The organism is Dokdonia sp. Hel_I_53 (assembly GCF_007827465.1).
In the GTDB taxonomy this organism is placed as follows: Bacteria; Bacteroidota; Bacteroidia; order Flavobacteriales; family Flavobacteriaceae; genus Dokdonia.
Genome location: NZ_VISL01000001.1, coordinates 235,687 through 293,357 on the forward strand (window position 1 = coordinate 235,687; position 57,671 = coordinate 293,357).

At 35.3% G+C, this 57,671-nt stretch carries 51 protein-coding genes (2 of these 51 only partly in view); 30 read left to right on the plus strand and 21 right to left on the minus strand.

Features of this window, described 5'->3' with window-relative positions; all coding sequences use genetic code 11:
- The 3 genes from OD90_RS01015 to OD90_RS01025 form a co-directional block, all read left to right on the plus strand.
- A protein-coding gene (locus tag OD90_RS01015; protein WP_144665425.1) for a VWA domain-containing protein crosses the window boundary here: on the plus strand, positions 1 to 236 show its 3' end. 1,798 nt of this gene lie to the left of the window's left edge; the window shows 236 of its 2,034 coding nt (coding positions 1,799–2,034); its start codon lies beyond the left edge, outside the window; its stop codon occupies positions 234 to 236.
- A gap of 22 nt (positions 237 to 258) precedes the next feature.
- Complete coding sequence (locus tag OD90_RS01020) at positions 259 to 1,074, plus strand: prohibitin family protein (RefSeq protein ID WP_144665427.1); 816 nt, start codon at positions 259 to 261, stop codon at positions 1,072 to 1,074.
- A 107-nt stretch (positions 1,075 to 1,181) separates the two neighbouring features.
- Positions 1,182 to 1,631 (plus strand): PepSY-like domain-containing protein, encoded by a 450-nt coding sequence (locus OD90_RS01025; RefSeq protein ID WP_261374439.1) that lies wholly within the window; start codon positions 1,182 to 1,184, stop codon positions 1,629 to 1,631.
- A gap of 172 nt (positions 1,632 to 1,803) precedes the next feature.
- Here the strand turns inward: OD90_RS01025 and OD90_RS01030 are convergent, their stop codons facing one another.
- From OD90_RS01030 to OD90_RS01055, 6 genes are all read right to left on the minus strand, one after another.
- The gene (locus OD90_RS01030) at positions 1,804 to 4,011 is read right to left on the minus strand and encodes a SulP family inorganic anion transporter (protein WP_144665429.1); all 2,208 of its coding nucleotides are present in this window, start codon (positions 4,009 to 4,011) and stop codon (positions 1,804 to 1,806) included.
- Positions 4,008 to 4,856: a universal stress protein gene (locus OD90_RS01035; RefSeq protein WP_144665431.1), complete on the minus strand. Its 849-nt coding sequence runs from the start codon at positions 4,854 to 4,856 to the stop codon at positions 4,008 to 4,010. The genes OD90_RS01030 and OD90_RS01035 overlap by 4 nt, the downstream gene beginning before the upstream one ends.
- A 135-nt stretch (positions 4,857 to 4,991) precedes the next feature.
- Positions 4,992 to 5,327, minus strand: a complete 336-nt coding sequence (locus OD90_RS01040; protein ID WP_144665433.1) for a hypothetical protein — start codon at positions 5,325 to 5,327, stop codon at positions 4,992 to 4,994.
- Between the two features lie 10 nt (positions 5,328 to 5,337).
- Positions 5,338 to 5,685 carry an arsenate reductase (glutaredoxin) gene (arsC, locus tag OD90_RS01045; protein WP_144665435.1) on the minus strand — a complete coding sequence of 116 codons (348 nt, stop codon included), beginning with the start codon at positions 5,683 to 5,685 and terminating at the stop codon, positions 5,338 to 5,340.
- A 12-nt stretch (positions 5,686 to 5,697) separates the two neighbouring features.
- Positions 5,698 to 6,333, minus strand: a complete 636-nt coding sequence (locus OD90_RS01050) for an HAD family hydrolase (protein ID WP_144665437.1) — start codon at positions 6,331 to 6,333, stop codon at positions 5,698 to 5,700.
- Positions 6,334 to 6,347: 14 nt separating this feature from the next.
- Complete coding sequence (locus OD90_RS01055) at positions 6,348 to 7,583, minus strand: MDR family MFS transporter (RefSeq protein ID WP_144665439.1); 1,236 nt, start codon at positions 7,581 to 7,583, stop codon at positions 6,348 to 6,350.
- A 380-nt stretch (positions 7,584 to 7,963) separates the two neighbouring features.
- Here OD90_RS01055 and bglX point away from each other — a divergent pair, with 380 nt between their 5' ends.
- A complete protein-coding gene (gene bglX / locus OD90_RS01060) occupies positions 7,964 to 10,255 on the plus strand; it encodes a beta-glucosidase BglX (protein ID WP_144665441.1) in 2,292 nt (763 codons plus the stop codon).
- Between the two features lie 4 nt (positions 10,256 to 10,259).
- On the opposite strand, the gene OD90_RS01065 is transcribed toward bglX, so the two are convergent.
- The 3 genes from OD90_RS01065 to OD90_RS01075 form a co-directional block, all read right to left on the minus strand.
- Positions 10,260 to 10,562, minus strand: a complete 303-nt coding sequence (locus OD90_RS01065; protein WP_144665443.1) for a chaperone modulator CbpM — start codon at positions 10,560 to 10,562, stop codon at positions 10,260 to 10,262.
- Positions 10,562 to 11,449, minus strand: coding sequence for a DnaJ C-terminal domain-containing protein (locus tag OD90_RS01070; RefSeq protein WP_144665445.1), 888 nt, complete (start codon positions 11,447 to 11,449; stop codon positions 10,562 to 10,564). Before OD90_RS01070 ends, OD90_RS01065 begins: the two co-directional genes overlap by 1 nt.
- Before the next feature lie 374 nt (positions 11,450 to 11,823).
- On the minus strand, positions 11,824 to 12,294 hold the full coding sequence (locus OD90_RS01075) for an OsmC family protein (RefSeq protein ID WP_144665447.1): 471 nt from the start codon (positions 12,292 to 12,294) through the stop codon (positions 11,824 to 11,826).
- 247 nt (positions 12,295 to 12,541) lie between these two features.
- On the opposite strand from OD90_RS01075, the gene OD90_RS01080 reads away from it, so the two are divergent.
- On the plus strand, positions 12,542 to 14,881 hold the full coding sequence (locus OD90_RS01080) for an ATP-dependent helicase (protein WP_144665449.1): 2,340 nt from the start codon (positions 12,542 to 12,544) through the stop codon (positions 14,879 to 14,881).
- Positions 14,882 to 15,071: 190 nt separating this feature from the next.
- On the opposite strand, the gene OD90_RS01085 is transcribed toward OD90_RS01080, so the two are convergent.
- Complete coding sequence (locus OD90_RS01085) at positions 15,072 to 15,968, minus strand: alpha/beta hydrolase (RefSeq protein ID WP_144665451.1); 897 nt, start codon at positions 15,966 to 15,968, stop codon at positions 15,072 to 15,074.
- Positions 15,969 to 16,070: 102 nt separating this feature from the next.
- Here OD90_RS01085 and OD90_RS01090 point away from each other — a divergent pair, with 102 nt between their 5' ends.
- Positions 16,071 to 16,283 carry a DUF2945 domain-containing protein gene (locus OD90_RS01090; protein WP_144665453.1) on the plus strand — a complete coding sequence of 71 codons (213 nt, stop codon included), beginning with the start codon at positions 16,071 to 16,073 and terminating at the stop codon, positions 16,281 to 16,283.
- A 79-nt stretch (positions 16,284 to 16,362) separates the two neighbouring features.
- Positions 16,363 to 16,980 carry an L-threonylcarbamoyladenylate synthase gene (locus OD90_RS01095; RefSeq protein ID WP_144665455.1) on the plus strand — a complete coding sequence of 206 codons (618 nt, stop codon included), beginning with the start codon at positions 16,363 to 16,365 and terminating at the stop codon, positions 16,978 to 16,980.
- A gap of 173 nt (positions 16,981 to 17,153) precedes the next feature.
- On the opposite strand, the gene OD90_RS01100 is transcribed toward OD90_RS01095, so the two are convergent.
- From OD90_RS01100 to OD90_RS01115, 4 genes are all read right to left on the minus strand, one after another.
- Entirely contained in the window at positions 17,154 to 17,915 is a 762-nt protein-coding gene (locus OD90_RS01100; RefSeq protein ID WP_144665457.1) for a Two component regulator three Y domain protein, read from the minus strand.
- A 244-nt stretch (positions 17,916 to 18,159) separates the two neighbouring features.
- Complete coding sequence (locus OD90_RS01105; protein WP_144665459.1) at positions 18,160 to 19,026, minus strand: flagellar motor protein MotB; 867 nt, start codon at positions 19,024 to 19,026, stop codon at positions 18,160 to 18,162.
- A gap of 80 nt (positions 19,027 to 19,106) precedes the next feature.
- On the minus strand, positions 19,107 to 20,102 hold the full coding sequence (locus OD90_RS01110) for a glycosyltransferase family 2 protein (protein ID WP_144665461.1): 996 nt from the start codon (positions 20,100 to 20,102) through the stop codon (positions 19,107 to 19,109).
- A 53-nt stretch (positions 20,103 to 20,155) separates the two neighbouring features.
- The gene (locus OD90_RS01115; RefSeq protein WP_144665463.1) at positions 20,156 to 20,605 is read right to left on the minus strand and encodes a type I restriction enzyme HsdR N-terminal domain-containing protein; all 450 of its coding nucleotides are present in this window, start codon (positions 20,603 to 20,605) and stop codon (positions 20,156 to 20,158) included.
- 37 nt (positions 20,606 to 20,642) lie between these two features.
- On the opposite strand from OD90_RS01115, the gene holA reads away from it, so the two are divergent.
- The gene (holA, locus tag OD90_RS01120) at positions 20,643 to 21,647 is read left to right on the plus strand and encodes a DNA polymerase III subunit delta (protein WP_144665465.1); all 1,005 of its coding nucleotides are present in this window, start codon (positions 20,643 to 20,645) and stop codon (positions 21,645 to 21,647) included.
- Between the two features lie 44 nt (positions 21,648 to 21,691).
- Here the strand turns inward: holA and OD90_RS01125 are convergent, their stop codons facing one another.
- Positions 21,692 to 22,072, minus strand: a complete 381-nt coding sequence (locus OD90_RS01125) for a Rid family detoxifying hydrolase (protein ID WP_144669606.1) — start codon at positions 22,070 to 22,072, stop codon at positions 21,692 to 21,694.
- Between the two features lie 49 nt (positions 22,073 to 22,121).
- A complete protein-coding gene (locus OD90_RS01130) occupies positions 22,122 to 24,941 on the minus strand; it encodes a putative LPS assembly protein LptD (RefSeq protein ID WP_144665467.1) in 2,820 nt (939 codons plus the stop codon).
- Between the two features lie 177 nt (positions 24,942 to 25,118).
- On the opposite strand from OD90_RS01130, the gene OD90_RS01135 reads away from it, so the two are divergent.
- The 9 genes from OD90_RS01135 (at position 25,119) to bshA (ending at position 35,194) form a co-directional block, all read left to right on the plus strand.
- Positions 25,119 to 26,255, plus strand: coding sequence for an N-acetylmuramoyl-L-alanine amidase (locus OD90_RS01135; protein ID WP_144665469.1), 1,137 nt, complete (start codon positions 25,119 to 25,121; stop codon positions 26,253 to 26,255).
- 66 nt (positions 26,256 to 26,321) lie between these two features.
- Complete coding sequence (locus OD90_RS01140; protein WP_144665471.1) at positions 26,322 to 27,266, plus strand: MlaD family protein; 945 nt, start codon at positions 26,322 to 26,324, stop codon at positions 27,264 to 27,266.
- A 24-nt stretch (positions 27,267 to 27,290) separates the two neighbouring features.
- Positions 27,291 to 28,640, plus strand: a complete 1,350-nt coding sequence (locus tag OD90_RS01145) for a (Fe-S)-binding protein (protein WP_144665473.1) — start codon at positions 27,291 to 27,293, stop codon at positions 28,638 to 28,640.
- Positions 28,630 to 28,974, plus strand: coding sequence for a hypothetical protein (locus OD90_RS01150; protein WP_144665475.1), 345 nt, complete (start codon positions 28,630 to 28,632; stop codon positions 28,972 to 28,974). The genes OD90_RS01145 and OD90_RS01150 overlap by 11 nt, the downstream gene beginning before the upstream one ends.
- Positions 28,964 to 29,398 carry a phosphoheptose isomerase gene (locus OD90_RS01155; protein ID WP_144665477.1) on the plus strand — a complete coding sequence of 145 codons (435 nt, stop codon included), beginning with the start codon at positions 28,964 to 28,966 and terminating at the stop codon, positions 29,396 to 29,398. Before OD90_RS01150 ends, OD90_RS01155 begins: the two co-directional genes overlap by 11 nt.
- Positions 29,399 to 29,479: 81 nt before the next feature.
- A complete protein-coding gene (locus OD90_RS01160; protein WP_144665479.1) occupies positions 29,480 to 30,271 on the plus strand; it encodes a (Fe-S)-binding protein in 792 nt (263 codons plus the stop codon).
- Between the two features lie 120 nt (positions 30,272 to 30,391).
- Entirely contained in the window at positions 30,392 to 30,886 is a 495-nt protein-coding gene (locus OD90_RS01165; protein WP_144665481.1) for an ABC transporter ATPase, read from the plus strand.
- A 209-nt stretch (positions 30,887 to 31,095) separates the two neighbouring features.
- Positions 31,096 to 34,017, plus strand: a complete 2,922-nt coding sequence (locus tag OD90_RS01170; protein ID WP_144665483.1) for a glycoside hydrolase family 3 N-terminal domain-containing protein — start codon at positions 31,096 to 31,098, stop codon at positions 34,015 to 34,017.
- Between the two features lie 46 nt (positions 34,018 to 34,063).
- Positions 34,064 to 35,194: an N-acetyl-alpha-D-glucosaminyl L-malate synthase BshA gene (gene bshA / locus OD90_RS01175; RefSeq protein ID WP_144665485.1), complete on the plus strand. Its 1,131-nt coding sequence runs from the start codon at positions 34,064 to 34,066 to the stop codon at positions 35,192 to 35,194.
- Here bshA and OD90_RS01180 read toward each other — a convergent pair.
- Positions 35,191 to 35,685 (minus strand): hypothetical protein, encoded by a 495-nt coding sequence (locus OD90_RS01180; protein ID WP_144665487.1) that lies wholly within the window; start codon positions 35,683 to 35,685, stop codon positions 35,191 to 35,193. The two genes, bshA and OD90_RS01180, sit on opposite strands and share 4 nt — an antisense overlap.
- Positions 35,686 to 35,773: 88 nt before the next feature.
- Here OD90_RS01180 and OD90_RS01185 point away from each other — a divergent pair, with 88 nt between their 5' ends.
- From OD90_RS01185 to OD90_RS01225, 9 genes are all read left to right on the plus strand, one after another.
- Positions 35,774 to 38,665, plus strand: coding sequence for an FAD-binding and (Fe-S)-binding domain-containing protein (locus OD90_RS01185; RefSeq protein WP_144665489.1), 2,892 nt, complete (start codon positions 35,774 to 35,776; stop codon positions 38,663 to 38,665).
- A 102-nt stretch (positions 38,666 to 38,767) separates the two neighbouring features.
- Positions 38,768 to 39,832: a chorismate synthase gene (gene aroC / locus OD90_RS01190; protein ID WP_144665491.1), complete on the plus strand. Its 1,065-nt coding sequence runs from the start codon at positions 38,768 to 38,770 to the stop codon at positions 39,830 to 39,832.
- Between the two features lie 90 nt (positions 39,833 to 39,922).
- A complete protein-coding gene (locus OD90_RS01195) occupies positions 39,923 to 41,368 on the plus strand; it encodes a dicarboxylate/amino acid:cation symporter (RefSeq protein WP_144665493.1) in 1,446 nt (481 codons plus the stop codon).
- A 135-nt stretch (positions 41,369 to 41,503) separates the two neighbouring features.
- Positions 41,504 to 42,535, plus strand: a complete 1,032-nt coding sequence (gshB, locus tag OD90_RS01200; RefSeq protein ID WP_144665495.1) for a glutathione synthase — start codon at positions 41,504 to 41,506, stop codon at positions 42,533 to 42,535.
- Positions 42,528 to 43,379 carry an N-formylglutamate amidohydrolase gene (locus tag OD90_RS01205; protein ID WP_144665497.1) on the plus strand — a complete coding sequence of 284 codons (852 nt, stop codon included), beginning with the start codon at positions 42,528 to 42,530 and terminating at the stop codon, positions 43,377 to 43,379. The genes gshB and OD90_RS01205 overlap by 8 nt, the downstream gene beginning before the upstream one ends.
- Before the next feature lie 40 nt (positions 43,380 to 43,419).
- Positions 43,420 to 44,577 carry a flavohemoglobin expression-modulating QEGLA motif protein gene (locus OD90_RS01210; RefSeq protein ID WP_144665499.1) on the plus strand — a complete coding sequence of 386 codons (1,158 nt, stop codon included), beginning with the start codon at positions 43,420 to 43,422 and terminating at the stop codon, positions 44,575 to 44,577.
- A 7-nt stretch (positions 44,578 to 44,584) separates the two neighbouring features.
- Entirely contained in the window at positions 44,585 to 45,268 is a 684-nt protein-coding gene (locus OD90_RS01215; RefSeq protein WP_144665501.1) for an HAD family hydrolase, read from the plus strand.
- A gap of 52 nt (positions 45,269 to 45,320) precedes the next feature.
- A complete protein-coding gene (locus OD90_RS01220) occupies positions 45,321 to 45,713 on the plus strand; it encodes an acyl-CoA thioesterase (RefSeq protein ID WP_144665503.1) in 393 nt (130 codons plus the stop codon).
- Between the two features lie 129 nt (positions 45,714 to 45,842).
- Positions 45,843 to 48,338, plus strand: coding sequence for a zinc-dependent metalloprotease (locus OD90_RS01225; RefSeq protein WP_144665505.1), 2,496 nt, complete (start codon positions 45,843 to 45,845; stop codon positions 48,336 to 48,338).
- Between the two features lie 179 nt (positions 48,339 to 48,517).
- Here OD90_RS01225 and OD90_RS01230 read toward each other — a convergent pair whose 3' ends face one another.
- Both OD90_RS01230 and OD90_RS01235 read right to left on the minus strand, forming a co-directional pair.
- Complete coding sequence (locus OD90_RS01230) at positions 48,518 to 51,604, minus strand: WD40/YVTN/BNR-like repeat-containing protein (protein WP_144665507.1); 3,087 nt, start codon at positions 51,602 to 51,604, stop codon at positions 48,518 to 48,520.
- 137 nt (positions 51,605 to 51,741) lie between these two features.
- The gene (locus OD90_RS01235) at positions 51,742 to 52,497 is read right to left on the minus strand and encodes an outer membrane lipoprotein-sorting protein (protein ID WP_144665509.1); all 756 of its coding nucleotides are present in this window, start codon (positions 52,495 to 52,497) and stop codon (positions 51,742 to 51,744) included.
- Positions 52,498 to 52,651: 154 nt separating this feature from the next.
- Here OD90_RS01235 and OD90_RS01240 point away from each other — a divergent pair, with 154 nt between their 5' ends.
- The 4 genes from OD90_RS01240 (at position 52,652) to OD90_RS01255 (ending at position 55,538) form a co-directional block, all read left to right on the plus strand.
- Entirely contained in the window at positions 52,652 to 53,554 is a 903-nt protein-coding gene (locus OD90_RS01240; RefSeq protein ID WP_144665511.1) for a DUF72 domain-containing protein, read from the plus strand.
- A gap of 164 nt (positions 53,555 to 53,718) precedes the next feature.
- The gene (locus OD90_RS01245; protein WP_144665513.1) at positions 53,719 to 54,177 is read left to right on the plus strand and encodes a MarR family winged helix-turn-helix transcriptional regulator; all 459 of its coding nucleotides are present in this window, start codon (positions 53,719 to 53,721) and stop codon (positions 54,175 to 54,177) included.
- Positions 54,178 to 54,190: 13 nt separating this feature from the next.
- Entirely contained in the window at positions 54,191 to 54,823 is a 633-nt protein-coding gene (locus tag OD90_RS01250) for a nitroreductase family protein (protein ID WP_144665515.1), read from the plus strand.
- A 34-nt stretch (positions 54,824 to 54,857) separates the two neighbouring features.
- Positions 54,858 to 55,538 carry a type 1 glutamine amidotransferase domain-containing protein gene (locus OD90_RS01255; protein ID WP_144665517.1) on the plus strand — a complete coding sequence of 227 codons (681 nt, stop codon included), beginning with the start codon at positions 54,858 to 54,860 and terminating at the stop codon, positions 55,536 to 55,538.
- 76 nt (positions 55,539 to 55,614) lie between these two features.
- On the opposite strand, the gene purB is transcribed toward OD90_RS01255, so the two are convergent.
- Together purB and OD90_RS01265 are read right to left on the minus strand one after the other, a co-directional pair.
- A complete protein-coding gene (gene purB, locus OD90_RS01260; RefSeq protein ID WP_144665519.1) occupies positions 55,615 to 56,958 on the minus strand; it encodes an adenylosuccinate lyase in 1,344 nt (447 codons plus the stop codon).
- A 65-nt stretch (positions 56,959 to 57,023) separates the two neighbouring features.
- On the minus strand, positions 57,024 to 57,671 hold the 3' end of the coding sequence (locus tag OD90_RS01265) for a DUF58 domain-containing protein (protein WP_144669607.1). It continues 687 nt past the right edge of the window; only the last 648 of its 1,335 coding nucleotides appear in the window; its start codon lies off the right edge, out of view; it ends in the stop codon at positions 57,024 to 57,026.

Consider the following 57,671-nt stretch of genomic DNA (forward strand, 5'->3'; position numbering starts at 1 on the left):
TCAATGCAAATGTAACATCGCTTAGTACTTTAGCGTCTAACACTAAGAGTACACTATATTCAATAGATGAAGTAGATCAATTAATAAGCGCGTTACTTAATGATAAGCGCTATAGGCCTGTCCAAAAAAGCGTTGAAAATATTGTACCTTTAATTGATTGGAGATGGCTGCTTGCATTACTAGCTATCTTTCTTACAGCAGAATGGCTTATGCGTAAGTATAATGGACTTACTTAACTAAAAATCAAAAAAAAAACTTATGGAAAAATTACCTAAAATTGGAGTACCTATTATTATTGGAGTCATTCTTTTATTTGTAATCATTACTAAATCTGCCGTTACGATAGACTCTGGAGAAGCTGGAGTACTTTTTGAAACCTTTGGCGATGGAGTTGTGACAGATGAGCCTCCTATGGGTGAAGGTTTTCACTTAGTGGCACCATGGAACAAAGTTTTTGTATATGAAGTAAGACAACAAGAACTTTTTGAAAAAATGAAAGTTCTATCTTCCAATGGATTAGAAATTCAGATTGATGCTTCTGCATGGTATGAACCTGTTTATAATGAACTAGGTAACTTACATCAATCTCTTGGACAAGATTACTTACAGCGCGTTATACAACCAGCAATACGATCTGCAGCACGTAGTGTGGTGGGTAGATATACACCAGAACAGTTATATTCTAGTAAACGAGATGCAATTCAAGACGAAATATTTGCCGAAACAAAAAAAATACTATCTAAGCAATATGTACAGCTTAATGAGGTATTGGTAAGAGATGTTACGTTACCAAATACAATAAAAGAGGCTATTGAGCGTAAATTACGACAAGAGCAAGAGTCGTTAGAATATGAGTTCCGACTTGTAACAGCCTCAAAAGAAGCAGAGAAAGTGCGTATTGAAGCTCAAGGTAAGGCAGATGCAAATAAGATATTAAGCGCCTCTCTAACTGACAAAATTTTGCAAGATAAAGGAATAGATGCGACTATAAAGCTATCACAATCTTCAAATTCTAAAGTGGTTGTAATTGGGTCAGGAGACTCTGGACTTCCATTAATTTTAGGAAACAATTAAATATTGTTAAGGAAACAATAGGAAATTGTTGTGACAATGCTTTCGCGAAAGCGTATATCTTTATAGTCCAGTTGCGTTTAATTCAACTGGACTATAAAGATTTTTTTATGCATAGAATTAAAATAATGGCCATAGCTTTAACCGTAGGGATTACTGTAAGTTGCGGGCAATACGTTGAAAGTCAAAATACAGACAAAGATGATGCTCCAAATGAAGTAAAAGCTACATTTCAAAATAAATATCCTGGAGAGAATGATCCAGACTGGCATATAGATTCAAATGGAAATTATGAATCACACTTTAAAATTGACGGTGTAAAGCATAGGGCAGATTTTAATCCCAATGGAGCTTGGATTGAGACCGAAGTGAGTATTGATAAGAATGAGTTACCAGAAGCTGTAATAAAGGTGATTAATGAGCAATTTCCAGATGAAAAGATAACAGAGATTGAGCGTGTGCAAAGTGCTGAGAAGGGACTGTTTTATGATGTTGAGTTTAAAAGAAAAGGCAAAAACAAAGATGTAGAGATTAATAAATTTGGAAAAATTATTAATTAATTGAAAACAATTTATAAAGCATAGAAGAGCCATCAAATAAGATGGCTCTTCTGTGTATAAAAACTCGTGGAAATTTCCCAGTTAATTTTATCAATAAATTATAGGAAGGACTTACTCAAATTCTCACATATAAGTAAAATCATAAACTCACCCTCTTAACTGATGAATTAAATCAAACAAGAACAGGCGTTCTTAATAATACCTTTTCTAATCTTTTAGAGTAATCTAGGAGTGCCTTAATTTCTTTAATGGTAGCTAAGCGTTCTTTACTGAAAATGAGAATTTGGTTTCCTCTAGACTCAATGTGATAATAGGGATTGCTTTCTAGAAAGTGTATAAGATCAACGGAGAAAAAATCTCTAATCTCATCATCATTTTCACCTATCAGGTAAAATCTATTTGAGAAATCTGAATGGCCAACAATATTTATATCTTTCCAGCCAGCAATCGCATAGAATTTTTCTAAGAATCCTTCCTTGTCTATTGTGAAGGTAGGAATACTTATAGGTAAGTCTATAGTGATCATTGTAGATCTAATAGTTTCTTTTGCTATGAACTCTCCTTCAGAGTAAATAATGTCAAAAAGATGTAATTTATTTTTTAAATCTTTAAACTCATTATAAGAGTGTTGAATATGCTTGGTTTCAAAATATAAAAATCTATAAAGATCTTCTACATCATTATTTTTATCTGGATGATATTCCAAGTCATAGTTAGACGCTACTTCTTCAAGAAGTAATTGTCTTTTTGTTTGACTCTTTGTAAATACTGTTGGGACTGGAATTATTTTTCTCAACGCAAAAGGATGCTCTGTATCTGCTCCGTGCATATCAAGTCCTACAATTTCAAAATGACCCCCTTTTTTTGAAAAAGCTTCTTGGAAATTATGCAGGTTTTCCATGACCGTATGGTCTACAAAATGGCATTTTGAAAAATCTACAATAACGTCTTGATTCTCAGGAATCGCTTCTAGTTGCTGTTTCAATTTGAAAAAATTTATAAAAGAACAAAAATGTTTTATGCTCACGTAATAATTTCCTTCTTTCTCTTGATAGACTAAGACATTTGGTTTAAAAATATTTCTAAAAAATAATCCTGCACTTTTATTTAATATGATATGGATAACTAGCGTAATAAGTATTCCAGCTAGTATACCAGAGATAAGATCTACAAAGAGGGTTGTAAGGAGAGTAGTAAAAAAAATAATCACTTGTTCTTTACCTATTGTAAACATATTCCGCACAACTTGTGGAGAAGCTAGTTTATATCCTGTGTACACTAATATAGCCATCAACGCAGGTAAAGGTATACGAGTAAGCTGTGTACTAAAGAGTCCTATGAAAATGACTAAAAATAGAGCATGAGCAAAATTAGCACTTCTATTAGATCCTCCATTATTTACATTAACAGAGCTACGGGCAATAACAGTCACCACGTTAAGCCCTCCTAAAAAGCCACTTCCAATTGTAGCTAGACCTAAGGCTTTTAAATCTCTATTAATATTAGATCGTCTTTTAAGAGGATCTAATTTATCTACAGCTTTTATGCTTAATAATGATTCAATACTCGCAATGAGAGTGAGTGACACTACACTCATCCAAAATGTGAATGATCCTATTTTTGTAAAGTCAGGTGTGGGTATTTCAGAAACAATCTCGAAGAGTGCGGGAATTCCTGTAAGCATATAAGCAGGGGAAATAGGATTGGGTTGATTTAAAAAAAGTTCATAATAATAACTAAATCCTATGGATATAATTACTATCCACATAGGTGCAGGAACTAGCTGAAAGTATTTATTACGAAGTTTATCATAAAACATCATAATGCATAAACTTAGAATTCCGAATGCTGCTGCAAATAGTAAGCCTTTGTCTTTATAAGAAAATACATTAATAATAGTATTTGGAATTTCCAATAAATAATCAACACTGCTGTCTCGATTAATTTTATTACCTAGCATGATATGAAACTGCTTTCCCAGGATAATAAGACCTATGGCAGCTAGCATTCCTTGTATTGCAGAGGAAGGGAAAAAATCTGCAAGTTTTCCCATACGCAAAAATCCAAGGGTCATCAAGATGATTCCTGAACATATAATTGCAGCATAGGTACTTTCTAAACCTAGTGCGGTAATGGCAATAAGTAAAACGCCTACTAATCCATTACCAGGTCCAGTGATTGTTATATGACTTCCCCCTAGTATGGAGACTAAGACGCCTCCTATAACAGCTGTAATAATACCTGCTATAGGTGGGGCTTCACTTGCCATTGCGAGTCCAAGTCCTAATGGTAAGGCTATAAGGCTAACAACAAATCCAGAGAAAATATTACGCGGGAGCGTTTTTATAAAATTTTGTGTACGATTTTTTTTTGGGCTCATCGTATAATTAAAACGTCTGTAGGTAGTTCTGTGAGAATATGCTCTATATCATGTGGGAATAGTCGGTCCCAGAATTTTGTTTTATTTGGCGCATTCATGACGAGTAGATCTGCTCTCACAACCTCTGCATAATGTCCAATAGAATACCCTCTTTTGCCAAAAATAGGTTGTGATTCTATAGTGATGGCTTTTTTATCATCTGGAGCAACCTCTGCAACAATTTTTTGGACACGACTGTCTTCACGTTTTATGAGTTTTTCTTTAGCAATTGCTGCTTTGCGTAAGGAGTTATCGTCATCTATATGAACATGTATTTCTTGCTCACGTATTTCTTCAACAACAGTAATTTTAGAAGCTCCTAGTTGATGAGCAACATAAAACGCATTTCTTACTGTTTTTTCGGTTTTAGGGTCTTCTAAGCCATTAACTACAATATGTTTACAGGGTATCCGGTCTACAGAAGGATTGATAAGTAATAAGACAGAGCACTTTGCTTTTCGAGTTATTTTACGAGCGATAGACCCTACATAATAGTTTACTAAATTTTCTCTTTGCAATGCGCCTATGATGAGCATGTCAATGCGTAATGAAGCAGATGCGCGCAATATTACTTCTGAAGGGTCACCTGGTGTAAAAACAGTTTCTGATACTAATCCATATTTTAAAAAAGGATCTAAAATTGTCTTGAAAGATTCTTTTTTATCGAGGGATTCCTCCCCTACATGAATAATAACAAGCTTAGCTTTTAAAAGAAGGCATAGTCTAGCAGCCTCAAACAAGTTAGCCTTAAGATTAGGAGAAAAAGTGGCACCAATGCCTATAACTTTAAATGGGTTGGGGTCCAAAGTGTTGTATAATACAATATTATTGCTGGGAAGATACCTATTTTATGTGGATAGAAAAAAAATTGCTTTCGCGAAAGCAGTATATCAAAAGTCATATATATCTAATGGGATAAGAGTGTCTGCATAAAGAACTGTTTAGTAGTTGCTTTGCATTTCTTTATATTGTAAAAATTGTTTTGGTGTAAGGTAAGATTTAATATTTTTATCTATCTGTGCTTTAATTTTTTTACGCTTAGCCAGTTTTTTTGACTCACTAATATTTTCATCATTAACTGCTATAAGTGACTTTTCAAAGCTTACTATTGTTTTTGCGACATCACGTTTTTGAATAGGAGTCATATTGAGATTTTGCGCCATTATATCTATCCTTTCATGCTGCTCTTCGGCAGAGAAAGACGATTTACTGTCTTGGGCTTGGATCGTTGCTATTCCAAGAGTAGAGAACATCAATACGGCTATACTTTTTTTCATTTATTAAATTTTATTTGAGAAGTAAATCTGTAACTAATTGTGTCGGTCTTCCAATAACGGCATTTTTTCCATCAATCACAATGGGACGTTCGATAAGTTTAGGATTTTCTATCATAGCTAAAATAATCTCATCATCAGAAAGGTTCTTCCCCTTATAAACATCTTTCCATACAGACTCATTTTTACGAGCAAGTTCTATAGGGATAATGTTAAGCTTTGCTAGGATAGCCTTTAACTCTTGCGTTGATAGTGGGTTTTCTAGATATTTAATAATTTCAAAATCTTTTCCTGATGCTTCAATTTCGGCTAAGGCTTGTCTGCTCTTAGAACAACGTGGGTTGTGATATATTTTTATCATAGTATTTTTTAGTTAAGATATTGTACAGTTAATACCTAAGCTTCTCAATTGTACAGCTAGTGTTTTTGAATTTATAAAATGAACTCCTTTTATCCCAGAGGCTTCACACCCCATTACATTTTTTAAACTATCGTCAATAAAAATAGCTTCTGAAGGGTTAATCTTATAACGCTCTAGCATAAGGTCATAAATATCTTTAAAAGGCTTTCTGGTTCCTTCATCTCCAGAGACCAAAATACCTTCAAACCATTGTAGCCATGGGAACTTTTTAAGAGCAATAGGGAAAGTTTCTCCACTCCAATTTGTGAGCGCCAGTACTCTATATTCAGGATTGTCTACGAGCTCCTTAAGGATCTTTAGTGTCCCTTCGTGAGCAAATCCCAGCATTTCTTCCCACCTTCCATAATACATACGTATATAATCTTCATATTCTGGAAACATAGCAATGCGCTCTTTTGTAGCTTTATCTAAGGAGTAGCCTGCATCTTGATTTACATTCCAATCCCAAGCACAAATATGATTTAAAAACCAGTCCATGTACTGCCGATCACCGCGAAACTCCTTTAGATATACATATTCAGGATTCCAATCTATGAGTACTCCACCTAGATCAAAAATGATCGTATTTATTTTTTTTTTTTTTGTCATAAGAGGGACATTACTTATTTTAACCCTAAAGATACGGGTTGTTCATCTTTTTCTTTCTGTAACATTTGCTTTACAATAAATAATAGCAACCAAGCAATTAAGGTAAGGACTAACAGCAAAAACCAAGTAGCATTAAAGCCAAATTTTTCTGTCATTTGCATACCACTATTATGACCAAAGATATGTGCCACAGAGAAAGACATGCTATACCACCCCATAAAAGCACCTTGTCTACCTATTTTTGACCGATTGAGTGCAAATTTATTACTAAAGGGAAAGGAGATCATCTCACCAAAGGTGGCAATAATCATCCCAATAACGACCACACCTACCCAAGTTTCCCAGAGAAGTAATAAAAAGCTCATACCAGTCATCACTAAACCTACTATAGTATTCTGGATATTTGAAAAATTTTTCCTTTCCATCCATGAAATTAACGGCATTTCAAAAATGACAATAATGGCACCATTAAGCGCAAGTATAAGTCCTATTTGATCTTCACTTAAAGCATACACATTTTTATAAAAAATAGGAACTGTAGAAAAGTACTGAACAAAGATGATCCCAAATAACGAAAGTGCTATTAAAAATAATATGTAAGGAACGTCTTTAGCCGGTGAGATGGGATTTTTTAAAGGAATTTCTTTATCAAGTTCTTTCACTTTCTTGGGATTCAAAACTTGAGACATCAATACCGCTGCTAGTATACAAGTGATACCATCTGTATAAAATAGAGCGTCATAACTTACTGTTGCAATTAATAACCCGCCAATTGCTGGCCCTGCAGAAAATCCTAAATTTATAGCTAGCCTTAAAAGGGTGAGAGACCTCGTTTTATTCTCTGGCTTTGAGTATGCACTTAAAGCAACAAAGAAAGCAGGCCTTCCCATATCTGCAATACCAATAAGAATAAAAAACGATAGGCACATCATCCAGAAATCTTCTACGTGCATCACCCACATAAAATTTACGCCAGTAAGAATTAGACTTACTAATATTACTTTATAGTAACCTATAATGTCACATAATTTTCCTCCAACCCAAGCCCCGCAAAAAGAACCTACGCCATAAGAAGTCATAACCCAGCCTACATCGCCTAGAGTGAACTCTAAATTCTTATTAAGATAAATAGATAGAAATGGAATCACCATGGCACCACATCTATTAATGAAAGTAATAAGTGATAACCACCATATTTCTGGAGAAAGTCCTTTAAAAGTGTTTAAGTATGTATGTAACAATGCTTTCATACGGAGCGTATATGATCGGTTTAGTCATTATTCACTAGAGATACAAAAATAAAATGTCCGACGCTGCGGTCGGACATTTTCGTATTGATATAACTTATTTAAGAATAGTCATAATACCCAAGCCCTACCTATACAAAAGGTACAATGCGAAGTGTATGTAATGACATAGTTCATTTGTTTAACTTTGATTTGATAAATCTAATAAAATTTAGATTAACAAATACGCTTTCGCGAAAAATTTAAACATCTATTTTTCTAATTATTAAGAGTTTATGTGGCTTTTTTTCGAAATCGTTATCGGAAAAGACCTATAATAACATAGGATAGCATGCAGATTTCTAGTAATTTGCAATGTAGCATTTTATCAAACATCATAAATTATGAAAAGATCATCAATAGCAGGTCAAGAGAGATTTATATTTCTAGTACTTTTTGTACTTGGTGTGTTTACTGTAGTGGGCCAAACTTCACAAACAGCATTGCAAAAAGACATCTCTGAAAAAGTTACTGCATTACTTTTAAAAATGACTTTAGAAGAGAAAATAGGTCAAATGAATCAGTACAATGGGTTTTACAATGTGACAGGACCCGCACCTAAGGATGGTGATGCTGCACGTAAATATGACTTATTGAGAAAAGGCTATGTGGGATCGATGCTTAATGTACGTGGGGTAGAAAATGTCAGAGCAGTGCAAAAAATTGCCGTAGAAGAAAGCAGGTTAGGTATACCCCTAATTATTGGGTTTGACGTAATACACGGGTATAAAACTATTGCACCCATTCCACTAGCCGAAGCCGCAAGCTGGGATATGGATGCCATACAAAAAAGCTCAGAAATTGCTGCAGCAGAGGCTGCAGCCTCTGGAATTAACTGGACATTTGCACCTATGGTAGATATTTCTCGAGATGCAAGATGGGGCCGCGTGATGGAAGGAGCAGGTGAAGACCCTTTTTTAGGAAGCGATATTGCGGCAGCTCGAGTGCGAGGCTTCCAAGGAGATGACTTAAGTGATCCACTTACTATTGCAGCTTGTGCAAAACACTGGGCAGCTTACGGATTTGCAGAAGCTGGAAGAGACTATAATAGGTCTGATGTAGGGACGAGTACATTGTTTAATGTTGTATTTCCACCATTCCAAGCAGCCAAAGAAGCGGGTGTGAAAACTTTCATGAATTCTTTCAATACACTCAATGGTATACCTGCAACAGGAGATCAGTTTTTACAAAGAGAAATCCTAAAGGATAAATGGGGTTTTGATGGATTTGTTGTATCAGATTGGGGATCTATAAGAGAAATGATTGCACACGGTTTTGCAAAAGACGGAAAAGAAGCAGCCCGCAAAGCAGTAATTGCAGGTTCAGATATGGATATGGAGTCTGATTTGTATGTTACAAAACTGGCGATGCTCGTCCAAGAAGGAAAAGTTGATGAATCTTTAATTACAGATGCAGCACGTAGAATCTTAACAGTGAAATATGAATTAGGTTTATTTGATGATCCATACCGTTACTGTGATGAAACGCGAGAAAAAGAAATAATTTACAAAGAAGAGTATCAAGATGTTGTACTTGACATGGCTCGTAAATCTATTGTTCTTTTAAAGAATGAAAATAATTTACTTCCATTAAAAAAGAGTGGTCAAAAAATTGCGCTAATAGGAGCCTTAGCAGCCGATAAAAGTAGTCCACTCGGAGGCTGGAGAATCGCTTCAGATGATGGTACGGCGGTGTCTGTAAAAGAAGGAATGGAAGCATATACAGGGAACTCATTGATGTATGCTAAAGGTGCAGATGTAGTAATTGGAGACGCAACATTTATTAGAGAGCTTACCATAAATGAAACAGATACGACCGCTTTCGCGAAAGCGGTATTTACCGCAAAAAATGCAGATGTGGTTGTGATGGTACTTGGAGAACATGGTTATATGTCTGGAGAGGGTAGAAGTAGGGCACAACTAGATTTGCCTGGCGTACAACAGGAATTATTAGAAGCTGTATATGCCGTAAATAAAAATATTGTGTTAGTATTAAACAATGGAAGACCACTTGCCATTGATTGGGCCGCAGAACACATCCCATCCATCGTGGAAGGATGGCAGTTAGGGTCGCAAGCAGGTAACGCTATTGCAGAAGTACTATATGGCGATTACAACCCATCCGGAAAATTACCAATGTCTTTTCCAAGAAGTGTGGGGCAAGTGCCTATTTATTATAATCATAAAAGTACGGGTAGGCCTGAAGATGCTGGTGATAATCTTGTATTCTGGTCACATTATGGAGATGAGAGTAACGACCCGTTATACGTTTTTGGACACGGATTGAGTTATACTACATTTGGTTACGATACCCTGAAGGTTGAAGCTAACGAAAATGGAGCAAATGTAACCGTTTGGGTTTCTAATGGTGGTGATGTAACTGGTAAAGAAGTAGTACAACTTTATATTCAAGATCCTTTCGCCAGTGTCACTAGACCGGTGAGGGAACTTAAAGGTTATGAGCTTATTACCCTTGAGCCCAACGAGAGAAAAAAAATAACCTTTAAACTTACGGGTAAGGAACTAGGATTTTACGACAATCAAGGAAATTGGTTAGTGGAGCCTGGAGATTACAATATTTTTGTAGGTAGTAGTTCTGCAACAAAGCTTAAAGGAAGTTTTGTGCTAGCTGAATAAACGATTACTGAGCAAGCTCTTCATACAATCTGAGTCTATTCTTGAGTTTTGTAACTTCATCTTTTAAAGCTCTTTCTTTATCTAAAAGATTGAAAACAATATCAATGCTTTCAAGGTTCATATTAAACTCATTGCGTAACCTTAAAATTCTTTCTAAGTGACCTAAGTGTTCAACATGAATACAGTGATGATGATCTACTATTTCAAATTGGATGAGATCCATTCTACCAATCTCGTCCATAAATGATATCTCAATGTCATATTTTGAACAAAGCGTAGTCGTGGGTATTAGTTTTGCGTTATCCATTATTTTCTAAGTTTTTGAAGTTCTTGAAATAACTCAATTTCTTTTTCACTGAGGTTTGTCGGGGTAATGATTTTATAAGTCACTATTAAATCTCCAAATTGACCGTCTTTTTTATAAACAGTAAATCCTTTTCCTTTCAATTTTACTTTAGAATCATTCTGAGTCTCTGGTTTAATTTTGAGCTTTACTTTACCGCTCAAAGTATCTAATGTAATTTCTCCACCCAGCATAGCTGTATATAAATCTAAGTCTACAGTTTGATAAAGATGCTTTCCATCACGCTTATAATCTGTATGATTATCTATAACAAACTTTATGTATAAATCCCCGTTAGGACCTCCATTATATCCCTCACTTCCTTTTCCACTTATTTTTATCACTTGGCCGTTCTCAACACCAGCTGGAATAGTAAGTCTTATTTTTTTACCATTAACTGTAAAAACTTGCTGCTGTGAAGTATAAGCATCTTTTAAACTTAATTTTAGTTCTGCATTAAAGTCCTCTCCCTTAAAAGAATTGAAACCTTGAGTTCTTGAAGAACCTGCTCCCCCAAACATGGACTCAAAGAAATCTGAATATTCAGCTCCTGAATACTGCTGTTGCCTTCCTTGCTGGCGATATTGTCTTTGCTGCTGCTGTTGGGCTTGTTCATAAGCCTCTCCTTGTTTCCAGTTTTCACCATAAGTATCATATTTCTTACGATTTTCAGGATTACTTAAAACTTCGTTGGCTTCGTTAATCTGTTTAAATTTAAGCTCTGCTTCCTTGTTATCTGGATTAAGATCAGGATGGTATTTTCTGGCAAGTTTACGGTAAGCTTTTTTAATATCTTTTTCGGAAGCATTTTTTGGAATGCCTAAAGTTTTATAATAATCTATGAATGACATTTGAAGAAATAATTTTTCTATTAAATTATGATATACAGTATCTGTAGTTATCTAATTACTAAATTATTAAAATAAGGCTGAATGTATAGAAATTTAGAAAAATTTACCATAGTGTTTAGTAAAACTTAGGAAGTAGTAAGGTGCTTTTATTATTGATAAATTTTCACGAATAGAAAACTACTTTAGTTGATACTCTAAACGAAAGCTGACATCAAAAAACTGTCAAAACCTCTCGAAATTAAGCTGATAATGCATAAATTAAAATACAAAATACACTTACTTTATCATTTACAGATACAAAAGAAACTAAAACATGGGAGGTCTACTTTAAGTACATAAAAACGAAGTAATTGCTTGTAGCCACTGCGCCGTATTTATTCTATTGTGGTCATAGGTTTGTGTAAGATTGTGAAATTGCAAGAATTTGCGATAAAGCATAACTTGTTTGCTTCTATATGTAATTTATTTGCTTTTTCGATCATAGCTCCATCTGTGATTTTAACTTTTGGATTGAGCGTAACTTTTGTGAATTTTCCACTTCCTTGGTCAGTTTCTTCCATAACTCCAGTTGCAGTGTCTAAATACTCTGTAACAATTATTTTATTTACAGAACATAAGTGTAAATAGAATAACATATGACAAGCGGACAATGAGGATAAAAAAAGATCTTCAGGATTATACTTTGTTTGATCACCTAAAAATGATGGATCTGATGAGCCATTAATTTTATCATATTTTCCGTCGGCTATGATTTCATGACTTCTATTATAAGCTTTATAATTTAAAGTTCCGCTACCTTCATTTCCTGTCCATTCAATATTTATTTTGTAATTGTGTTTTTTCATTGTTAAAGTTTATTGCTGAAAGGTTTAGTTATTCCTTGCATTGATAAAGATACATTTATAGAGCATACTCGATTGTAATATATAAACTGATTATTATAGAATATAGATTTTAGTATTGAGTGTTTTTATTGTAGAATTAAGGCTTATATTTCCGCGAAAGCGAACGTACTATTATTTTAAAAAAAGGAAAAATAATAGTAATCAAGCTCATAAATTTTGCACTAAGTCCGTAATTTAGATCCCTGCTATGGATTCAAAATTAGAAGTATATATTGAGGGGCTTAATGAAGCCCAGCGAGCGCCAACTTTGCATAAAGACGGAGCGCTTATTGTTATTGCTGGTGCTGGTTCTGGGAAGACACGCGTGCTTACAATGCGTATTGCATACCTAATGTCTCAAGGGGTTGATGCGTTTAATATTTTATCACTCACCTTTACAAATAAGGCAGCACGCGAAATGAAAAAACGTATTGCAGGTATTGTAGGTAGTAGTGAGGCAAAAAATTTATGGATGGGAACTTTTCACTCCATCTTTGCAAAAATCTTACGCTTTGAAGCAGATAAACTTGGGTATCCTTCTAACTTTACTATCTATGACACCCAAGATTCTCAGCGACTTATAAGTGCTATTATTAAGGAGATGCAATTGGATAAAGATGTGTATAAGTATAAACAAATTCAAAGTAGAATCTCCTCTTTTAAGAATAGCCTCATCACTGTTCGTGCTTACATGAACAACCCAGAACTCATAGAGGCAGATGCGATGGCAAAACGACCTAGGGTAGGAGAGATCTACGCAGAGTATGTTGATCGTTGTTTCAAAGCAGGAGCTATGGATTTTGACGATTTGTTATTACGCACCAATGAACTGCTCAATCGTTTTCCAGAGGTATTAAATAAATATCAAAATAGATTTAAATACATACTAGTTGATGAGTATCAAGATACTAACCATAGTCAGTATCTCATTGTCAAGGCACTCTCAGATAAATTTCAAAATATTTGTGTGGTAGGAGATGACTCGCAGAGCATCTATGCCTTTAGAGGGGCAAACATTAATAACATTCTTAATTTCCAAAAAGATTATGAGAATGTGGCAATGTATCGTCTAGAGCAAAATTACCGTTCTTCAAAAAATATTGTTGAAGCAGCAAATAGTGTCATAGAAAAAAATAAAACTCGACTCGATAAAACCGTATGGACAGAAAATGAAGATGGTGGGCAGATTATCGTGCATCGCTCTCCAACAGATGGAGAAGAAGGTCGCTATGTAGCAAGCTCTATTTTTGAAAATAGAATGAACCATCAAGCAAAAAATGGAGATTTTGCCATTCTATATCGTACAAATGCACAGTCTCGTGCAATGGAAGACGCCTTGCGTAAGCGAGATATTCCATACCGTATCTACGGAGGCCTCTCTTTTTATCAGCGTAAAGAAATAAAAGATGTTCTCGGTTATTTGAGAGTACTGGTTAACCCAAAAGATGAAGAAGCGCTCAAAAGAGTGATTAACTATCCTGCACGTGGAATTGGAGGTACTACGATAGATAAACTCACGGTGGCCGCAAAGCATTACAATCGCTCCATTTTTGAAGTCATGGAAAAAATTGAGCAGCTAGGCAGCTCGATGAACATTAATCGTGGCACACAGACAAAGCTCAAAAACTTTGTCACTATGATTCAAAGCTTCCAAATTCTTAATGAGGAGAACGATGCTTTTACGGTAGCAGAGACGGTTGCCAAGAAGACAGGTCTTCTACAAGAGCTTAAAAAAGATGGTACCCCAGAAGGAATTGCACGTATAGAAAATATTGAAGAACTACTCAACGGTATACGTGACTTTGTTGAGGAGCAAAAAGAACTAGCAGATACCACTGGGTCTCTAGCAGAGTTTCTGGAAGATGTTGCATTGGCTACCTCAATGGATAATGATACTGGAGATGATGATCGTGTTGCATTAATGACCATTCACCTAGCAAAAGGATTAGAATTTCCATTTGTATACATTGTGGGAATGGAAGAGGATCTTTTTCCTTCAGGTATGAGCATGAACACACGTAGTGAACTAGAAGAGGAGCGTCGCTTATTTTATGTTGCACTTACCAGAGCAGAGAAGCAGGCATATCTTACCTATACAGAATCACGTTACCGTTGGGGCAAACTAGTTGATGCAGAACCTAGCCGCTTTATAGAGGAGATAGACGATAAGTACTTAGACTATCAAACGCCTATGAACAGTTATCGCTATAAACCGTTGATTGATGCAGATATTTTTGGCGATATAGATAAGAGTAAATTACGTCTCAAAAAGCCTATAAGCGGTACGCCGCCTAGAGTGGGCAACCCTACATCTGATCAACTTAAAAAATTGCGTAAAATAAGACCTTCAAATAGTGATGCTCCTATGCCTTCACTTGCTGGTGACCTAGCTTCTGGAACTGTTGTGGAGCATATAAGATTTGGAAAAGGAATCGTAGTAGGTCTAGAAGGTAAAGACCAAGATCAAAAAGCTGAAATTAATTTTGAAAATGGCGGACTTAAAAAGTTGCTTCTCCGTTTTGCAAAGCTCAAGATTGTGGACTCGTAAAAAGATTATGCTTTCGCGAAAATGATATTACCTTCAGTGTATGCTGCTATTTCAAGTAGCAACACAAACCAAAATTTATAGTAATTAATAAAATGTAACGAATAATTTCTTTGCACGTATCATACCTAACAGTCATTTCAAAAATAGCAAGATCACTTACAAATTAGTCATTGTCTTTTTTACTATGCGATTAGTCAATCGCAAGATAGCTGTCAATGTAGATACCTAATTTTGTTTGGACATCCAAGTAACTCGCCGTACTCCAGTTACCATGACCTCCGTCATAAACAGTAAATATATGTTCCACTCCTGCATTACTTAAAGCTACATCCAGACGTTGACCATTTGTAAGAGGAACTAGTGCGTCTTGATTTCCGTAAAATAATAATGTAGGACTACTGGAAGCACTTGCTGCCCATGCTGGACTTAATAGTGTAGCAAGGTCAGCATTTGCTGGATACGCATTTGCATCTGAATACACCTCGGTTAGTTGTGATGTGTTAGGATTGTCTGCATAAAAAGGATCTGTAAAGTCTGATGGCCCAACTATGTTAGCAACAAGTTTTACTCGATCCGTTGTGTCATACGTATAGTCATACATCATAGCAAGATGTGCTCCTGCACTTACTCCTAGTAATCCAAATTCTTGAGAAATCCCCAGTGCTTCGTGTTCATTGATAAGCTTTGTAAGTACGACTTCAATATCTAGAAATTGGTTTGGAAAGGCCGGTATAGAACCTGCTTGGGCTAATACATAATTCATATTTACAATGGCATGATCTGGATGTGTAGTATTTATTAGGGATATAAATCCAGTCATATCTGACTTATCACCAGCAGTCCATCCTCCGCCATGTATAAGAACAATTGTTTTGGTCTGTGTACTGTTACGCCCTGCTGGCAAATACAAATCATAAACTTGTTGTGCATGAGTTCCATAAGAAACATTGAGTGCTGTTGTTGCTTCTAGGATTTCTATAGGAGTTTCAACCACGTCTTCGTTAGCAATATCATCAGAACTATTTTGACACGAAAGCAAACACATAGTTAAAAATGAAATACTTAAAAATGACAGAATCGATCTCATATGAATTGTTTTTTTAGTTAACGCAGCATTTATGATTTTATGTTAAGTTTCCGTTATTCTATTTATTTTTTCAAATAACAACTTATCTTTAAAAGAAAAACTATGATTAAAGAAGGTACAAAGGTCAAATGGAGTTGGGGAAACGGCTCTGCCACAGGGAAAGTAAAATCTACGTTTACAAAAACTGTAATCCGCTCAATTAAGGGTAATGAAGTTACACGCAAGGGAGAAGAAGGCAATAAAGCGCTTTATATAGAGCAGGAAGATGGGGATAATGTGCTAAAACTTGAGAGTGAAGTAGAGCGCGTAGATTAAAGCATCTGACTTATAGTAAATTACTATGCTTTTAAGAAAGCGTAGAAGAAATACCTATTAAACATTTAAAAAATGTAGCATGGCAGAATTCATCAAACTTTACGAAGAGAACCCAAATCCAAGAGAACTAAAGAAAATAGTTAAAATTTTAAAAGCGGGTGGACTTATTATTTATCCCAGTGATACTGTGTATGCACTGGGTTGTGATATTACTAATACAAAAGCTTTGGAAAGGGTTGCTCAAATAAAAGGTGTAAAATTAGAAAAAGCTAATTTTTCATTTGTATGTGAAGATTTAAGTAATCTTTCTGATTATGTGAGGCAAATAGACACCAAAACTTTTAAACTTCTTAAAAGAGCCTTACCAGGCCCATACACCTTTATACTGCCCAGTAGTAATAATTTGCCATCTGTTTTTAAGAAGAAAAAAGAAGTGGGTATACGTGTTCCAGATAATGCAATTACAAAGGCAATAGTTCATGCACTAGGAAACCCTATTGTCTCAACTTCTATTTACGATGAAGATGAGGTGATTGAATATACTACAGATCCTGAACTTATTTTTGAAAAGTGGCAGTCAAGAGTAGATATTGTAGTAGATGGAGGATATGGGGATAACATTCCTTCTACAATTATAAATCTTACAGGAGACGAGCCTATTTTAGTAAGAGAAGGAAAAGGAAGTCCAGAAATCTAAGGCCTACCGAGCAGGGCTTTAAAATCATATTTTTATTCTAAGCTAAGGGTTATTTTTAACTGACAATAATTTTCTACTCACTTTTTAAAATTAAAAAACCTCTCCGGGCTAGGAGAGGCTCTTAACTAAATCTAATAAAGATTTGGGGTTTTACTATGTAATTACATAGTAAGTTATTCACCGGCCAAAGCGGTATTAAGTTGTATCGTTGTAAAGTTATTTTTATGATAGGTAAGTTCATCTAAGTTTAAGTTGTTAAGCTCATAAGGGAAAATACCTTCAAATTGATTATCAAATATGCATAATCGCTTTAGCTTAGGAAGTGTTAAGATTCCTCTTGGGATCTCACCAGTGAATGAATTACTACTTAATTGTAATTCGTTTAAGTTTTTTAAATCTGCAATAGAGCTTGGGATTTTACCTTTCATAAAATTCCCATAAACACTCAACCTCTTAAGGTTTGTGAGATGGCTTAAGTCGTTTGGTAACTCTCCACTTAGTTGATTAAAAAATACATCTAAGTATTCAAGACTCTTCATTTTAAATACTTCTGCAGGAATTGAGCCTATTATTTTATTAATTGATAGATTCAAAATCTTCAGTCCTTTAATTTCAGCCACACCTGGGGGGATGTGACCTATTAAATTATTTTTATGGAGGTTAAGAACTTTTAAAAATTTTAAATTCTTTATGCTATTAGGTAAAGTACCACTTAAGTTATTGTCCTTTAAACCAAGGGCAAGTACATGATCATTCAAAATAGTCACACCCTTCCAATCTGAAGGTTCTTTATTCAGGTCCCAAGAATTAGTCCAGTTATCTCCATTAGTAGCATTGTAAAGATCAATTAGTGCTTGTTTTTCGCTTTGTGGAATAGCAGCAAAAATAAGTGAAGTAGTAAGTACTAAAATTAAAGTAAGAGTAATTTTCTTCATTTGATGGTTGATTATAATTTCATTGCTACTAATGTAGTATCAAAATCAAACCTGACAATAGTTTTATGATATTTATCGACAAAATACATTAAAAATTAACATTTAAACGTCTAAATTGTGTATTTCGTCGATGATTTTTAGCTTTCTTGAGTCAAATATTAATTTCAAACAATTTTAAAAATAAAAAAACCGCCTAAAGAAATCTAGACGGTTTTTGAACAATTGTATGTAAAAAAAAATAATATTATTCTTTTTCTTCTGTTTCAAGATTTTTCATCTCTTCTTCGATCATTGTATAAAACTGATCAATCTTAGGAAGGACATAAATTTTTGTTCTCCTATTGATAGATCTATTTTCTGCGGTACTGTTATCTACAAGCGGTACAAACTCACTACGACCGGCTGCAATAAGCTGTGAAGGATTTGCTCCTAACTTTACCAACTCTCTTACAATAGCTGTACTACGCTTCGCACTTAAATCCCAGTTATCTAATAATATACCACCACTATTATAAGGTACGTTATCTGTATGACCTTCTACTAGTGCTTCAAAATTAGGTTTGCTATTAATTACTTTAGAAACCTTACCTAAAATCTCTGTTGCTCTCGGAGTAATATTGTAGCTACCACTCTTAAAGAGCATCTTATCAGAAAGTGAAATAAATACAACACCTTTTTCTACATTTATTTCTATATCCTCATCATTAAGACCTACTTCTTTCTTTAAGCTAGTGACTAATGCTAAAGTTACGCTATCCTTTTTTGTAAGTGCATCTTGAAGTCTATTAATTTTAAGATCTTTTTCTTTTAAACTCTCTAAAGATTTTTCAAGATTAGTAGCACCTTGCTGTGTCAATACAGTTAAGTCTTTAGAACTTTCAATTAAACTATTCTTATCTTTCTTGAGTTCGGCTAGTCTTTCTTCTAATGACATTACTCTAGTAGTAGCACTTGCTTTTTCTTCTAAACAAGCATTTAGTTTTACGGTAGCAGAGTTGAGTAAATCCTGTGTTTCTTGTTGTCTCGCCTCAAGTGCTGCATATTCTTTTTTAGAAACGCAAGAGGTTAGAAGTAGGGTGCCGGCGATGCCTGCGATCAAAAATCGTTTCATATTCATTGTTAATTTTGAATTAAAAAGTAAATGTATAAAAAAGCAGGACGGACCTTTTGAACTTAACACTAATTTAGGTTTTAAAGAAAGTCTTTGTACGTGCGCTTTTGCGAAATAAAATAGCTCCACACAATTGAAAAAATAGTGGCATACTTCATTTTGTGTTTTAGATTCACTCTATCTACCATAAAGCTAGGTAAATAATAATAAAAACTAAGATGTGCTCTAAGAATTGCTATCATATGTTTTGGTTTGCCTTCTATTAAAAATTTAAAACCAGCTATGCCATCTAAAACAAGCCTCGATATGACAATAAATAAGGCTTTTATCCCCTTAACATTTTTAACGATATTAAAAAGCGTATTTCTAAAATTATAAAATGTTTTTTGTGCATTTGCAGTAGCAAGCGTAGCTCCACCTACATGAAGGACTTCACTATCTCCACAAGCTATAATTTTCTTGCCACTATTTTTAATACGCCAGCAGAGGTCAATTTCCTCTTGATGAGCAAAAAAACGTTCATCGAGTCCGCCCACCTGCCAAAAATCTAATGCCCTAATAAACAAACAGGCTCCACTTGCCCATTGCACTTCTATCGTGTCATCGTATTGTCCAAGGTCTTTTTCGCAGTAATCAAAGATTCTACCTCTACAAAAGGGATAACCAAAGCTATCTAAAAACCCACCAGCAGCTCCAGCATATTCAAAATAGCTTGGCTTTTTGTAATCTTTAATTTTTGGTTGTGCAGCGCCTATCGTCGGGTTCTTAAACAACTTTATCATAGGTTCTAACCAACCTTGTCCAACTTTTATATCACTATTAAGTAGCACGTAGACATCACTTTCTATAAAGACGAGCCCATCATTATACCCTTTTGCATACCCACCGTTTTCACTATTTTGAATCACAGTAACTGATGGGAAATGAGCATGGATATAATTTACAGAGTTATCTGTACTTGCGTTATCTATAACATAAACTTCTGCCAGAGGTTCGCTATGACTCACCACTGTACCTAGAAATTGCTCAAGTAGACTTTTTCCATTCCAATTTAGTATGACAATAGCAATTTTCACAATATAAATTAAAGAGTTTTTATTTAGTAATTTTAATTAGTGTATTCATATTCTTAAGAATGCTTAAAATCAGGTAGGCTTCTTAAAAAATGATACATTTCATGTCTATAATTTAGTTCACAATAATAGTGTAAAAGTCCATTTGTAACCATTAAATAATCTGCATTAAGAGTTAGATTATACCTTGCAATTTGATCAAATGCTTTTTGGTCAATAGTTACACTTGGAGCCTTACATTCTACAATAAGAAATAAACTTCCATCAGGTTTATAAAGCACAATATCATAGCGCTTACGTGTAGTACCCACTTTAATTTGTTTTTCTACATTAAGTAAACTCAAAGGATATTTTTTATCTTGTAATAAGAATTGAATTACATGTTGTCTTACCCACTCCTCTGGGGTGAGGACTAAGAATCTTTTGCGTACGACATCAAATATAAACGTTTTGTTTTCGCTATTTTTGAGCCTGAAGGAATATGCTGGAAATGCAAGTTGTTGCATACTACAATAGTACTATTTCTTATTTCAAAAGCCAAAGGTGGAGCACGCAAAAAACATCGTCGCAGATATTAAAAAAGGAGTTATTAAACCTATTTATTTTCTAAGTGGGGAGGAACCCTATTTTATTGACCAGATAACGAATTATATAGAGCAAAATGTTCTCTCTGAATCAGAGAAAGGTTTTAATCAGATGGTGCTCTATGGTAGAGATGTAACTATTGACGATATTGTGAGTAATGCAAAACGTTATCCTATGATGGCAGAGCGACAAGTGATCATAGTTAAAGAAGCACAAGACCTCTCGCGTACTATTGAAAAGCTTGTGACATATGTAGAAAACCCGCAACCTACAACAGTACTTGTACTAGCCTACAAGTATAAAAAGCTAGATAAGCGTAAAGGACTAGCAAAGTCACTAAAAAAACACGGAATACTTTACGAAAACAAAAAACTTTATGAGAATAAAGTTGGGGATTGGATTCGTAATGTTTTAATTGATCAAGGCTACCATATTCAACCTAAGGCTGCACAAATGCTTGTTGACTACTTAGGTAATGATTTGAGCAAAGTAGTTAACGAGCTCAATAAATTAATGCTCATTCTTCCTAAGGGGAGTGACATCACTCCACAGTCCATAGAAGAAAATATCGGGATAAGTAAGGACTTTAATATTTTTGAATTACGTAAGGCAATAGGAGAGAAGGATATTGTTAAGGCACAACGTATTGCACAATATTTTTCTCAAAATCCAAAAGACAATCCATTAGTTCTTACAGTTGGACAAGTATTCAGTCTATTTTCAAACGTGATGAAGTACCATGGACTGCCCCAAAAAGATAAGGCTACCGTAGCAAAAGTATTAGGGATATCTCCATTTTTTGTGGGAGAGTACGTAACTGCGGCTCGCAATTATCCTATGAAAAAAGTGAGTGCTTGTATAGCTATGATTCGAGAAGTAGATGTAAAAAGCAAAGGAGTAGGGGCTAGCGCTTTTGCTAGCAATGATTTACTCAAAGAGCTTTTAGTGAAAATAATGAATTAAGTTTCTGTACACTACACTATTTTATAGATCTGGCTTACCTATCTTTATTTAATTGCAATAGCCGAAATTTCTACATTAACATATTTAGGTAAATTAGCCACTTCTACTGTCTCACGAGCAGGAGCAGTTTCTTCATTAAAATACTTACCATAAACAGTATTTATTTTGCTAAAATTTTCCATATCACTAATGAAAATAGTGGTTTTAACCACATTTTCAAAGGTCATGTCTGCTGCCGTTAATATTGCTTTCAAGCTTTCCATGACAAGTGTTGTTTCTTCAGAAATACTTCCTTTTAATAATTCTCCAGTGGCAGGGATTATAGCAATTTGGCCGCTTGTATATAATGTGCCGTTAATAAGGGTCGCTTGGTTATAAGGTCCAATAGGAGCAGGGGCATCTAGGGTGGTAATTATTTTTTTCATAAGAGAAATTTTGATATCACGCTTTCGCGAAAGCGTATAAAGATACAATCTATAAACGCTGATCTGGCGTTCTACGCTTATCGTATTTAATATCACTCAATAGGTTTCCAGAAATACCAATAAAGAAGTTCCAAGAGGTACGACTTGTATTTGCATTTACTGGCGGAACCCAGCTAAAGCGCATATTCCAACTCTGAAGATCACGTGCAAAATTTAAAGAAGTGTATGTAATGCCTGGATTTGCAAAATCGTAGCCTGTAGAGCCTCCTACAGTCCATCTATTTCCTAGTTTAATATCGCCACTCACCACTAGAGAATGGCTTGTTATTTCATCCTGCCTAGCAGTATTAGAATAGCCTACTTGATAGCCAAATCTTAAATTCCAAGGAATTTTAAATCTATAAAATTGAACTTCTTTTTCTTCTTCTTCTTTAGGGTCTCTCGTACCTATATTTTCGTTTCCAGTAATATCTACTCCCTTTCCAAACAAATCATCTGGACGTCCACCGGCGGCAAACGTTTCATTTTCTGTGCGATCTGTATTTTCTCCAGGCTCATCTCCTCCTTTTTCAAAATCTCTACTTGAGAAACTATAACCAAAACTAGCCTGTCCAGCGGTCCACCTAAAGAGGCTACCACCATTTTGAATATTTAATTTTTCAATACGCCTATTAGAACTGTTTAGTGCATACAAGTCTAAGGCTGCACTGAAATTAATGTCTAGCTTGTCCTGTATTATAGGGATAGATCCATTTATACCTATTGGTGATAATTTCAAACCATCGGCAGCAAAATTGTAGGATGTACGTATGTTTAAGTTATTAATGAGTTTTATCTTCTTGGGTTCTGTAGCCGTACTATCACGATCTTTTACCTTGGCCTCTAGCGTATTTGCAAGTGATAATGAGATAGAGTTAGAAATACGATTACCAGGAGCCCCAAAAAATCCATTGTCAAAACGAGAATATTCAACATCGATTGTCTCTGGATTAGTATTGTCTATTTGGGTAGGATCCAGTCTCTCATAACTTGTATAAAATTGATCAAAAGCAGGCGTATATGACCAGCTTAGAGAAGGGCGTATCACATGGCGTATCGTTTGTATTTTACTCCCTTCTTTAAAATTAAACGTACCATAAACAGTAGTACCTAAACTTAAACCACCACGATACGTCCTAAATGCATCAAAACCGTTAATAGTATCTATCACCTCAGTTTGAGTGCGTTCGTCATAGTTTTTGTCGATCGTTTTAAACACCCAGCTCTCTTCAAAGTTTGCACTTGCTGAGGCACTGATATAGTTAAAGAGCTTAAAGTTAGTAGCAATTGGGATATTATGACGTATTCCACTTTGACCGTCTTCAAACATAGCAGCAGTAAAAAATTCGCTATCTGTAGTTCTGTATCGATTATCTGCATTTACAGAGTAACTCAGGTTTACATTATCAATAAGCCCTTTCTTTGATCCAGATTTACCAGCAAATGGATAAATACGATCTATACTAAGTTGAGCGCTTGGTAAAGACATATTTATAGTCTCGGTTTGTGAGTTTTGACTGTGTGTTGCAGCCACGGTAAAGTTAATAGGAGTTACTCCAGGAAATGTACGAGAGTAGGATATAGAGGAACTAAAGTTGTTGTTGAGGAAATTCCCCGTGTTAGATTGATTTAAAGACTGTCTATAAAAATTACTACTTCCTAGGTTTACAGAGGCAGAAAACCTACTATTAGGACTTGATTTAGTATCTTGACTATGATTCCAACGTATATTATAGGTGTTAGTTTCACTAAAATCAGGTAGACCTCGTTCACTAAATAAAATACGCTCAGAATTAAAACTGAAGCGACCACTAAATTTATAGCGCACCTTATACTCTGTATCTGCTCTAAAGGCGTAACTGCCATTAGTATAATAATCACCTGTGAGTGCTAGATCAAAATAATCACTTAACGCAAAATAATAGCCACCATTTTGCAGAGAATAACCGCGCTCATTTGATTCATTAAAACTTGGTATCAAAAATCCAGAAACGCTTCTTTCTTTTTCCATTGGGAAAAAAGCAAACGGAATTCCTATAGGAGTTGGAACATCTGCGATGTACATATTTGTAAGCCCTGCAACTAGCTTTTTACCTGGAACAAATTTTACTCGGCGCGCATAAAAGTAATATTCTGGGTCATCTAGATCTTCTGCAGTTGTAATTTTTACATTACTCATAAAAACGACAGAGTCATTTACACGTTTACTACGTTCTGCTTTGAGATTAATTTGTTGTCCCCCAGCCCCTTCAACTCTGGATCCATATATAAGTGCTCGCTGTGTGTCAAAATTAAATTTAATAGAGTCTGGTTGCACTTCATTAGCACCTTGAACAAATACTGGTATTTGTGAATAATTTCCAGCAGAGTCTTTTATACCCTTTGCAAGTACTGTATTAGTTTGATAATCTAACACAATTTCACCAGCATTGATTTTCATATCTTCATAGACAACCTCTGCTTCGTTATATAAGAATATCTTTTTAAGGCGTTGTGAGATGCGTTCGTAATCTTTTGCTTTATAAGTTACTTTATCAGTAAGACGCTCTTGTTTTTTACGCGTTGAATCTTGATCTGGAGTTGATTCTGCTACTTGTAGCGAGTCTGTAGCAACATCAGAACTACCACGAGTAGCTATCAGAGAACCTTTTGCGTAGGACTGTTGTTTTAAATCTGGATTTTTATCGTTAGTGATTGCAGGCACTACACGAGTGGTACTGGTATCTTTTTTGGCATTGTTATTGGATTCATTGTCTTGACCTAAAGCTGTTGCTTGGGTGAATAGGCATAAGCCAATGAGAATAAGAAAAAATGCAGTTTTTGTTTGCAATGCGATTAGCCTATTTTTGTACGGAGTGCCTCAATTCAAATGCCAAAATTACGTTATTTTTTTTCGGATAGAAATGAATACACGTATTTTTAAAATTATGGAGCTATCTATTTTGCTTCATAATATTGAAACGAATTTAAAACCTAACGATCGTAAGACTAAGATTTGATATAAAGGATGCGTAAAAAAAATAATTTTAATATATATTTAACTATTTTACTTCTCGCAGGAAGTTTAATTCATTCCGCTTTCGCGAAAGCGCAAACTAAGCAGCGAGAAAAGTTTAAAATTGTATTAGATGCTGGTCATGGTGGGAAAGATAGCGGAAATCGAGGTAATGGATATTATGAAAAAAACATTGCCCTCAATGTTGTTTTGGCAATAGGGGGTCAATTAGAACAACTCGATGATGTAGAAGTGATTTATACACGTAAGAAAGATGTCTTTCTAGAGTTGTGGGAACGAGCAGATATCGCAAATAACTCTAACGCTGATCTTTTTATAAGTGTGCATTGTAACTCACATTCATCCCAAGCAAAAGGTACCGAGACCTTCGTTTTAGGTATAGGAGGAAATGCAAAGAACATGGCAATTGCAAAAAAGGAAAACTCTGTGATTTTGCTTGAGGACAATTATGAAAAGCGGTATGCTGGTTTTGATCCTAACAAGCCTGAGACTTCTATTGGCTTAGAATTGATGCAGGAAGAATATTTAGATCAGAGTATTAATCTCGCCAGTTTTATAGAAAATGAATTCACTAGCACTGTTAAGAGATCAAGTCGAGGAGTCAAGCAGGCAATTTTTTGGGTTTTACATAGATCAGTAATGCCTAGCGTTCTTATAGAAACTGGTTTCTTAACTAATAATGAAGAAGGTAGATTTCTTAACTCTAAAAACGGTCAAGAGAAAATGGCCAGTGCTATTTCTAAAGCGGTTGTAAATTATAAGGAAAGTATACAGGCTGTAGAGCGAGTGGCTTTGATACAAAAGGAAGCACAAACCTCAATTGAGCCTATTGAAAATGAGACTGCTATCGTAGATAAACCTATTTCTACACCTGGCATTACATTTAAAGTTCAGGTCGCTGCTAGCAAGACCATGCTAGAAACGCAACCTTACAATTTTAAACAACTTATCAATGTTACCCGTGTAAGAGACAATAACTTTTATAAATATTACTATAAGTCTACAAATGACTATGCGCAAGCTAGAAAATACTTAGAGGAGGCTAAGCTCGCGGGATATGAAGAGGCATTTATTGTTTCTTTTAATGAGCAAAATATTAAAGTCCCACTTAATCAAGTGTTAAATTAGTCTTATTCCTAAGGTGGACTTTTATCAGAAAGTCTACATTTGTTTTTATAACCAGAACTCTATTTGATGTCTAAAGAAATCAAAACTGCCATCCTTGTAATTGCAGCACTCCTATTACTCATTTTCGGGTATAATTTTTTAAAAGGAAACAATCTTCTTGATAAAAGTAAAATCCTTTATGCAAAATATGACAACGTAGAAGGATTAGCTCCTTCTTCAAAAGTTACTATAAACGGTTTGCCTGTTGGAAGGGTTTTAGCAATCGACTTTGCAGATAAACAAGGAAAGCTTGTAGTGAAATTTGTTGTTGAAAAAGATTTTGAATTCTCTAAAAATAGTTTGGCTAGAGTTTATGGAGGAGGTCTTATAGGAGGTAAAACACTTGCTATTGTTCCATCCTATGAGGTAGGAATGGATGTTAAATCTGGTGATACCTTACCAGGTGAAACTGGATCTGGTATCATGGAACTTGTAAATGAACGTCTTACTCCGCTTCAAAATCAAGTAGAAGGGGTGATTGTTAGTACGGATTCAGTTTTAACTAGTGTAAATGCTGTTTTAGATAGAGATACACGTGCAAATCTTAGAGATGCAATCGCAAACTTTACAACTGCGTCAAGAGAATTAAAAGGAATAACTACTTCTGTTAATAGTCTAATGGCTGCAAACCAAGAAAAATTAGATCGCACAATAACTAATATTGATAAAATGAGCACCAATTTTGCAACATTGTCAGATTCATTATCTCAAATACAATTGGGTAGCATGGTTGCAGATTTAGAAAAAACAATAGCAGATTTTCAAGAAATCTCAAATAAATTAAATTCACCAGAAGGAACCGTTGGTAAACTTTTGAATGATGAACAACTTTACTTAAATTTGGACCGTACAGCAAACCAAATGGGAGATCTTCTACAAGATATGAAGCTTAACCCTAAGCGTTATGTACATTTTTCGCTTTTTGGGAAAAAACCTGGAGAGTACACTGCGCCTAGCGATTCGTTACAGTAGGCGTAAGCTTAACTAACGAATTTTATGCAATACATACCAAACATTCTGTTTCTCATTGCCCTAGCAGTAGGTGGTGGCTTTTTTGTAAAAAACATTAAAAAATTAGTACGCAACATTAACCTCGGGAAGGATGTTGATCGTTCTGATAATAAGCCACAGCGATGGCGTAATATGGCAAAGATTGCCTTGGGTCAATATAAGATGGTGAAGCGCCCAATATCGGGAATTTTACACGTTGTTGTCTATGTAGGTTTTATAATAATAAATATAGAAGTACTTGAAATTATCATAGATGGTATTTTTGGAACTCATCGCATATTTAGCTTTTTAGGAGGCGTATACGACTTTTTAATTGCAAGCTTTGAAATACTAGCTTTCTTAGTTTTTGTTTCAGTAATTATATTTTGGCTTCGACGTAATGCTATACGCATAAAACGTTTCTTAAATCCTGAGATGAAAGGATGGCCTAAGATGGATGCCAACCTTATTTTATATTTTGAGATGGTTCTAATGGGACTGTTCTTACTAATGAACGCAGCAGATTTGCAACTTCAAATTCTTGGTGCAGATCATTATGTCTCTGGATATGGTACTATTACGGGTTCATTTCCTATTAGCGGGTATATAGCACCACTACTTGATGGTATGTCTGTTTCTTCACTCATTATTTTAGAAAGAACCGCTTGGTGGTTGCACATCTTAGGAATTTTAGTATTCTTAAATTACCTTTATTACTCTAAACATTTACATATTTTACTTGCATTTCCTAACACGTGGTATGCTAAACTCAAGCCTCAAGGTGAATTTAATAACCTTCAAGCGGTTACTGACGAAGTGATGCTTATGATGGATCCAAATGCAGACCCATTTGCGGCGCCTCCAGAAAGTGAAGATGATACATCAGAACCAGATAAATTTGGCGCAAGTGATGTCACAGACCTCAATTGGGTTCAACTAATGAACTCCTACAGCTGTACAGAATGTGGTCGCTGTACTAGTGAGTGTCCTGCAAACCAAACAGGTAAAAAATTAAGTCCTCGTAAAATAATGATGGACACACGGGATCGACTAGAAGAAGTAGGCAAAAATATAGATGCAAATGAAAATACATTTGTACCAGATGGTAAGCAATTGCTTAATGATTATATAACTAAAGAAGAGCTTTGGGCTTGCACCACTTGCAACGCTTGTGTAGAAGCATGTCCTATTGGCATTGATCCATTAAGTATTATTGTAGATATGCGTCGCTATATGGTGATGGAAGAAAGTAGTGCTCCAAGCGATTTAAATAATGCAATGACAAATATTGAGAATAACGGTGCACCATGGCCATTTAATCAATTAGATAGAGGAAACTGGATAAATGAAGCGTAAAGCTATACTATTACTTGTGTTCTTATGCTTTTGTGCTTTCGCGAAAGCGCAAATATCTACACAAGATTATCGCATAGACAGCTTACAGTTTAAAATGTATACACGTATTTATGTGGGGCCACAACTTCAAGTAGATAGTATAACAGTTAGAAAAATATTTTGCGATTGGTGCTCAGAATCTCAGATAGATATTTTACATCAAGAAGCGATGAGACAGTCTATGATAGAAAGATATAATCCGAAATATAGAAAACCTGGTCAACATAGATTAGCATTGTATGTACGCTTTAGCAAAGAAGATTTTAAAAACTTAAATAGCACGGATGGATACTGAAGAATTGAATAAATTACTGAGAGAGAAGTTAGAAGATGGAGGGCATGTAAGTCCAGTGCTTCCAGAAGGAGTAAAAAATTACCTAATTGATATAGATGGTACAATTACAGAAGATGTACCTAATGAAGAGCCAGAAAGAATGGCTACTTGTGAGCCATTTCCAGACGCTTTAAAAACCCTCAATAAATGGTATGATGAAGGTCATTTAATTTGTTTTTTTACCTCACGTACAGAAGAACATAGAGATGTTACAACAAAATGGTTAGATAAGCACGGGTTTAAATTTCATAGTCTTTTAATGGGAAAACCACGTGGAGGAAATTATCATTGGGTAGATAACCATCTTGTGAAAGCAACTAGATATAAAGGTAAGTTTACAGACCTTGTTGAAAAGAAAGTAACCATAGAAGTATTTAAGGAATAGCAAAGACTCACCTTAATATTAAACGAGAAGAATTAGTATTTATTCAATTACGAATACACACGTAAGTATATCACAAAGAATATGAGCGAAGCATTAAGAGTACCAACGATGGCAGAGTACCTAGCCCAAGGAAAGCAACCAGAAGTATTATTTTGGGTGGGTTGTTCAGGGAGCTTTGACGATAGAGCAAAAAAGATTACAAAGGCTTTTGCAAGAATTTTAAATAAAGCAAATGTTGACTTTGCAGTATTAGGAGCAGAAGAGAGTTGTACCGGCGACCCTGCAAAGCGAGCTGGGAATGAATTTCTTTTTCAAATGCAAGCGGTCACAAACATTGAAGTACTCAACGGGTACGAGGTAAAAAAGATCGTTACAGCTTGTCCACACTGTTTTAATACACTAAAAAATGAATATCCATCATTAGGAGGTAACTACGAGGTTGTGCATCACACACAGTTTCTTAAATCTCTTTTAGAAGATGGTAGGCTTACTGTTGAAGGTGGAAAGTTTAAAGGCAAGCGTATTACCTTTCATGATCCATGTTATTTAGGACGTGCAAATGGTGTTTACGAAGCACCTCGTGACCTACTACGTAAGTTAGATGTTGAGCTAGTAGAGATGCGTAAGTGTAAAACCAATGGCCTATGTTGTGGAGCTGGAGGTGCTCAAATGTTTAAGGAGCCAGAACCAGGTAATAAAGATGTAAATATCAAACGTACTGAGCAGGCACTTGAGGTTAAACCTGAAATCATAGCAGCGGGATGTCCTTTTTGCAATACAATGATGACAGATGGTGTAAAAAATAAAGAAAAAGAAGATAGTATAGAAGTTATGGATATTGCAGAAATGATAGCTAGTGCAGAGGAGCTTTAATAAGATTCATCTTTTTTTTAACAAAATTACTATAACAACGGTTTAATTTTATATGAACCGTTGTTTTCATTTTGTGAAGTTATTAATGCTTCACAACCATTCACTTAAATCCTAAACATAATGTTAGTAGATATACAGAAGCTCCCAGATCACTCACGTATTTGGCTTTATCAATCAGATACTAAATTAACAGAAGAACAAGTTGAAAAAATCAAGAAAGATCTTGGCACGTTCCTCACCAGCTGGACGGCTCATGGAGCGAGTCTAGAGGCGGGTTTTGAGGTAAAATACAATCGATTTATTGTGATTGCTTTAGATCAATCAAAGTCTTCTGCCAGTGGTTGTTCTATTGATAGTCAGGTACGGTTTATTCAATCTCTACAAGACGAACTTGAGGTAGATTTACTCGACAAAATGAATGTGACATATTATCAGAATGAGCGTATTCATTATAAGCCTTTATTAGAATTTAAGAAAATGGCAAAAGACGGTGCCGTAGGAAAAAATACAGTGGTCTTTAATAATCTAGTTACTACACTTGGGGAATATAAGACAGATTGGGAAATTCCAGCAATGGATAGCTGGCATTCTCGATTTCTCTCTAAAAAGAAGTAATAATTCCTTGTCATACTAATTTAGTTTATTTAAAATTCAAAAGCTACGATTTCTTCATGAACTCCCTGTGGGTCATAAGATGTTGTTAAGATTTTTACGCTTTCGCGAAAGCGTAAAATAAACCCTTTATTTTTATACCTATATTCAAAGAACGCTATTGTTGGCGTCGTTTTTGATTTATAAATTAGAACTTTAAACTCAATACTTTTATGCCGTTAAGACGCATTCTCTTTATATTTTTATTTTACATATTCACAGTGTCACTCTCTGCCCAAGAAAGGTACCCATTGTATTCCAATGATATACTGGCACAACGCACTTGGGTAGATTCTGTATATAAGGGAATGACACCTAAGGAGCGTGTGGGGCAACTATTTATGGTGGACGTCTTTTCTAGTGACCCAAAAGCAAAAATTGATAAAATTAAAAAACTCATTAAGGAGCAACATATAGGAGGTTTAATCTTTTCTAAAGGGGGTCCTATGCGCCAGGCAAAGCTAAATAATGAGTTACAAGCAATGGCAAATACAAAATTGCTCGTGGGGATGGATGCAGAGTGGGGATTAGCTATGCGTTTAGATAGTACCTACGCCTTTCCTTGGAACATGACATTAGGAGCTATACAAGATAATAGTATTGTTAAAAAAGTAGGGCGTAGAATAGGAGACCATTCTAAGCGGTTAGGAGTTCATATTAACTTTGCACCTGTAGTTGACATAAATATAAATCCGGCAAATCCCATTATAGGCAATCGCTCTTTTGGTGAAGATAAAATCAATGTTACTCAAAAAGCCATTGCTTTAATGGAAGGCATGCAAGATGCTGGGGTTTTAGGAAGCGCTAAACATTTTCCAGGACATGGGGACACAGATAAGGATAGCCACAAAACACTTCCCACGCTCAATTTCTCAAAAGAGCGTCTAGAGCGTGTAGAGTTATATCCATATCAGCCTATTATAGAGAAAGGAATAGCTAGCATTATGGTGGCTCACCTCAATGTACCAGCATTAGTACCAGAAGAGGGAGTACCTACAAGTATCTCACCTACTGTAGTGACAAAAATGCTTAAAGAAGATTTTAAATATCACGGTCTTATAATTACAGACGCACTTAATATGAAAGGTGCAGCAAATTTCAAAGAGCCTGGAGATATAGACTTAGCAGCTTTTAAGGCTGGTAATGACATTCTTTTAATAAGTGAAAACGTTCCCTCTGCAGCTGCCAAAATTTTGACAGCTTTAAAAAATGGAGAGATCACAGAGCAACGGCTAGAACACTCTGTAAAGAAAATATTATATGCTAAGTATAAAGTAGGGTTACATCAATGGGAGCCTGTAGTCACCACAAACCTAATAAGTGATCTCAACGCTACGGTAGATGATATTGTGTATAGTGAGGCTATAGAAAATGCCCTTACAGTAACAAAGAATGAAAACTCAGTATTGCCTATTAAAAAACTAGATCAAAAGAAAATTGCTTACTTAGCTCTAGGAGATGCTAATGGAAGTGCTTTTAAAGGGCAATTGCGCAAGTATGCTCATGTTGAAAGTATAAATGCTACGACTTTAAAAGAGGCAAAAGAGCAGTTAACACCCTTTAATTATGTGATTATAGGTTTTCATCGGTCTAATGATAATCCTTGGAAATCTTATAAATTTACTTCAAAAGAAATAAATTGGATTTCAGAAATAGCAAAAAATAAAACAGTTATTTTAGATTTATTTGTACGTCCATATGCTATGCTTGATCTTCCTGATATTCAAAATATAGAAGGCATCATACATAGTTATCAAAATAGTAAAATAGCTCAAGAGAAAAGCGCACAACTTATTTTTGGTGCTATTCCCAGTAAAGGTAAACTGCCGGTATCTCTTGGTGATACGCCTTTTGGAACAGGTATAGAATCTGGAATCCTGAGAAGATTGCAATATGGTTTACCTGAAGAAGTAGGTGTTGATTCTCAATTACTAAATACTAAAATTGACTCTCTCGTCAATTTAGGAATTAAAAAAGCAATGATGCCAGGGGCCCAAGTATTAGTGGCTAGGCGTGGTAAGGTTATTTATGACAAAAGCTTTGGGTATCATACTTACAATAAAAAACGTGCAGTGCTACCTGAGGATATTTATGATATAGCCTCTATGACAAAAATTCTTGCTTCGTTACCTTTAGTTATGGAATTAGAGAGCAAAGGGAGTTTGGATCTTGATGATAAACTAGGAACTTTAATTCCAGAGCTAGCTAATTCTAATAAGGCAAATATCTCCATTAAGAGTGCGCTATCACATTATGCACGATTTAAGGCATGGATTCCCTTTTACATATATACTTTAGATTCTATAACTAAAAAACCGTCAGAGGACTTTTATAGCTCTAAATTTACGCGAGATTACGATATCAAAATCACAGATAAAATGTTTTTAAGAAGTGATTATAAAGACAGTATCATTGATAGAATAGCAGAAACTGATTTGCGAGACAGGCTCTCTTATAAATATAGTGATCTCCCATATTACTTAGTAAAGAAGTATTTAGAAGATTATTATAGAAAAGATCTTGACGAGCTCACAAAAACACATTTTTACAATTCACTTGGGGCAAATTTTACAGGTTACAATCCCCTTAAGCGTTTTAATAAGGATATAATTACACCTTCAGAGAATGATACTTACTGGCGTAACCAAAAAATACAAGGTACTGTTCATGATATGGGAGCAGCCATGCAAGGCAATGTAGGGGGACATGCAGGTCTTTTTTCAAATTCCAATGATGTCGCAAAGATGATGCAAATGTATTTACAAAACGGTTACTACGGCGGTAAAAGATATTTTTCAAAAGAAACAATGTCTAGATTTAATACTTGTTATTACTGTGATAATAAAGTGAGAAGAGGCGTAGGGTTTGATAAACCACAAATTAATGGAAGTGGTCCTACATGTGGTTGTGTTCCTATGTCAAGTTTTGGGCATAGTGGTTTTACAGGAACATACACTTGGGCAGATCCAGAAAACGAGCTTATCTACGTATTCCTATCGAATCGCACGTTTCCAACTATGAATAATAGAAAACTGATTAAGTCTGGATTGAGAACTCAAATTCAAGAGGCAATATACGACGCAATAATTCAGTAATTTTGTCTCGCTTTCGCGAAAGCGTATTATCATCAAAAATTTTACTATGAAAATTGCAATTGTGTGTTACCCAACCTTTGGAGGAAGTGGAGTCGTAGCTACAGAGTTAGGAATCGCATTGTCCAAGCGTGGCCACGAAGTGCACTTTATTACCTATAAGCAACCTGTAAGACTTGCATTACTTAATGATAATATTCATTACCATGAGGTAAATGTACCTGATTATGCACTTTTTCATTATCAACCTTATGAGCTTGCTCTCTCTAGTAAGTTGGTTAAAATAATCAAGAAAGAAAATATAGATATTTTACATGTGCATTATGCAATTCCTCATGCTTATGCAGGATACATGGCTAAGGAAATTTTAAAACAAGAAGGTATTTATATACCAATGGTAACTACTTTGCATGGTACAGATATTACACTCGTGGGCAGCCATCCTTTCTATAGACCAGCTGTGAGTTTTAGTATTAACAACAGCGATATTGTAACTTCAGTATCAGAAAGTCTTAAACAAGATACATTACGTCTATTTGAAATTACCAAGGAAATTGATGTGGTGCCTAATTTTATAGATTTTACCTCTGTAGATAACTCTTTTACAGATTGTCAAAGAGATTTAATGGCAAACGAAAATGAACGTATTGTCACCCATATTAGTAATTTCAGAAAGGTAAAGCGCATCTCAGATGTAATTGATGTGTTTTATAGATTGCAACTAGAGATTCCTTCGAAGCTATTAATGGTTGGGGAAGGTCCAGAAAGAGAACATGCAGAAGAACAAGTATCGCTGTTAGGTATTGAAGATAAGGTTAAGTTTTTAGGAAATAGTAATGAGATTGATAAAATACTTTGCTTTTCTGACTTGTTTTTACTTCCATCTGAAGCTGAGAGTTTTGGACTGGCGGCTTTAGAAGCTATGGTGAACCGAGTTCCTGTAATTTCTAGTAATGCAGGTGGGATACCAGAAGTAAACATTGATGGTGTTACTGGATATCTTTCTAATGTAGGGAATATTGCAGATATGGCTCAGAATGCTATTAGAATTCTTCAAGATGATATAGTGCTTGAAAAGTTTAAGAATAATGCAAAAAAAGAAGCGGCAAAGTTTGATATACAAAACATTGTGCCGCTTTATGAACAGCTCTATGAGAGAGCGTTACTTCAGGTCGTCTAGAACGTATATCTTATACCTAGAGCAATATCAAATTCTAAATCATCATCGTAGTCATTAAGAAGACCTACTTCTGGTCTAAAGTCAAGTGATAACTGGAGTGGTATATCAAAAACGTATTCTATACCTATGTCTCCAGCAGCATTTATAAATAGGTCACTATTATCATTGTCAAACCCGTTAAAATCATTATCAACGTCAAATGCTCCTACGGCCGCTCCTACACCAGCATACCAATTAAAACCTCCATCAATATTCCATATCCATTGATAAAGACCTACCGCTTTTACAGCATCAAAGTCATTAGCACTTCTCCAACTCAGACCTAATTCAAGCCTATTATTATCACCAAGTGCTCTTTGGTAGTTTACTTCTGTGCTAAAACCATCGTTATCGCCAAGTCTTAAACCTATTGCATTAGAAGGTATTGATTGTGCTGTTGCAGTAACTCCAAATATGAGCGCTATCACAGTGGTAAAAAGAATTTTTTTCATGTTATAGTTTTATTTTAAAAGATAAAATTATCAGTATATAACATAACAAAACGTTAATCAGCCCCTAATGTTTTCTTATTTTTATATAATGAATTTAAAGCTTCTTGCCTTACAGAAAATACTTGAAGGTAAACTACATTATGATACTTTACACAAAGTGATATATGCCACTGATGCGTCTGTTTACCGTAAGATTCCTTTAGCAGTTGCATATCCAAAATCTGTTAATGACATAAAGAAGTTATGCCACTTTGCAAGAGTTAATAAAACATCACTTATTCCTAGAACTGCTGGAACATCACTAGCGGGTCAATGTGTCGGTGATGGTATTGTGGTAGATGTTTCAAAGCATTTTACGGAGATACTAAGTTTTGATAAAGAGAAAGCTCAAATTACCGTTCAACCTGGAGTTGTAAGAGATGAGTTAAATGCTTTCTTAAAACCTTACGGCTTATTTTTTGGTCCCAATACCTCTACAGCAAATAGATGTATGATAGGTGGTATGGTGGGCAATAACTCTTCTGGAACTACGAGTATTCAGTATGGAGTAACACGAGATAAGCTTATCAAACTAAAAACGATTTTATCAGATGGGAGTGAAGCAACTTTTGAGTCTTTAGACGAAGACCGCTTTCGCGAAAAATTGAAACAGAAAAACTTAGAAGGGATAATTTATAATCGAATCAATGATGAATTAAAGAATTCTGATACTCGAAAAAATATTCATTCTCAATTTCCAAAACCAAAAATCCATAGAAGGAATACTGGATATGCCTTGGACACACTTACAACAGCAATTCCTTTTCAAAATGGAGGTAAGCCTTTTAATATGTGTACACTACTCTCGGGTAGTGAAGGTACACTGGCTTTTACCACAGAAATCACATTACAACTAGACCTTTTACCTCCAAGTCAGCGTGTAATGGTAGCAGCGCATTTTGATAGTTTAACTGCCTGTTTAAAGGCAGTAGTGCCAGCTATGAATCACAATCTATATACTTGTGAGATGATGGACAAAGTCATTCTAGACTGCACAAAAAATAATAGAGAGCAACTCAAGAATCGTTTTTTTATAGAAGGAGATCCTGCAGCCATCCTAATGTTTGAACTACGCGATAACACATTAGAAGGATCTAGATATCAGGCACAAAAACTTATAACTACTCTCATTAATGAAAATATAGGTTATGCTTATCCAATGCTGGAAGGTTTTGAAATTGATCAAGCCATGGAACTTCGTAAAGCAGGATTAGGGCTTTTAGGCAATTTAGTAGGTGATCATAAGGCTGTAGCTTGTATAGAAGACACAGCAGTAGCAATAGAAGATCTAGCGAGCTATATTGACGAGTTTACATCAATCATGGACCGTTTTGATCAAAAAGCGGTGTATTATGCGCACGCAGGTGCTGGCGAGATTCACCTTAGACCAATACTTAATCTAAAAAAGCTTAATGATGTAGCACTCTTTAGAAAAATCACAACGGAAGTTGCTACATTGGTAAAGAAGTATAGAGGGTCTATGAGTGGTGAGCATGGCGATGGTATTGTAAGAGCAGAGTTTATCGAGATGATGGTTGGTAAACAGAATTTTCAAATAATGAAACAGATTAAAACTGCTTTTGATCCTCAAAACATTTTTAATCCAGGTAAGATTATTGATCCGTTACCTATGGATAAAAATTTACGTTATGAAGTAGATCGTACAGAACCAGAAGTAAAGACACTACTTAATTTTGATGATAATCATGGGATCCTCCGATTAGCTGAAAAATGTAATGGTAGTGGCGATTGCAGAAAACCATCTAATGTTGGTGGAACTATGTGTCCTAGTTATCGTGCGACCCGTGATGAAAAAGATACTACACGTGCTAGAGCAAATGCATTACGTGAATTTTTAACCACATCAGAGAAAGCTAATAAATATGATCACGTAGAGCTAAAAGAAGTATTTGATTTATGTTTAAGCTGTAAGGCTTGTGCCAGCGAGTGTCCCAGTAATGTAGATGTAGCTTCTCTCAAAGCAGAATTTGAGTATCAATATCAAAAATCTAATGGTTCTAGTCTTAGAACGAAGTTGTTTGCTCATGCGACTAAAATTAACAAAATAGCTGCAAGCTTACCTAAAGGCTATAATTTTTTACTCAAAACTACTGGAAGTGTTTTAAAATTTTCTATGGGAATTGCTAGTAAACGTAGCTTGCCATTGCTTGATGTGTTTAAAGGTAAAATGGATACTAAACTATCTGAAAATAGAATCAAAACTGTCTATTTATATGTTGATGAATTTTCAGAATATTTAGATGGGTCAATTGCTGAAGATGCAATGTATTTATTAGATAAACTCCACTATAAAGTAAAAATTTTAAAAGGATTAGAAAGTGGACGGTCTTACATATCAAAGGGGTTTCTTGATCAAGCAAAAAAATTGGCAAATAAAAATATTAAAACCGTTCAATCTATATCAGATAATTCAGCACCAATTATTGGAATAGAGCCATCTGCATTATTAACTTTTAGAGATGAGTACCTGCGTTTAGCAGATGATCTGGAAGCAGCAAAGTCTATCTCAAATAGATCATTTTTGATAGAAGAGTTTCTAGATAAAGAGGTAGCACTGGGAAATATAAAAGCAGATCAATTTTCTGCAAAAGCAAAGAAAATTAAAATTCACGCCCACTGTCATCAAAAGGCGTTATCATCGGTTTCTCCCACATTTAAAATTTTGAATCTACCTATTAATTATTCACCCACAATCATTCCTTCTGGGTGCTGTGGGATGGCGGGTAGTTTTGGATATGAAAAAGAACATTATGCCGTTAGTATGAATGTAGGTGAACAAACACTTTTTCCGGCTATAAGAAAGGCAGATTCTAGTACAATAATTGTTGCAAATGGTACAAGTTGCCGTCATCAAATCAAAGATGGTACTGCTATAACTGCCTTACATCCAGTGACTATTTTAAGGGAGGCACTACTATAGATAATATAAGGAGTATCACTAATATTATTTGACTTTTAATTAATAAGTGTTGAAATTTGATTCTGTGATCTTTTCCATATACATTTGTTTGAAAACGCGACAATGGCTGGTAACACTTACGGCACACTATTTAATCTTACAACATACGGTGAGTCTCACGGTAAAGCTATAGGAGGTATACTAGATGGATGTCCTGCTGGTTTAGAAATAGACTTTAAAGCGATACAACGTGACTTAGATCGTCGTAAACCAGGACAATCTAAAATTGTGACCCAGCGCAAGGAACCTGACACGGTAGATTTTCATTCTGGAATATTTGAAGGAAAAACTACAGGAACTCCCATAGGATTTCAGATTGTAAACACCAATCAAAAATCTAAAGACTATAGTCATATTAAAGATACCTACAGACCTAGTCATGCAGATTATACCTATGATAAAAAGTATGGAAACCGTGATTATCGAGGAGGTGGGCGCTCTTCTGCTAGAGAAACAGCATCTAGAGTTGTTGCAGGAGCGATCGCAAAACAATTCTTAAAAAATATAAACTTCTTTGCTTTTACCAGTGCGGTAGGAGATTTAGTGATGGACACTCCTTATCAAGAGTTAGATTTTTCTCAAATTGAAAAAAATGAGGTAAGATGTGCTGATCCCGCTTTCGCGAAAGCGTGTAAAGAAAAAATAAAACTTATCAAAAAGGAGGGAGATACCATTGGAGGAGTAATCACCTGTGTCATTCAGAATGTACCAATTGGTCTTGGAGAGCCTGTGTTTGATAAGTTGCATGCAGAACTTGGAAAAGCGATGCTTTCTATTAATGCAGTTAAAGGCTTTGAATACGGAAGCGGTTTTGCAGGTGCACAAATGAAAGGTAGTGCTCACAATGACCACTTTAATACAGATGGATCTACAAAAACAAACCTTAGCGGAGGTGTGCAGGGTGGAATTTCTAATGGAATGGACATTTACTTTAATGTAGCTTTTAAGCCTGTTGCAACAGTTATGCAAAAACAAGAAACTATTAATGCAACAGGAGAAAAGGTTGTGATGCAAGGTAAAGGACGTCACGATCCTTGTGTAGTGCCTCGAGCTGTACCTATTGTAGAGGCTATGGCAGCGCTCGTCATTGCAGATTTTGTACTTCGTGACAAAACTGCTAGATTGTAATTTTTTTAAAAACTATTAACTATATACTTCTTATTTTTAATTATTCATTAAGTGAGGTTTTATTCTCCTTGTTGAACAGATACTTAATTCATTATGAAAATAGCACTACATTGGAAGATAATCATTGGTTTAATTTTAGGCGTCATATGGGCTTTGGTCTCATCTTCTCTTGGTTGGAGTCAGTTTACTATCGATTGGATTTCGCCCTTTGGTACTATTTTCATTAATCTCTTAAAGCTTATTGCAGTACCTCTTGTATTATTTTCTATCATCGCTGGAGTTGCTGGTATAGGAGATCCTTCTAGCCTTGGACGTATGGGTGGTAAAACGTTACTGGCTTATTTAATTACAACTTTATTAGCTGTAGGTTTAGGGCTTACACTTGTAAATATAATTAAGCCAGGAGCTCTAGTTGATCAAGAAAGCCGCATTGATAATCGTATAAGTTATGAGCTGTGGGCACAGGAACAAAGTGTCGAAATAAAAGATGGTATTAATTATTTACAAGACCCTGCCTTTATGGAGCGTGCGGGGCGCGTTAATGAACTAGTAAAATATAAAGGGGAAGATGCTACGGTTGCAGAAAAAATGAAAACTGCAAACGAAACTACGAGTGCTGGACCTCTCCAACCACTTATTGACCTCGTTCCGCAAAACTTTTTCAAAGCATTGACGGATAATGGATTGATGCTTCAGATTATTTTCTTTGCTATTTTCTTTGGAGTGAGCTTATTGTTTATTCCGACAGAAAAATCTGCTCCCGTGATCAAAATTGTAGATAGTATTATGGAGGTGTTCCTAAAGATGGTAGACTTTGTAATGCAAGCATCTCCATTCTTTGTATTTGCTTTATTAGCAGGTGTTATTAGTAAAATGGCAGGGGATGATATAGGTAAAGTGGTAGAAATATTTAAAGGACTCTCGTGGTATTCCCTTACTGTATTTTTAGGCTTGGTGTTAATGATATTTGTCGTATATCCTCTTATCGTAAAATTGATCGTTCGTTCAATACCATATAATGGTTTCTTTAAGGCAATGGGACTAGCTCAAACAACTGCTTTTTCTACTTCTAGTAGTGCAGCGACATTACCTGTTACGATGGAGTGTGTAGAAGATAATCTAGGTGTAGATAAGAAAATTACCAGTTTTGTACTGCCTATAGGTGCCACAGTCAATATGGACGGAACAGTTCTATATCAAGCAGTAGCTGTAGTTTTTCTAGCGCAATTACACATGATAGATCTCACCATAGCACAACAACTTACTATTGTTCTTACGGCAACTTTAGCTTCCATTGGTTCTGCTGCGGTTCCAAGTGCGGGACTGGTAATGCTCATCATAGTTCTCGGATCTGTAGATTTAAATCCAGCTTGGATTGCCATTATTTTTCCAGTAGATAGAATATTAGATATGTGTCGCACGGTCGTGAATGTAACTGGAGATGCAACTGTTTCTTCAGTGATTGCAAAAACTGAGGGTATGATTCATTATGATCCTACTAAAAATCCTGATGATGCCTTTGATCCTGAAAAATAATTTCTAATTGTTTATAAAAAAAAGAGGCTTCTTATAGCCTCTTTTTTTTTATGTGATCAGCTTAAAGGATTTTATAAATGTTTTAAGAAGATGTTAAACCGTTTTCTGTAATTTACTCCTGCTAAAAACCAACGAATGAATATTTGCTTTATCATGTATCCTTGGGAAGATATGGATCCCGAAAATGACACTACATTATCCCTTATACACGAGTGTGTAAAACGCAATCACGGAGTAGCAATCACCACTCCCGCAAATTTGACCATACGCGATAGTGAGACATTTGCTTTTTGTCGAGCCATTAAACGCATGGAAAAGGCTCCTAGTAATCTCAAATCTTTTCATAAGAAAGTAGAATTACGTGAGGAAATGTTACCACTTGCGGGCTTTGATGTAATTGTATTACGCAGTAACCCGCCGCTTGATATGATTATGCTTAACTTCTTAGATTCTGTAAAGGACGATGTTTTCATAATGAATGATATTGACGGAATACGTAGAGCAAATAATAAATTATATACTGCTGCTTTTGAAGATAACACACGTGAATTTATACCAAGAACACACGTAACTAAGAATAAAGATTACTTAATTAAAATGATTAAGGAGTCTGAGGAAGATAAAATGATTTTAAAACCACTTAATGGTTTTGGAGGGTCTGGCGTTATCCTAATTGAAAAGCGTGCAATGTCTAGCATAAGATCATTATTAGATTTTTATATCGATAACAAAGATGGAACTACTAATTATGTCATCCTTCAAGACTATATCCCAGGTGCAGATCAAGGAGATGTACGTATTCTCATTCTTAATGGTAAACCTATTGGAGCCATGAAGCGTGTGCCAGGAGATGACGATCACCGATCTAATGTCTCTGCAGGTGGCTCTGTTCAAAAGCATACACTGTCTAAACAAGAGAAAGAGCTTTGTAGAAGAATAGGACCAAAACTTGTTAAGGATGGACTCTATTTTGTGGGAATTGATGTAATTAATGGAATGCTCGTTGAGGTTAACGTGATGAGCCCGGGTGGTATTACCTACATTAACAAAGTTTATAAAACTAGATTACAAGAGAAAGTTATTAATTTTATTGAAGATAAAGTACTGGAGCGTGTTGCTAGAATAGAGCGTCGAGCAAAACTTCGTAAAGCTGTTGAGGATGTTTAAACTTACTATTGCAGAGATGATTGCCAAAATAGGTAAAGAAGAGCCTTTTGAGGCTGTTGCTCACGACTATTCATTCACCTTAAAAATAGAGGAGTATACACATTTTTTATGTGCTGCCGTACATGACGGACATCAATTTAGAAAAGAATTGTGGGATAATTGTTTACATACAGCATATGATAGATGGTACGAAGAGGATCCATGTACAGGTCAAATGATTCAAACAATGCCTATGGTTTTAGTAGGCTGCGATAGTCGTTTTGAGTACGATCTTAATCGAGCACCAGACGTAGCTATCTACGAAGACGCGTGGGGCAAAAAACTATGGAAGAACCCACTTTCTTCAGAAGAGAAAGAGAGGAGTTTATCTAAGCATCGGGAGTTCTATTATGTGGTAGAGGCACTACTATCAAAGATGGAAGAAAAATTTGGCGCCGCGATTGTTTTTGATATGCATTCATATAATTGGAAGCGATGGGATAGGCCGGTTCCTGTTATTAATCTTGGAACAGAAAATATTGATAACGATCGCTTTTCTGCTTTCGCGAAAGCGTGGAGAGATTCATTGGCATCCATCGAATTACCAAATGATATTCAGACCACTGCGGACATAAATGATACCTTCCAAGGAAATGGATATTTTCTAAAATTTATCACAGAGCATTTTAAACAAACACTTGTTCTTGCTACAGAGTTTTCTAAAATCTATTGTGATGAGTTGACGCAAATTGTATACCCTGAGATAGTGGCAGCTATTGAGGAACAATTGAAAGTAAAGCTGCGTAACCAAGCAACCCTTTTTTATAATGAATATATAGTCAAGAATAGTTTACTCCCAGAGTGATTTATCCAGTATTGGCTATTTTTGCACTTAAATTCATATAATGCCTTTGCAAACATTAGACACCAACACCGCACTTTTTGAAATAGATCAAAATATTAATAAATTAGTGCGTGATATTGAGTTGCTTACGTACCTTAACCCTATCAACATTGAGAATGAGAAAAAACGTTTTTTTGCGTCAAAATATTCTGAGAACCCAATATTTAAATACCGAAAGCTCAAATTCAGTCCTTATAAATTACAGCGCAAGTTTTTTAATCAAAGATTAGAGCATATAGAAGATGAGGAGATACGATTACTATATCGAGATATTATCTATGAATATTCTGGATTAATACAGTGTATAGAATCTATAGGTAAGGGTAAACAATTTTATTATAATTCGCTCAGAGTCTTTGGAACTCCAAAAGAAAAAGATGTTGAGAATGCAAGATTTATATTACACTTTGGAGATGATGATGGTGATGCAGATTTTGTAGCACAATATAGTGCAGACGATGCGCAATCGTATTTTGAAGACTTTGGTAAGCGTTATGACTTTGATTTTAATATAAAACAAAGCACTAATATCGCAGCTGCGGCCATGGTGCTTAACTCTTCAGACACTTTGGTTCTTAAAAAATTTCATAAATATTCTGATAATCAAATCAAGGTATTAGCAAATCATGAAATAGGCGTACATGTAGTAACAACAAAAAATGGTAAAAGTCAACCCTTAAAAATTTTTTCAAACGGGTTTGTAAACAACACAGAAACCCAAGAAGGCCTTGCAGTTCTTAGTGAATATATGAGTAATAATCTCACGATGCGTCGTATGAAAGAACTAGCGCACCGAGTAATCGCTGCAGATAGTCTTATTAAGGGATATAACTTTGCAGATACATTTGACTTATTGTTCAATCAATACAAGGTAGATCGAGATACTGCCTGGCAAATAACATTAAGAGTACATCGTGGAGGTGGTTTTACAAAAGATTTTTTATACCTCACAGGTTTAAAAAAAGTATATGATTTTTATCAAGAAGGTCAAGATCTTGGGGTTTTACTTACAGGAAAAGTATCTTTAGAAAACGCATCTATTATTGACAAAATGATAGCGATGGGGCTTGCTAGGCCCAGTCAATTTATAACTGATTCATTTAGTGAAAATTTAAACACTAATAAGAAACTAGATTTTATACTCCGTAACCTCAAATAGACAATAAATGATCAAAACGATAGCATTTGATGCAGATGATACACTTTGGGTTAACGAGACCTATTTTAGAGATGCAGAAGATCAATTTTGTAATTTACTGACAGAATATATTTCGTTTGAAGAGTGTCAAAAGCGACTTTTTGAAATGGAATTACGCAACCTTCCATTATATGGATATGGTATTAAACCCTTCTCATTATCACTAATAGAATGTGCCATAGAACTTACAGAGGGTGACGTCTCCACAGAGATAATAAGTGAGATAATTGAGATAGGAAAGGCCATGCTCAATGCACCAGTAAATACGCTTGACGGTATTGAAAATGTTTTACAACAACTTTCTAAGAAATTTAAACTCGTAGTGGCAACAAAAGGTGACTTACTAGATCAAGAGCGTAAACTTAAAAAATCTGGGCTGGCATCTTACTTTCATCATATAGAAGTAATGTCAGATAAACAACCAGAAAATTATACTAAACTTGTAAATCATTTAGACATAGAGCCCTCATCTTTTTTGATGATTGGGAATTCACTCAAATCAGATGTAATTCCGGTACTTGAAATTGGTGCACATGCGTTTCATATTCCATTTCATACCACTTGGGCACACGAGACAGTAGATTTTGAAGTTAAGCACGAGCTTTTTAAATCCTTTGATAGTGTAGAGGATATTTTAAATGATTTAATGTGACTTACAAGTACGCTTTCGCGAAAGCGTATCACCCTATATTAAAATAACAGCTATGAACTTTCACACGAGAAAATGGATTAAACCAGAAGATTTAAACCCAAATGGAACACTATTTGGCGGTCGATTGTTACAATGGATAGATGAAGAAGCAGCATTGTATGCTATCATACAATTAGAAAACCCGCGTACGGTAACTAAATATATGAGCGAGATTGATTTCCGTGCCAGCGCAAAGAAAGGTGATATTATTGAAATAGGTATAGAAGTCACAAAATGGGGAACGGCATCATTAACTTTAAAGTGTGAGGTTCGAAATAAGATGACTCGCGAAATTATTATCACTGTAGATCGTATTGTTATGGTGGGTCTTGATGAGAAGGGTAACTCTAAACCACATGGTAAAACACAAGTTGAGTTTGTGCGTGATCGCTTAGGGGAATCCTAAGATGTGATTACTTTATATTATACTTTACTACTAGAAATTCTAATTTTGACTCACAATGTTAACATTATCTAAATCTCAAGTAGCTAGCAGTACCAATTATTACTTTCTAAACAATTGATATCAAATTTTATGAGACATCTACTTACTTTAAGCTTACTGGTTCTTTTTTTAGTCCCTAATTATACCTTAGCGCAACGTAAAAAGAAAAGAAACAAAGAAAATACAAAGGCTGAGGTATTAACCAATAAAAAGGACATAAGTAAAGATGCAATACAACCTTACGGTAAGGTAATCACAAAGGAAGCAGTATCTGATTCTGGTTTATTTATTGTTCATAAAATAAAAAATAATTTTTTCTACGAAATTCCATTTTCTCACCTTCAAAAAGATATGCTGTGGGTAACCCGTATTGCTCAGATCCAAAATGGTCTAGGTGGAGGGTACTTAAACGCTGGATCCAAAACAAATGAACAAGTAGTGCAATGGAAACGTTTTCAAGATAAAATTTTATTAAAAATTAAATCTTATGCTAATATTGCAGATAGTACTAAGGCTATACGTACTTCCGTAAATGTAAATAATTACGAGCCTACTCTATTTGCATTTGACATAAAAGCATTTAACAATGATTCAACCTCTGCGGTTATTAAGGTCACAAAACTTTTTAACACAGATGTGAAGGCTATAAGTGGTTTAACAGCTCGTGTACGGAAAGAATACAAAGTAAAGAAACTAGATGCCTCACGGAGTTTTATTCATTCTGTAAAATCTTTCCCTCAGAATATAGAAGTAAAACAAGATTTTACATATCAGGCTTCAGAACCTCCTACAGAAAGAAATGCAGAGAGTATTAGTTTACAAATTAATCAATCAATGGTTTTATTACCAGAAGAACCGATGCAGCCTAGATTGTATGATCCGAGGGTTGGATTCTTTACCGTAAATCAATATGATTATGGAAGCGACGCTTTAAAAGCAGATAAAAAAACGTACATCCGTCGTTGGCGATTAGAACCTAAAGATAAAGAGGCCTATAGAAGAGGTGAGTTAGTAGAACCTATAAAACCCATTGTTTATTATTTAGATCCAGGAACTCCAGAAAACCTTAAAGAATATATCAAGCAGGGCATTGAAGACTGGCAAAAACCTTTTGAAACAGCAGGGTTTAAAAATGCTATTATAGCAAAAGATGCTCCAACTCTTGAAGATGATCCAGATTTTAGTCCTGAAGATATTCGATATTCTGTAGTACGCTATGTAGCAAGCACTACTCGTAACGCTGTAGGTCCAAGTGTATCTGATCCTAGGAGTGGAGAAATTATAGAAAGCGATATTATTTGGTATCATAACCATTTGCGCAGCTATAGAAACAGGTATCTTTTAGAAACAGGGGCTGCAAACCCTAGTGCACGCACCTTAGATACTCCAGCAGAAGAAATAGGGGAGATGATGCGTATGGTTATTGCACACGAAGTAGGGCATGCCTTAGGTTTCCCTCATAATATGGCAGCCAGCTACGCTTATGATGTTGAGTCTTATAGGGACGGAGCATTTACACAAGAAAACGGAATTGCCGCTAGCATTATGGATTATGCACGGTACAATTATATTGCGCAGCCAGAAGACACAAATATTAGGTTTATTAGACAGATGGGACCTTATGATCACTACGCAACAAACTGGGGCTATCGCTGGATTCCTGGAGCAATGACAGCAGCTTCAGAGGAGAAAACTCTCAACCAATGGATACTTGAAAAGCAAGGAGATCCTAAATTTATATTCGGCAGGCAGTCCAGTAGTTTTGACCCTCAGTCTCAAACAGAGGCAATAGGGGATGACCCTATTAAAGCGAGCACTTATGGAATAAAAAACTTAAGATATGTTGCACAGAATTTAACTAAATGGACTTCTGATAAGACAAATGATTATCAAGATTTAGAAGAGCTTTATGGAGAACTTTTGAGTGTATATAGTAGATATATAGGTCACGTAGTTGCTAATGTAGGGGGAATTTATGAAAATTTAAAATCACCATCTCAAGAGGGAGTCATCTATAGGCACCAAGATAAAGAAGTTCAAAAAGCTTCCATACAGTGGTTACGTAATAATCTTTTTGAAACACCAAACTGGTTAGTGGATCCATCAATTCTACAAAATATAGATCACGCTGGTTATTTTGAAGATGTTCGTCGTATACAATCTAGATACTTAAATAGATTATTGTCTTTTGATAGAATAGGAAGACTTATAGATGCAGAGACTACTCAATCTCATTTCTATAGTGCTTTAGATATGTTTTCAGATCTTCGTAAAAGTATTTGGTCAGAAATTAATATAGCCACTTCAGTCGATGTATATCGTCGTAATTTACAAAGATCATATCTCAATAGAATGGAGCATCTTATGAAAGATGATGGCCCTGAAAGTCGTAGATCGAGACCAGGCTTTGAAGGAAGACTTAATTATGATGTTGCTGCTTCTGATGTGAGACCTATCGTTAGGGGTGAATTAAAGGTACTCCGTAATCAATTGAGGTCTGCTCGTAATACGTCAGTTAATACAATTACAAAGTACCACTATAGTGATGCTATAGCAAGAATAGATCGCTTATTAGATCCCAAATAAATCATCTAATTTCAACAAATCAAATTCCGTTATAGAGAAGATGTTTTTATCTTGAGGGATTTCAAGATAGAGAACAAGACAAAGCATAATTATTAATCGAAGAATCATCCTAAAGGTGACGCAAAAAAAATACCGATCACAACGTGGATCGGTATTTTGATAAGTAATAGTTATTTATACTATTCTTGACTATCGATAAAGGATTCTTTGGTTTTGAATTGAACTTTTTCTAGTTCATTTTTATTAAGATACTTTTGGAATTTAGCAAGCGGTTTCGATTTTATTTTTTCAAATTCTTCTTTTGCCTTAACAAATCTTTGCGTTAAGAGATTAATATTATCTCTTTGGGCGGCACTAGGCGCTTCGAAATTAGAGGCAACATCACTGTAGATTGTACTTAATTTCTCTCTTAATTGTGGTGGTGCTGTTCCTACATAATTATCGCCAGTAGTGACAACTAATGTATTTTTAAGAGCCGTAAGTTCATTAATAAGTGGCTGTGCAGTCTTTATAGCTTTGGTATTATTTTTAATCGCATTTGTGGCTTTCTCATTAATATGATCAATTTGATATACCATATATGCCAGATCTTCTTGAATCTCAAACAATTCCTTGCTGGTTTTGTATTGTTCTATGCGCTCTGTATCTGTAATGAATGATTTTGGATCATTTTTAATCTCAAAGGTAGTCTCATAAGTGTCTTTTCCTTTTTTGAGAACAGCTTTATACATTCCCGCAGGAGCTCTTACGGAAGTAAATCCTCCAAAAGCAAATGTTTTTGCAGCTGCAAGCTTTGGGCTTTTGGTAGTATAGTTCCATGAAACTATGTTAATACCCTTTGATTTACCAGGAGCTAAACTCGTGACTGTATTTCCATCCATATCTTGAATTTCTAAAGTCATTTTGCCAAAGGTGTGACGCTTTTTAAGATAATACTTAATCTTAGCCGCTGTTCCTGGATTAGGACCTACAAATTCCAATTCTGTTGCATTACTACCAAATCCACCTTCTTCTACCATTACACCAGTTTTTGTGTCAAAGAAGTAAACATCCTTTTCTAAAATTTCTGGTTTAATAGCTCTAAGAATACTAATGTCATCAATAATAATAACACCGCGACCGTGAGTTCCAGCTACAAGATCATTAGTTTTCTTTTGTAAATCAAGAAAATGAACCGCGGTAGGAGGAAAGTTGTTTGTAAACTGAGACCAGTTTGCACCTCCGTCTACTGTGATATATAATCCCTTTTCTGTTCCTAAAAACAATAGATTTTCATTTTTATAATCTTCTTGAAGATTACGCGCAAATATTGGAATGTCTTCAGTTACGATACTCTTCCAGCTTGCTCCATAATCTGTAGTTTTATAGACATAAGGTTTCATATCTCCGCGTGCGTGTCCTTCAAAAACTGCATATGCGGTTCCCTCACCATGAACAGAAGCTTCAATATGATACACCCATGTGTTTGCTGGAAGTTCTGGCACGTTTGTGACTACATTATCCCAGGTAAGACCACCGTCTTTTGTTACTTGGACGTTACCATCATCAGTTCCTACCCAAATAACATTTTCATTGACTGGAGATTCTGCAATCGTGAAAATAGTTGTATGTGTTTCTGCTCCAGAATTATCTGCGCTAAGACCACCAGAATTTTTTTCTTGCTTTGCAGGGTCATTTGTCGTTAAGTCTGGAGAAATTACCTTCCAAGTATCTCCCATGTTTTCACTTACATGTAAAAACTGGCTACCCATATAAAAGCGATCTGGCTGGTGTACACTAGTAGCCATAGGAGGATTCCAGTTAAAACGTAAATCTGCACTTCCTTTTGCAGGTAATGGTTTTACATTCTTAGTATAATTGCGCTCCATATCATAACGCCAGACGTTATCTGCACCTTGCATTTCAGAATACAAAATCTCTTTTGTAGGGTGGGGTAATACACGGAAACCATCACCTACTCCTACACGCACCCAGTCCCGTGCCTCTATACCTCCTGGAGAAGCAGAAGGTCCGTACCAAGAACCATTATCTTGCAGTCCGCCATATATTCTATATGGTTCTGCATTATCAACACTTATTTGATAAAACTGCGAAAGTGGAAGGTTAGAAACAATTTCCATTGTAGTACCACCATTCCAAGTACGATATACTCCTCCATCTGTTCCTACATGCATAACGTCAGAATTATTGATATCAAAGACAATATCATGTATGTCTGAGTGCATATTCCCTAAACTTTTAAAAGTGTTACCACCATCCCTTGAGATAGAACCACTTAATCCACCTTTTACAATGACATCAGGATTTCGGGGATCTACAACGATTCTTGAAAAATAAAATGGACGTACTGTTAAAGAAAAATCTCCATTGGTTTTTACCCAGTTAGCTCCACCATCTTCAGATCGATAGAGACCTTTATCCTCATCTTGTTCTGATTCTATTACTGCATACACAATATTTGGACTCGAGGGAGCAACGGCTACCCCTATACGCCCTAATTTTCCAGAAGGAAAACCATTATGAATTTTTTTCCAATTAGCCCCACCATCTAGCGATTTGTAGAGTCCAGAATTGATACCTCCAGAATTAAAGTCCCAAGCTGTACGTCTATGCTCCCACATAGAGGCATATAGAATATCTGGGTTTGATGGATCCATTAAAAGATCTGCAACTCCAGTTTTTTCATTTACGTATAAAATTTTATTCCATGTCTTACCTCCATCTATGGTTTTGTATACCCCACGGTCTTCGCTATCACTCCAAAGTGCTCCTAACACCCCAACATATACAATATTTCCGTCTTTAGGATGTATTTCGATACTTGCAATGCGTTCACTATTTTCAAACCCTTCAATTTTCTCCCAGTTAGACCCGCCGTCGGTAGTGCGATATAATCCATCTCCTACAGAAACAGAGTTACGAGTCCATATTTCACCTGTACCGACCCAGATTGTCTGGTCAGGATCATTAGGATCTACAGCCACTTGTCCTATGGACTGTATATAGTCATCAAAGATAGGCGAGTAGCTGGCCCCACCATCTTGTGATTTCCAAACACCGCCACCCGCAGTACCAGTGTAAATAATTTGGGAATTTGTAGGATGTGTTTCCATATCGATAATACGTCCAGACATTAATGCAGGCCCAATCTGCCTAGCGGTGATATCACCAAATAGTTCTTTACCCTTAAGCGCAATCTCTTGTGCCTGTAGGGGAATTGATAATGATGCCATGCATAAGCATAGCCACAGATGTTTTGTTTTCATAAATGTTGGTTTAAAGATCTAAATATCAGTTATTTAATTGTGCTGTCTTAATTTAATGTTCTTTAGATAACTCTAAGTATTTTCATATAAGAGCCAAAAAAATCCCCAGGTTATGGGGATTTTACTTTTGTTGTGAGTTATTGTTTCTCAGGAAACGCAAACATATCATCTGTTACTTCTGGATTAATCTCTATAGATTTAATCATAATCTCCTGCCCACCAGGCTGACCTTTTGCACCTGCAGTAATTGACATAGGGAAGTAGATACCCTCTACTTCTTGATAATCACTAAGTTTTGTTTGAGAAACCATACCTTTCATTGGACCAGAAGAAACCTCTTGCTCTACTACAATAGGTACAAAATTCTCTGTATCAAAATAATAAGTTCCTACAGAAGGTGTTTCTTTCCCGTCAACCATAATAGGCTCCTTAGTTAATCTAATTTTATAAGTCTCTGTTCCTTCAACTGTTTCTTTTCCTACTAACTCTACTGTATATCCTTTATCTAGATAATTTAAAAATGGATCTGCAAAATCATTCATTTCCAATTTTGCATTCGCAGTTGTTTCTGCATCACTTTTTTCGGCAGCCATGGTCATTTGATTGGTATTCCACATAGTCTCACCATCAAAAACGCCTTGATAGAACTTCATTCCTTGAAATTCTGCCATTGTCATTTGTTTACCCTCTTTGGTCTGTACCATAGTCATAGGAAGTTCCATTCCTTGAACTTTTACAGCCCCTTCAAATTTCAAAGCTTCTAGAGAATTCCAAGCATCAAGACCACCGGTATTTTCAAAATAGTTAGCAATAATCTCTTCAGCAGTTTGTGCTTGTGTTGTTGCTACAAATGAGAATATCATTGCAACAACCATAAATTTAATTGTTTTCATAGTATTTTTTGTTAATGTTATATTCTTATGGTTAATTGTAAGACGATTGAAGTCCATGTTTGTTACAAAAAAATATATGAAATTTTAAAAACATGAAAATGAGTATTAAACCTATTTGTTATATTTTTAATAATTCATCTTTGATTGGAAATTTATGAAATTCGGCGTAGTAGATAATCCACAGCAAATAGATTTTACTTTACCTCCTGATCATCCTGATACGGAGCGTGTTTTGAGGGACGCTTTCGCGAAAGCAAAAAATAAAAATCTTCAACTATACGTAGGCTGCGCAAAATGGAATAAAGCAGAGCTCAAAGGATTTTATCCAAAAGGGGTGAAAGATGAGTTGACTTATTATACGAGTCAATTTAATAGTATTGAACTTAATGCTACTTTCTATAGGCTATTTCCAAAGGAGCAATTTGTAAAATGGTATGATAAAGCCCCAGAGGGTTTTAAATTTTTTCCTAAAATCACAAATATAATCAGCCACCGAAAGCGGTTGATTGATGCTCAAGAATTTATTCCAGAATATGTGGACCATGTTTCTATGTTGCAAGAAAAACTAGGCACGGTGTTTTTACAAATGCACAATAATTTTCAACCTAAAGATTTTGATCGGGTAGATAATTTTGTAAATCACTGGCCAGAAAATTTACCTATTGCATTAGAATTTCGTCATACAGACTGGTTTAATAATCCAGAAGTAGCCGAAAGATTATACCATTTACTTGAAGAGCATCATATGGCAAATGTGATTGTTGATACCGCAGGTCGTCGCGATATTATGCATATGCGTTTAACTAATGGAGAGGCATTTATTAGATACGTTGGTGCAAACCATCCAAGTGACTACGCACGGCTTGATGCTTGGATAGAGCGTCTCCAATATTGGGTTGACTTAGGATTAAGAAAGATTAATTTTTTTGTACATCAAAATGTAGAGCAAGAAAGTACAGTATTATCTGCTTACTTTATTAAAAAAATGAACTCTACATTAGGAACAAATCTTCATGTTCCTCATAGCGCTCATACAGGAGAACAAACATTGTTTTAATTATTAATTAACCTCATTAGATTGGGTTTCGATAAATCGATTCTACAATATAATATTGAAACATTGATTTTAAAATACGATGAACCCTTAAAGTATTCTTAATAGGCTTAAGTAAGAATCAAATGTCTTTTATATTTGTGTCGTGCACGATATAATTACAATGGATGGATAACAAAAATAAATTGCATTTAGACAATCAGGTGTGTTTTCCTCTCTATTCTGTCTCAAGATTACTAACTCAAGCATATAAACCTTATTTGGATAAGTGGGGTATTACATATCCTCAATATTTAGTTTTGATGGTTTTGTGGGAAACAGATATGGTATCAGTTAAGCATATCTCTAAAACCTTAATGCTTAATACAAATACAATCTCTCCTCTATTAAGAAGGATGGAGAATCTTGATTTAATTAAACGTACGCGAAGTAAAAATGATGAACGTAGTATTCTTATTTCGCTATCGCAAAAAGGAAGGACAATAAAGAAAAGAGCAGCACATATCCCTGAAAATTTACTTAAAACCTTGTGTAGTGACACTATTGAGCTAGAGGATATAAACCGATTAAAAAAGACAGTAGAGGCACTAATCTACACTTTGTCTACAAACGATAATAAAGATTAATTTAAAAAAATATATGGATTTACTAGAGAATTTAGAATGGAGATACGCTGCTAAAGCAATGAATGGTAATAAAATTCCGCAAGAAAAAATAGATAAAATTTTAGAAGCAATAAGATTAGCACCTACTTCTAGCGGGTTACAACCTTTTGAAGTTTTTGTTATAACAAATGATAGCGTAAAACAAAAAATTAAAGCGGTAGCTTGGGACCAGCAGGTTGTAACACAATGTTCTCATTTATTAGTTTTTACTGCTTGGGATACCTATACTGAAGATCGTATAAATTACATGTTTGATCTTACAAATGAAAAACGTGGTTTTGAAAATGAAGGTTGGGAAAATTATAGACAGCAACTATTAAACTCTTATCCTCAAAAGAGTGATGAAGAAAACCTTAATCATGCAGCACGACAGGCATATATTGCATTTGCACATGCGATAATGGCAGCTGCAAATGAAAAAGTTGACGCCACCCCAATGGAAGGGTTTGATCCGAATGCAGTAGATGAAATTTTAGGATTGCCATCAAAAGGTCTTAAAAGTTGTGTTTTACTACCATTAGGTTATAGAGATGTTTCAGAAGACTGGCTTGTAAATTTAGAGAAAGTGAGAAAACCTATGGATAAGATGGTGACCATCATATCATAGTAAATAAATTGAATATTAATTAAAAATTATAATTATGAATGTATTATTTGTATTAACATCACACGATGAACTCGGAGATACGGGTGAAAAAACTGGATTTTGGGTAGAAGAATTTGCCGGCCCATATTATACACTAAGAGATAAAGGTGTTAATATTACTCTAGCTACACCTAAAGGTGGTAAAGCCCCTATTGACCCTAGCAGTGATACTGAGGATGCTGCGACTAAATTTACCAAGCGTTTTGATAAAGATCCAGAAGCACAAGAGCGTATTAATAACACTGCTGTGTTATCTACAATGGATGCGTCAGATTTTGATGCTGTTTTTTATCCAGGAGGACACGGCCCGCTATGGGACCTGGCAAATGATAAGACATCCATAGCATTGATTGAAACTTTTAATAAGCAAGAAAAACCTGTCGCATTTGTATGTCATGCACCAGCAGCTTTAAAAGATGTATCTGGTACTGACGGAGAGCCTCTAGTAAAAGGGAAGAAAGTTACTGGATTTACAAATTCAGAAGAAGAGGCTGTACAACTTAAAGATGTTGTTCCGTTTTTAGTTGAGGATATGCTCAAGAAAAATGGAGGAATCTACTCTAAAGCAGATGACTGGGCTGAGTATGCGTTACAGGATGGTAATCTTATAACAGGTCAAAATCCAGCATCATCAGTATTAGTAGCAAACAAACTATATGATTCTCTAAGTTCATAAAGTCTATTATACAAAAAACAGCGGCTACTCTTACTAAAGAAGTAGTCGCTGTATTTATATAGTAAACTTTTTAAAATTATATGCCAGTATAATTTTCTGGAGTAATTGCTTTTAATTCTGTTTTTATTTCATCGCTCACGTGAAGTGTATCAATAAATTCAGCTATTGAAATACGAGTGATTTTGCTGTTTACACGAGTTAGTTCTTTGAGTGTTTCGTAAGGATTAGGATAAGCCTCACGTCGTAATATCGTCTGTATAGCTTCTGCCACCACTGCCCAGTTATTTTCAAGATCTGCAGCTATTTTTTCTTCATTGATTAGCAATTTGTTTAATCCTTTTGAAGTAGACTGTAAACCAATTAGTGTATGACCAATAGGCACACCTATATTTCTTAATACAGTACTATCTGTAAGGTCACGCTGTAGACGAGAAATAGGCAATTTGGCTGAAAGATGTTCAAAAATAGCATTTGCTATTCCTAGATTACCTTCACTATTTTCAAAATCTATTGGGTTTACTTTGTGAGGCATTGCACTGGACCCTACTTCCCCTTTTTTAATTTTTTGTTTGAAGTAATCCATAGATACATAGGTCCAGAAATCACGATCTAAATCAATTAAGATCGTATTTATACGTTTCATTCCATCAAATAATGCTGCCATGTGGTCATAATGCTCAATTTGTGTTGTAGGAAAAGAATGCTGCATCTTAAGAGTACCGTGTACAAATGATTTTCCAAAAGCTCGCCAATCTATTTGGGGATAAGCTACATGATGGGCATTAAAGTTTCCAGTCGCACCGCCAAATTTTGCTGCGCTAGGGATATCATTCAACAAATTAATTTGCTCTTCTAAGCGCACTACAAATACTTGAATTTCTTTCCCTAAACGTGTAGGAGATGCTGGTTGACCGTGTGTACGAGCAAGAAGAGGTATACTTCCCCACTCATCAACTAGCTGTCGCAAGTGATCTACAACTTCAAGAAGTTGCGGTATGTACACTTGATTCATAGCATCCTTTAATGATAAGGGAATGGCCGTATTGTTAATATCTTGAGAGGTAAGACCAAAATGGATAAATTCTTTATACTCAGATAAGTTTAAAGCATCAAATTTTTCCTTTATAAAATACTCAACAGCCTTGACGTCGTGGTTGGTTACTTTCTCTATCTCTTTGATAGCTTGTGCATCGTCGGTAGTAAAATCTGAGTAAATTTCGCGTAAAGCGATAAAAGATTTTGTAGTTACATCATTGAGTTGAGGAAGTGGTAGTTCACAAAGTGCAATAAAATACTCGATCTCTACTTTTACTCTATATTTTATGAGTGCTTCTTCAGAAAAGAAAGGTACAAGACTATCTGTTTTTGAAGCATAACGACCATCAATAGGAGAAATGGCTTTAAGTGGTGACAGCGACATATGGCGTGTTTTGATTAAGGAAGCAAATATAAAAAGAAGAGATGGCTTGACCGAATTTAAAGTGATTATAAAAGTCCTCGCGCTTTAATTTCTAAATACTTATTAATGGTATTTACCGTAAGATCATCAGGCTTCGTAAGTATAGTTTGGATACCATATTTTTCTAAGGTTGCTACCATTACTTTTTTATCATAGTAAGATTTTTCTGCAATTGTTTTATGGTATACTTCGGGAAGGGTATGTGCTTTTTTATGGATAAGATTTTCGAGTTCTGTGTTTTGAAAAAAGATCACCACGAGAACATGCTTTCGCGAAAGCGCTTTTAAATAAGGAAGCTGTCTTTCTAAAGCAGAGATGTGCTCAAAATTAGTATATAAGAGTAATAAACTACGCTGTGTGATTTTGCGTTTAACTTGCGTATACAATGCGCCAAAATCGCTATCTAAAAACTTTGTATTAACACTATATAGCACTTCTAGAATAGTTTGTAAGTGTGTTTTTTTACTACTTGCAGGCAGCTGATTTATGATGGTATTTGCAAAAGTAACCATTCCTACTTTATCCTTCTTTTTAAGCGCAATATTTGAAAAAGCTAGTGTGCTGTTTATGGCATAGTCTAATAGTGAAAGCCCATTAAAAGGCATTTTCATTACCCTACTTGCATCAATGATAGCATATACGGGCTGTGCCTTTTCATCTTGAAACTGATTTAC

Bases quoted from the DNA above. Each gene is read 5' to 3' on its own strand.
- OD90_RS01020 (WP_144665427.1), top strand. From the start codon at position 259: ATGGAAAAATTACCTAAAATTGGAGTACCTATTATTATTGGAGTCATT.
- OD90_RS01025 (WP_261374439.1), top strand. From the start codon at position 1,182: ATGCATAGAATTAAAATAATGGCCATAGCTTTAACCGTAGGGATTACT.
- OD90_RS01030 (WP_144665429.1), bottom strand. From the start codon at position 4,011: ATGAGCCCAAAAAAAAATCGTACACAAAATTTTATAAAAACGCTCCCG.
- OD90_RS01040 (WP_144665433.1), bottom strand. From the start codon at position 5,327: ATGAAAAAAAGTATAGCCGTATTGATGTTCTCTACTCTTGGAATAGCA.
- arsC (WP_144665435.1), bottom strand. From the start codon at position 5,685: ATGATAAAAATATATCACAACCCACGTTGTTCTAAGAGCAGACAAGCC.
- OD90_RS01050 (WP_144665437.1), bottom strand. From the start codon at position 6,333: ATGACAAAAAAAAAAAAAATAAATACGATCATTTTTGATCTAGGTGGA.
- OD90_RS01055 (WP_144665439.1), bottom strand. From the start codon at position 7,583: ATGAAAGCATTGTTACATACATACTTAAACACTTTTAAAGGACTTTCT.
- bglX (WP_144665441.1), top strand. From the start codon at position 7,964: ATGAAAAGATCATCAATAGCAGGTCAAGAGAGATTTATATTTCTAGTA.
- OD90_RS01065 (WP_144665443.1), bottom strand. From the start codon at position 10,562: ATGGATAACGCAAAACTAATACCCACGACTACGCTTTGTTCAAAATAT.
- OD90_RS01070 (WP_144665445.1), bottom strand. From the start codon at position 11,449: ATGTCATTCATAGATTATTATAAAACTTTAGGCATTCCAAAAAATGCT.
- OD90_RS01075 (WP_144665447.1), bottom strand. From the start codon at position 12,294: ATGAAAAAACACAATTACAAAATAAATATTGAATGGACAGGAAATGAA.
- OD90_RS01080 (WP_144665449.1), top strand. From the start codon at position 12,542: ATGGATTCAAAATTAGAAGTATATATTGAGGGGCTTAATGAAGCCCAG.
- OD90_RS01085 (WP_144665451.1), bottom strand. From the start codon at position 15,968: ATGAGATCGATTCTGTCATTTTTAAGTATTTCATTTTTAACTATGTGT.
- OD90_RS01090 (WP_144665453.1), top strand. From the start codon at position 16,071: ATGATTAAAGAAGGTACAAAGGTCAAATGGAGTTGGGGAAACGGCTCT.
- OD90_RS01095 (WP_144665455.1), top strand. From the start codon at position 16,363: ATGGCAGAATTCATCAAACTTTACGAAGAGAACCCAAATCCAAGAGAA.
- OD90_RS01100 (WP_144665457.1), bottom strand. From the start codon at position 17,915: ATGAAGAAAATTACTCTTACTTTAATTTTAGTACTTACTACTTCACTT.
- OD90_RS01105 (WP_144665459.1), bottom strand. From the start codon at position 19,026: ATGAAACGATTTTTGATCGCAGGCATCGCCGGCACCCTACTTCTAACC.
- OD90_RS01115 (WP_144665463.1), bottom strand. From the start codon at position 20,605: ATGCAACAACTTGCATTTCCAGCATATTCCTTCAGGCTCAAAAATAGC.
- OD90_RS01125 (WP_144669606.1), bottom strand. From the start codon at position 22,072: ATGAAAAAAATAATTACCACCCTAGATGCCCCTGCTCCTATTGGACCT.
- OD90_RS01135 (WP_144665469.1), top strand. From the start codon at position 25,119: ATGCGTAAAAAAAATAATTTTAATATATATTTAACTATTTTACTTCTC.
- OD90_RS01140 (WP_144665471.1), top strand. From the start codon at position 26,322: ATGTCTAAAGAAATCAAAACTGCCATCCTTGTAATTGCAGCACTCCTA.
- OD90_RS01145 (WP_144665473.1), top strand. From the start codon at position 27,291: ATGCAATACATACCAAACATTCTGTTTCTCATTGCCCTAGCAGTAGGT.
- OD90_RS01150 (WP_144665475.1), top strand. From the start codon at position 28,630: ATGAAGCGTAAAGCTATACTATTACTTGTGTTCTTATGCTTTTGTGCT.
- OD90_RS01155 (WP_144665477.1), top strand. From the start codon at position 28,964: ATGGATACTGAAGAATTGAATAAATTACTGAGAGAGAAGTTAGAAGAT.
- OD90_RS01160 (WP_144665479.1), top strand. From the start codon at position 29,480: ATGAGCGAAGCATTAAGAGTACCAACGATGGCAGAGTACCTAGCCCAA.
- OD90_RS01165 (WP_144665481.1), top strand. From the start codon at position 30,392: ATGTTAGTAGATATACAGAAGCTCCCAGATCACTCACGTATTTGGCTT.
- OD90_RS01170 (WP_144665483.1), top strand. From the start codon at position 31,096: ATGCCGTTAAGACGCATTCTCTTTATATTTTTATTTTACATATTCACA.
- bshA (WP_144665485.1), top strand. From the start codon at position 34,064: ATGAAAATTGCAATTGTGTGTTACCCAACCTTTGGAGGAAGTGGAGTC.
- OD90_RS01180 (WP_144665487.1), bottom strand. From the start codon at position 35,685: ATGAAAAAAATTCTTTTTACCACTGTGATAGCGCTCATATTTGGAGTT.
- OD90_RS01185 (WP_144665489.1), top strand. From the start codon at position 35,774: ATGAATTTAAAGCTTCTTGCCTTACAGAAAATACTTGAAGGTAAACTA.
- aroC (WP_144665491.1), top strand. From the start codon at position 38,768: ATGGCTGGTAACACTTACGGCACACTATTTAATCTTACAACATACGGT.
- gshB (WP_144665495.1), top strand. From the start codon at position 41,504: ATGAATATTTGCTTTATCATGTATCCTTGGGAAGATATGGATCCCGAA.
- OD90_RS01205 (WP_144665497.1), top strand. From the start codon at position 42,528: ATGTTTAAACTTACTATTGCAGAGATGATTGCCAAAATAGGTAAAGAA.
- OD90_RS01210 (WP_144665499.1), top strand. From the start codon at position 43,420: ATGCCTTTGCAAACATTAGACACCAACACCGCACTTTTTGAAATAGAT.
- OD90_RS01215 (WP_144665501.1), top strand. From the start codon at position 44,585: ATGATCAAAACGATAGCATTTGATGCAGATGATACACTTTGGGTTAAC.
- OD90_RS01220 (WP_144665503.1), top strand. From the start codon at position 45,321: ATGAACTTTCACACGAGAAAATGGATTAAACCAGAAGATTTAAACCCA.
- OD90_RS01225 (WP_144665505.1), top strand. From the start codon at position 45,843: ATGAGACATCTACTTACTTTAAGCTTACTGGTTCTTTTTTTAGTCCCT.
- OD90_RS01230 (WP_144665507.1), bottom strand. From the start codon at position 51,604: ATGAAAACAAAACATCTGTGGCTATGCTTATGCATGGCATCATTATCA.
- OD90_RS01235 (WP_144665509.1), bottom strand. From the start codon at position 52,497: ATGAAAACAATTAAATTTATGGTTGTTGCAATGATATTCTCATTTGTA.
- OD90_RS01240 (WP_144665511.1), top strand. From the start codon at position 52,652: ATGAAATTCGGCGTAGTAGATAATCCACAGCAAATAGATTTTACTTTA.
- OD90_RS01245 (WP_144665513.1), top strand. From the start codon at position 53,719: ATGGATAACAAAAATAAATTGCATTTAGACAATCAGGTGTGTTTTCCT.
- OD90_RS01250 (WP_144665515.1), top strand. From the start codon at position 54,191: ATGGATTTACTAGAGAATTTAGAATGGAGATACGCTGCTAAAGCAATG.
- OD90_RS01255 (WP_144665517.1), top strand. From the start codon at position 54,858: ATGAATGTATTATTTGTATTAACATCACACGATGAACTCGGAGATACG.
- purB (WP_144665519.1), bottom strand. From the start codon at position 56,958: ATGTCGCTGTCACCACTTAAAGCCATTTCTCCTATTGATGGTCGTTAT.